The organism is Haloarcula nitratireducens, assembly GCF_019599505.1.
In genome coordinates this window covers 1-54,877 of the sequence record NZ_RKLT01000002.1, presented here as the reverse complement: position 1 = coordinate 54,877, position 54,877 = coordinate 1, and the positions used below count along the sequence as shown (strand labels likewise).

Annotated in this window: 57 protein-coding genes, 1 tRNA gene, 1 rRNA gene, 1 other RNA gene and 1 pseudogene (1 of these 61 cut by a window edge); 32 read left to right on the top strand and 29 right to left on the bottom strand. The window is 66.6% G+C overall.

Annotation, left to right across the window (positions count from 1 at the left end):
- Positions 1-702 carry the end of a PAS domain S-box protein gene (locus tag EGH23_RS06915; protein ID WP_220579290.1) on the top strand. The gene continues 759 nt to the left of window position 1, outside the view, so only the last 702 of its 1,461 coding nucleotides appear in the window; the start codon falls outside the window, past its left edge; its stop codon occupies positions 700-702.
- Between the two features lie 89 nt (positions 703-791).
- On the opposite strand, the gene EGH23_RS06910 is transcribed toward EGH23_RS06915, so the two are convergent.
- Entirely contained in the window at positions 792-1,760 is a 969-nt protein-coding gene (locus tag EGH23_RS06910; RefSeq protein WP_220579289.1) for a transcription initiation factor IIB, read from the bottom strand.
- A 223-nt stretch (positions 1,761-1,983) separates the two neighbouring features.
- Here EGH23_RS06910 and gatC point away from each other — a divergent pair, with 223 nt between their 5' ends.
- From gatC to EGH23_RS06890, 4 genes are all read left to right on the top strand, one after another.
- Entirely contained in the window at positions 1,984-2,262 is a 279-nt protein-coding gene (gene gatC / locus EGH23_RS06905) for an Asp-tRNA(Asn)/Glu-tRNA(Gln) amidotransferase subunit GatC (protein ID WP_220579288.1), read from the top strand.
- A gap of 1 nt (position 2,263) precedes the next feature.
- Positions 2,264-3,541 carry an Asp-tRNA(Asn)/Glu-tRNA(Gln) amidotransferase subunit GatA gene (gatA, locus tag EGH23_RS06900; RefSeq protein WP_220579287.1) on the top strand — a complete coding sequence of 426 codons (1,278 nt, stop codon included), beginning with the start codon at positions 2,264-2,266 and terminating at the stop codon, positions 3,539-3,541.
- Positions 3,542-3,623: 82 nt separating this feature from the next.
- Positions 3,624-3,806: a hypothetical protein gene (locus tag EGH23_RS06895; RefSeq protein WP_220579286.1), complete on the top strand. Its 183-nt coding sequence runs from the start codon at positions 3,624-3,626 to the stop codon at positions 3,804-3,806.
- A gap of 122 nt (positions 3,807-3,928) precedes the next feature.
- The gene (locus EGH23_RS06890; protein WP_220579285.1) at positions 3,929-4,252 is read left to right on the top strand and encodes a DUF7344 domain-containing protein; all 324 of its coding nucleotides are present in this window, start codon (positions 3,929-3,931) and stop codon (positions 4,250-4,252) included.
- Positions 4,253-4,299: 47 nt separating this feature from the next.
- On the opposite strand, the gene EGH23_RS06885 is transcribed toward EGH23_RS06890, so the two are convergent.
- On the bottom strand, positions 4,300-5,403 hold the full coding sequence (locus EGH23_RS06885; RefSeq protein WP_220579284.1) for a glycosyltransferase family 4 protein: 1,104 nt from the start codon (positions 5,401-5,403) through the stop codon (positions 4,300-4,302).
- Between the two features lie 100 nt (positions 5,404-5,503).
- Here EGH23_RS06885 and EGH23_RS06880 point away from each other — a divergent pair.
- Positions 5,504-6,835, top strand: a pseudogene (locus tag EGH23_RS06880) (MFS transporter); the annotation flags it as partial.
- Here EGH23_RS06880 and EGH23_RS06875 read toward each other — a convergent pair.
- Complete coding sequence (locus EGH23_RS06875; RefSeq protein ID WP_220579282.1) at positions 6,836-7,801, bottom strand: hypothetical protein; 966 nt, start codon at positions 7,799-7,801, stop codon at positions 6,836-6,838.
- 42 nt (positions 7,802-7,843) lie between these two features.
- Positions 7,844-8,914, bottom strand: coding sequence for a glycosyltransferase family 4 protein (locus tag EGH23_RS06870; RefSeq protein WP_220579835.1), 1,071 nt, complete (start codon positions 8,912-8,914; stop codon positions 7,844-7,846).
- Between the two features lie 100 nt (positions 8,915-9,014).
- On the opposite strand from EGH23_RS06870, the gene EGH23_RS06865 reads away from it, so the two are divergent.
- The 4 genes from EGH23_RS06865 to EGH23_RS06850 all read left to right on the top strand — a co-directional run bounded on the left by EGH23_RS06865 (position 9,015) and on the right by EGH23_RS06850 (position 11,280).
- Entirely contained in the window at positions 9,015-9,302 is a 288-nt protein-coding gene (locus tag EGH23_RS06865) for a ribonuclease P protein component 4 (protein WP_220579281.1), read from the top strand.
- A 53-nt stretch (positions 9,303-9,355) separates the two neighbouring features.
- A complete protein-coding gene (locus tag EGH23_RS06860) occupies positions 9,356-9,604 on the top strand; it encodes a YhbY family RNA-binding protein (protein WP_220579280.1) in 249 nt (82 codons plus the stop codon).
- Positions 9,604-10,485 (top strand): mechanosensitive ion channel family protein, encoded by an 882-nt coding sequence (locus tag EGH23_RS06855; protein ID WP_220579834.1) that lies wholly within the window; start codon positions 9,604-9,606, stop codon positions 10,483-10,485. The genes EGH23_RS06860 and EGH23_RS06855 overlap by 1 nt, the downstream gene beginning before the upstream one ends.
- A gap of 120 nt (positions 10,486-10,605) precedes the next feature.
- A complete protein-coding gene (locus tag EGH23_RS06850; protein WP_220579279.1) occupies positions 10,606-11,280 on the top strand; it encodes an O-methyltransferase in 675 nt (224 codons plus the stop codon).
- A gap of 96 nt (positions 11,281-11,376) precedes the next feature.
- Here the strand turns inward: EGH23_RS06850 and EGH23_RS06845 are convergent, their stop codons facing one another.
- The 3 genes from EGH23_RS06845 to EGH23_RS06835 all read right to left on the bottom strand — a co-directional run bounded on the left by EGH23_RS06845 (position 11,377) and on the right by EGH23_RS06835 (position 12,675).
- Positions 11,377-11,544: a hypothetical protein gene (locus tag EGH23_RS06845; RefSeq protein ID WP_220579278.1), complete on the bottom strand. Its 168-nt coding sequence runs from the start codon at positions 11,542-11,544 to the stop codon at positions 11,377-11,379.
- A gap of 321 nt (positions 11,545-11,865) precedes the next feature.
- Positions 11,866-12,177: signal recognition particle sRNA (gene ffs, locus EGH23_RS06840), an RNA gene on the bottom strand.
- Between the two features lie 84 nt (positions 12,178-12,261).
- Complete coding sequence (locus EGH23_RS06835; RefSeq protein ID WP_220579277.1) at positions 12,262-12,675, bottom strand: DUF7548 family protein; 414 nt, start codon at positions 12,673-12,675, stop codon at positions 12,262-12,264.
- A gap of 79 nt (positions 12,676-12,754) precedes the next feature.
- Between EGH23_RS06835 and EGH23_RS06830 the strand changes: the two genes are divergently transcribed.
- A complete protein-coding gene (locus EGH23_RS06830; RefSeq protein ID WP_220579276.1) occupies positions 12,755-13,078 on the top strand; it encodes a DUF5798 family protein in 324 nt (107 codons plus the stop codon).
- Positions 13,079-13,168: 90 nt separating this feature from the next.
- Here EGH23_RS06830 and EGH23_RS06825 read toward each other — a convergent pair whose 3' ends face one another.
- On the bottom strand, positions 13,169-13,804 hold the full coding sequence (locus EGH23_RS06825) for a DUF7504 family protein (RefSeq protein WP_220579275.1): 636 nt from the start codon (positions 13,802-13,804) through the stop codon (positions 13,169-13,171).
- Between the two features lie 196 nt (positions 13,805-14,000).
- Here EGH23_RS06825 and EGH23_RS06820 point away from each other — a divergent pair.
- Positions 14,001-14,075 (top strand) — tRNA-Arg (locus tag EGH23_RS06820).
- Between the two features lie 138 nt (positions 14,076-14,213).
- On the opposite strand, the gene EGH23_RS06815 is transcribed toward EGH23_RS06820, so the two are convergent.
- From EGH23_RS06815 to EGH23_RS06790, 6 genes are all read right to left on the bottom strand, one after another.
- Entirely contained in the window at positions 14,214-16,391 is a 2,178-nt protein-coding gene (locus tag EGH23_RS06815; protein ID WP_220579274.1) for a CDC48 family AAA ATPase, read from the bottom strand.
- Positions 16,392-16,794: 403 nt separating this feature from the next.
- Positions 16,795-17,148: a DUF7268 family protein gene (locus EGH23_RS06810; RefSeq protein WP_220579273.1), complete on the bottom strand. Its 354-nt coding sequence runs from the start codon at positions 17,146-17,148 to the stop codon at positions 16,795-16,797.
- Between the two features lie 2 nt (positions 17,149-17,150).
- On the bottom strand, positions 17,151-18,092 hold the full coding sequence (locus tag EGH23_RS06805) for an ABC transporter permease (RefSeq protein ID WP_220579272.1): 942 nt from the start codon (positions 18,090-18,092) through the stop codon (positions 17,151-17,153).
- A gap of 1 nt (position 18,093) precedes the next feature.
- Entirely contained in the window at positions 18,094-19,137 is a 1,044-nt protein-coding gene (locus EGH23_RS06800; RefSeq protein WP_220579271.1) for an ABC transporter permease, read from the bottom strand.
- 86 nt (positions 19,138-19,223) lie between these two features.
- Positions 19,224-20,897, bottom strand: coding sequence for an ABC transporter substrate-binding protein (locus EGH23_RS06795; protein WP_220579270.1), 1,674 nt, complete (start codon positions 20,895-20,897; stop codon positions 19,224-19,226).
- Between the two features lie 78 nt (positions 20,898-20,975).
- Positions 20,976-24,044, bottom strand: a complete 3,069-nt coding sequence (locus EGH23_RS06790) for a dipeptide ABC transporter ATP-binding protein (protein ID WP_220579269.1) — start codon at positions 24,042-24,044, stop codon at positions 20,976-20,978.
- An 88-nt stretch (positions 24,045-24,132) separates the two neighbouring features.
- On the opposite strand from EGH23_RS06790, the gene EGH23_RS06785 reads away from it, so the two are divergent.
- Positions 24,133-24,633, top strand: a complete 501-nt coding sequence (locus EGH23_RS06785) for a DUF7529 family protein (RefSeq protein ID WP_220579268.1) — start codon at positions 24,133-24,135, stop codon at positions 24,631-24,633.
- 51 nt (positions 24,634-24,684) lie between these two features.
- On the opposite strand, the gene EGH23_RS06780 is transcribed toward EGH23_RS06785, so the two are convergent.
- Together EGH23_RS06780 and EGH23_RS06775 are read right to left on the bottom strand one after the other, a co-directional pair.
- A complete protein-coding gene (locus tag EGH23_RS06780; protein ID WP_220579267.1) occupies positions 24,685-26,025 on the bottom strand; it encodes a sulfatase family protein in 1,341 nt (446 codons plus the stop codon).
- Positions 26,026-26,083: 58 nt separating this feature from the next.
- The gene (locus tag EGH23_RS06775; RefSeq protein WP_220579266.1) at positions 26,084-26,866 is read right to left on the bottom strand and encodes an IclR family transcriptional regulator; all 783 of its coding nucleotides are present in this window, start codon (positions 26,864-26,866) and stop codon (positions 26,084-26,086) included.
- A 348-nt stretch (positions 26,867-27,214) separates the two neighbouring features.
- On the opposite strand from EGH23_RS06775, the gene EGH23_RS06770 reads away from it, so the two are divergent.
- The 5 genes from EGH23_RS06770 (at position 27,215) to EGH23_RS06750 (ending at position 32,023) form a co-directional block, all read left to right on the top strand.
- On the top strand, positions 27,215-27,919 hold the full coding sequence (locus tag EGH23_RS06770) for a profilin-fold protein (RefSeq protein ID WP_220579833.1): 705 nt from the start codon (positions 27,215-27,217) through the stop codon (positions 27,917-27,919).
- An 81-nt stretch (positions 27,920-28,000) separates the two neighbouring features.
- The gene (locus EGH23_RS06765; protein ID WP_220579265.1) at positions 28,001-28,600 is read left to right on the top strand and encodes a class I SAM-dependent methyltransferase; all 600 of its coding nucleotides are present in this window, start codon (positions 28,001-28,003) and stop codon (positions 28,598-28,600) included.
- A 507-nt stretch (positions 28,601-29,107) separates the two neighbouring features.
- A complete protein-coding gene (locus EGH23_RS06760) occupies positions 29,108-30,316 on the top strand; it encodes an orc1/cdc6 family replication initiation protein (protein ID WP_220579264.1) in 1,209 nt (402 codons plus the stop codon).
- Positions 30,317-30,632: 316 nt separating this feature from the next.
- On the top strand, positions 30,633-31,532 hold the full coding sequence (locus EGH23_RS06755) for a universal stress protein (protein WP_220579263.1): 900 nt from the start codon (positions 30,633-30,635) through the stop codon (positions 31,530-31,532).
- Positions 31,533-31,573: 41 nt separating this feature from the next.
- Positions 31,574-32,023: a pyridoxamine 5'-phosphate oxidase family protein gene (locus EGH23_RS06750; protein WP_220579262.1), complete on the top strand. Its 450-nt coding sequence runs from the start codon at positions 31,574-31,576 to the stop codon at positions 32,021-32,023.
- 37 nt (positions 32,024-32,060) lie between these two features.
- On the opposite strand, the gene EGH23_RS06745 is transcribed toward EGH23_RS06750, so the two are convergent.
- Together EGH23_RS06745 and EGH23_RS06740 are read right to left on the bottom strand one after the other, a co-directional pair.
- The gene (locus tag EGH23_RS06745; protein ID WP_220579261.1) at positions 32,061-32,642 is read right to left on the bottom strand and encodes a VIT1/CCC1 transporter family protein; all 582 of its coding nucleotides are present in this window, start codon (positions 32,640-32,642) and stop codon (positions 32,061-32,063) included.
- A gap of 4 nt (positions 32,643-32,646) precedes the next feature.
- Positions 32,647-32,937: a DUF211 domain-containing protein gene (locus EGH23_RS06740; protein WP_220579260.1), complete on the bottom strand. Its 291-nt coding sequence runs from the start codon at positions 32,935-32,937 to the stop codon at positions 32,647-32,649.
- Positions 32,938-33,104: 167 nt separating this feature from the next.
- Between EGH23_RS06740 and EGH23_RS06735 the strand changes: the two genes are divergently transcribed.
- From EGH23_RS06735 to EGH23_RS06725, 3 genes are all read left to right on the top strand, one after another.
- On the top strand, positions 33,105-35,666 hold the full coding sequence (locus tag EGH23_RS06735; protein ID WP_236044724.1) for a calcium-translocating P-type ATPase, PMCA-type: 2,562 nt from the start codon (positions 33,105-33,107) through the stop codon (positions 35,664-35,666).
- 78 nt (positions 35,667-35,744) lie between these two features.
- A complete protein-coding gene (locus tag EGH23_RS06730) occupies positions 35,745-36,614 on the top strand; it encodes a universal stress protein (protein WP_220579258.1) in 870 nt (289 codons plus the stop codon).
- A gap of 51 nt (positions 36,615-36,665) precedes the next feature.
- Positions 36,666-37,718, top strand: coding sequence for a DHH family phosphoesterase (locus EGH23_RS06725; RefSeq protein WP_220579257.1), 1,053 nt, complete (start codon positions 36,666-36,668; stop codon positions 37,716-37,718).
- Between the two features lie 46 nt (positions 37,719-37,764).
- Here EGH23_RS06725 and EGH23_RS06720 read toward each other — a convergent pair whose 3' ends face one another.
- Entirely contained in the window at positions 37,765-39,687 is a 1,923-nt protein-coding gene (locus tag EGH23_RS06720) for a beta-CASP ribonuclease aCPSF1 (RefSeq protein WP_220579256.1), read from the bottom strand.
- 208 nt (positions 39,688-39,895) lie between these two features.
- On the opposite strand from EGH23_RS06720, the gene EGH23_RS06715 reads away from it, so the two are divergent.
- Positions 39,896-40,069, top strand: a complete 174-nt coding sequence (locus tag EGH23_RS06715) for a DUF5786 family protein (protein ID WP_135304644.1) — start codon at positions 39,896-39,898, stop codon at positions 40,067-40,069.
- 166 nt (positions 40,070-40,235) lie between these two features.
- Here EGH23_RS06715 and EGH23_RS06710 read toward each other — a convergent pair whose 3' ends face one another.
- From EGH23_RS06710 to EGH23_RS06700, 3 genes are all read right to left on the bottom strand, one after another.
- On the bottom strand, positions 40,236-40,574 hold the full coding sequence (locus tag EGH23_RS06710) for a glutaredoxin family protein (protein WP_220579255.1): 339 nt from the start codon (positions 40,572-40,574) through the stop codon (positions 40,236-40,238).
- Between the two features lie 73 nt (positions 40,575-40,647).
- The gene (locus EGH23_RS06705) at positions 40,648-40,881 is read right to left on the bottom strand and encodes a BolA family protein (RefSeq protein ID WP_220579254.1); all 234 of its coding nucleotides are present in this window, start codon (positions 40,879-40,881) and stop codon (positions 40,648-40,650) included.
- Between the two features lie 93 nt (positions 40,882-40,974).
- Positions 40,975-41,151 carry a hypothetical protein gene (locus EGH23_RS06700; protein ID WP_220579253.1) on the bottom strand — a complete coding sequence of 59 codons (177 nt, stop codon included), beginning with the start codon at positions 41,149-41,151 and terminating at the stop codon, positions 40,975-40,977.
- Positions 41,152-41,228: 77 nt separating this feature from the next.
- On the opposite strand from EGH23_RS06700, the gene EGH23_RS06695 reads away from it, so the two are divergent.
- Complete coding sequence (locus EGH23_RS06695; RefSeq protein ID WP_220579252.1) at positions 41,229-41,624, top strand: thiol-disulfide oxidoreductase DCC family protein; 396 nt, start codon at positions 41,229-41,231, stop codon at positions 41,622-41,624.
- A 47-nt stretch (positions 41,625-41,671) separates the two neighbouring features.
- Here EGH23_RS06695 and EGH23_RS06690 read toward each other — a convergent pair whose 3' ends face one another.
- Together EGH23_RS06690 and EGH23_RS06685 are read right to left on the bottom strand one after the other, a co-directional pair.
- A complete protein-coding gene (locus tag EGH23_RS06690; RefSeq protein WP_220579251.1) occupies positions 41,672-43,132 on the bottom strand; it encodes a lipase maturation factor family protein in 1,461 nt (486 codons plus the stop codon).
- A gap of 121 nt (positions 43,133-43,253) precedes the next feature.
- Positions 43,254-43,664, bottom strand: coding sequence for a CoA-binding protein (locus EGH23_RS06685; RefSeq protein ID WP_220579250.1), 411 nt, complete (start codon positions 43,662-43,664; stop codon positions 43,254-43,256).
- Positions 43,665-43,875: 211 nt separating this feature from the next.
- Between EGH23_RS06685 and EGH23_RS06680 the strand changes: the two genes are divergently transcribed.
- On the top strand, positions 43,876-44,166 hold the full coding sequence (locus tag EGH23_RS06680; protein WP_220579249.1) for a HalOD1 output domain-containing protein: 291 nt from the start codon (positions 43,876-43,878) through the stop codon (positions 44,164-44,166).
- 32 nt (positions 44,167-44,198) lie between these two features.
- On the opposite strand, the gene EGH23_RS06675 is transcribed toward EGH23_RS06680, so the two are convergent.
- Positions 44,199-45,062: an SDR family oxidoreductase gene (locus EGH23_RS06675; protein ID WP_220579248.1), complete on the bottom strand. Its 864-nt coding sequence runs from the start codon at positions 45,060-45,062 to the stop codon at positions 44,199-44,201.
- 58 nt (positions 45,063-45,120) lie between these two features.
- A complete protein-coding gene (locus EGH23_RS06670) occupies positions 45,121-46,308 on the bottom strand; it encodes a sugar-transfer associated ATP-grasp domain-containing protein (protein WP_220579247.1) in 1,188 nt (395 codons plus the stop codon).
- 467 nt (positions 46,309-46,775) lie between these two features.
- Between EGH23_RS06670 and EGH23_RS06665 the strand changes: the two genes are divergently transcribed.
- Positions 46,776-46,952 carry a DUF7331 family protein gene (locus tag EGH23_RS06665; RefSeq protein ID WP_220579246.1) on the top strand — a complete coding sequence of 59 codons (177 nt, stop codon included), beginning with the start codon at positions 46,776-46,778 and terminating at the stop codon, positions 46,950-46,952.
- Positions 46,953-47,439: 487 nt separating this feature from the next.
- Here the strand turns inward: EGH23_RS06665 and EGH23_RS06660 are convergent, their stop codons facing one another.
- Entirely contained in the window at positions 47,440-47,796 is a 357-nt protein-coding gene (locus EGH23_RS06660) for a winged helix-turn-helix transcriptional regulator (RefSeq protein ID WP_220579245.1), read from the bottom strand.
- Between the two features lie 139 nt (positions 47,797-47,935).
- Between EGH23_RS06660 and EGH23_RS06655 the strand changes: the two genes are divergently transcribed.
- Positions 47,936-49,357 carry an FAD-dependent oxidoreductase gene (locus tag EGH23_RS06655; protein ID WP_220579244.1) on the top strand — a complete coding sequence of 474 codons (1,422 nt, stop codon included), beginning with the start codon at positions 47,936-47,938 and terminating at the stop codon, positions 49,355-49,357.
- Positions 49,358-49,372: 15 nt separating this feature from the next.
- Here EGH23_RS06655 and EGH23_RS06650 read toward each other — a convergent pair whose 3' ends face one another.
- Complete coding sequence (locus EGH23_RS06650; RefSeq protein ID WP_220579243.1) at positions 49,373-50,593, bottom strand: iron-containing alcohol dehydrogenase family protein; 1,221 nt, start codon at positions 50,591-50,593, stop codon at positions 49,373-49,375.
- On the bottom strand, positions 50,590-51,558 hold the full coding sequence (locus tag EGH23_RS06645) for a ring-cleaving dioxygenase (RefSeq protein ID WP_220579242.1): 969 nt from the start codon (positions 51,556-51,558) through the stop codon (positions 50,590-50,592). The genes EGH23_RS06650 and EGH23_RS06645 overlap by 4 nt, the downstream gene beginning before the upstream one ends.
- 124 nt (positions 51,559-51,682) lie before the next feature.
- Between EGH23_RS06645 and EGH23_RS06640 the strand changes: the two genes are divergently transcribed.
- The 6 genes from EGH23_RS06640 to EGH23_RS06615 form a co-directional block, all read left to right on the top strand.
- Positions 51,683-51,880: a hypothetical protein gene (locus EGH23_RS06640; protein ID WP_220579241.1), complete on the top strand. Its 198-nt coding sequence runs from the start codon at positions 51,683-51,685 to the stop codon at positions 51,878-51,880.
- A complete protein-coding gene (locus EGH23_RS06635; RefSeq protein WP_220579240.1) occupies positions 51,877-52,725 on the top strand; it encodes a beta-keto acid cleavage family enzyme in 849 nt (282 codons plus the stop codon). Before EGH23_RS06640 ends, EGH23_RS06635 begins: the two co-directional genes overlap by 4 nt.
- A 72-nt stretch (positions 52,726-52,797) precedes the next feature.
- A complete protein-coding gene (locus EGH23_RS06630; protein ID WP_220579239.1) occupies positions 52,798-52,950 on the top strand; it encodes a hypothetical protein in 153 nt (50 codons plus the stop codon).
- A gap of 516 nt (positions 52,951-53,466) precedes the next feature.
- Entirely contained in the window at positions 53,467-53,703 is a 237-nt protein-coding gene (locus EGH23_RS06625) for a UPF0058 family protein (protein WP_220579238.1), read from the top strand.
- Positions 53,704-53,826: 123 nt separating this feature from the next.
- On the top strand, positions 53,827-54,123 hold the full coding sequence (locus EGH23_RS06620; RefSeq protein WP_162319023.1) for a translation initiation factor eIF-1A: 297 nt from the start codon (positions 53,827-53,829) through the stop codon (positions 54,121-54,123).
- 553 nt (positions 54,124-54,676) lie between these two features.
- Positions 54,677-54,877, top strand: a 16S ribosomal RNA gene (locus tag EGH23_RS06615); the annotation flags it as partial.

Here is a 54,877-nt window from a genome sequence, read left to right as displayed (position 1 = left end):
TACGACAGGGTCGGCGTGGTCCGGGACGTCACCGAACGCAACGAGCGCGAACGGCGGCTCGAGGAACAGAACGAGCGACTGGACAGCTTCGCCGGGATGCTCGCCCACGAGCTGCGAAACCCGGTCAATATCGGGCAGATATACTCGAAACGGCTCCCGCGGGAGACGAACCCCGAGGCCGTCGGGTACGTCGCGGAAGCGTTCGACCGCATCGACAACATGATCGACGTCATGCTGGTCGTGACGCGGGGGCGAGAGGCGATCTCGTCTCCCTCGTCGGTATCGCTCGCCGCCGTCGCCGAGGCCGCGTGGGACGAGGTGGCCACACCCGACGCGACGCTCACGGTGGCGGTCGAGAGGACGATACGGGCCGACGAGACGTACGTTCGCCACCTGTTTCGGAACCTCTTCGAGAATAGTGTCGAACACGGAGGGAGTGACGCCACCGTCACCGTGGGCGGTTTGCCGACCGGTTTCTACGTCGAGGACGACGGGTCCGGTATCTCCGCCGACTTCCGGGAGCGGGTGTTCGAGACGGGGTACACGACGGCGAGCGAGCGCGGCGGGATGGGGTTAGGGCTGACGTTCGTCCGCGAGATGGCCGACGTCTACGACTGGACGTGTACGGTGACCGAGAGCGAGCGCGGCGGCGCGCGCTTCGAGTTCGAGAACGTGGCCGTCGCCGAGAGCGTCGCCGAGTAGCGCCGCTGTCTCGGACGACCGTGTCTAGAGGGGACGCTCATCTCGATATTCACGGCGGCGGAACGGAGAAGATGCCGCTTCGACCGCGTTTAGGGGTGGACGCTGTCCTCGGCTTCGAGCAGTTCGTGGTAGCGGTTGCGGATGGTGACTTCGGAGATGTTGGCAACTTCGCTCACCTCGTTCTGCGTGACCTTCTCGTTGGTCAACAGCGAGGCGGCGTACACCGCGGCGGCGGCGAGGCCGACCGGCGATTTCCCGGAGTGGACGCCCTCCTCTTTCGCGTTCTTGAGGAGCTGGCGGGCCCGGCGCTCGACTTCCTCGGAGAGCTCGAGGTCCGAGGAGAACCGCGGAACGTAGCTCTCGGGGTCCGCGGGCTGGATCTCGAGGCTCAGTTCCCGGACGACGTAGCGGTAGGTCCGGGCGATCTCGTCCTTCCCGACCCGGGAGACGTTGGCGATCTCGTCGAGCGACCGGGGCGTCCCGGCCTGCCGAGCGGCGGCGTACAGCGACGCCGTCGAGACCCCCTCGATAGAGCGGCCCGGCAGCAGGTCCTCGTCCAGCGCTCGGCGGTAGATGACCGAGGCGGTCTCGCGGACGTTCTCGGGGAGCCCGAGCGCGCTCGCCATGCGGTCGATCTCGCCCAGCGCCTGCTTGAGGTTGCGCTCCTTGGAGTCGCGCGTGCGGAACCGCTCGTTCCAGGTCCGCAGGCGCTGCATCTTCTCGCGCTGGCGCGAGGACAGGGAGTTGCCGTAGGCGTCCTTGTCTTGCCAGCCGATGTTGGTCGAGAGACCCTTGTCGTGCATCATGTTCGTCGTCGGCGCGCCGACGCGGGACTTCTCGTCTTTCTCCTTGGAGTCGAACGCTCGCCACTCCGGACCGGGGTCAATCTCGTCTTCCTCGACGACTAGCCCGCAGTCCTCACAGACCGTCTCGCCGCGCTCGCTGTCGGAGACCAGAGAACCGCCACACTCGGGACAGACGGCGGTCTCCTCGTCCGCTGTCTGTTCCTCCTCGGTTTCGCGCTCACTCGTGTATCGACGGATGGTGGTGTCAGTCATTGGTGGGGACAGCCGGGTCTGTCGAACCCGAAAAACGCTCTCTGTGCTCTTTTGTTGTAGGGTGAGCGACTTAAATCCTTTGCTTGCATTGCAAGCCAATCTTGGCGTTTCGGAAAGCTACTTTTCCTATACTAAATGCAATACTGTGAATAGATGAACTGTCCCCAACAGTTTGGCCGCAAGTTTCGAAACGCTTACCGCTGGGCCACTACTCCGGCCGGACATGAGCGACAACGCCGTCGAACCCAGCGAGGTCCGACACGTCGCCGATCTCGCCCGCGTCGACCTCGACGACGCGGAGGTCGAGCGGTTCACCGAGCAGTTCGGTGAGATCCTGGCCGCCTTCGAGGCCCTGGACGAGGTGCCGGAGACCGATCGCGAGACCGAGCTGACGAACGTGATGCGCCCCGACGAGATCCGAGAGGGGCTGACACAGGAGGAGGCGCTCCGGAACGCGCCCGAATCGGAGGCGGGGCAGTTCAAGGGGCCGAAGGTGTCGTGAGATGACCGACTACAACGGCTACATCGCCACCGAGACGATCGAGGGCGACGACGACGGCCCGCTCGCCGGCCGCACGGTCGCGGTCAAGGACAACATCTCGACCGAGGGCGTCCGCACCACCTGCGGGTCGGAGATGCTCGAGGACTACGTCCCGCCGTACGACGCGACGGTCGTCAGCCGGCTGAAAGCGGCCGGCGCGACCATCCCCGGGAAGACGAACATGGACGAGTTCGGCATGGGGACCACCACGGAGACCTCGGCGTTCGGAGCCGTCGAGAACCCCGTCGCTGAAGGTCGGGTTCCCGGCGGGTCCTCGGGCGGGTCGGCGGCCGTCGTCGCGGCCGGCGACGCCGACATGGCGCTGGGCAGCGACACCGGCGGGTCGATCCGCTGTCCCGCCGCCTTCTGCGGCGTCGTCGGCATCAAGCCCACGTACGGACTGGTCTCGCGCTACGGTCTCGTCGCCTACGCCAACAGCCTCGAACAGATCGGCCCGATCGCGCCCTCGGTCGAGGAGGCGGCCGAACTGCTCGACGTCATCGCCGGCCCGGACGAGCGCGACGGCACCACGCGGGAAGCGCCCGCTGCCGGCGAGGAGTACGCCGAAGCGGCCGACGGCGACGTCGACGGCCTCTCCATCGGCGTCCCGACCGAACTCGTCGAGGGGGCCGACGAGGCCGTCGTCGAGACGTTCTGGGACGCGATAGCCGACCTCGAATCGCGGGGCGCGACCTACCACGAGGTCGACCTCCCGAGCGTCGAACACGCCGTCGAGGCGTACTACGTCATCGCTATGTCCGAAGCGTCCTCGAACCTCGCGCGGTTCGACGGTGTCCGGTACGGCAAATCGGGCGGCTACGACGGCAACTGGAACGAGTCGTTCGCCGACGCCCGCGAGGAGGGCTTCGGCGAGGAGGTCAAACGACGGGTCCTGCTGGGGACGTACGCGCTCTCGGCGGGCTATCACGATAAGTACTACAAGAAGGCACAGGACGCCCGCGCGTGGGTCAAACGGGACTTCGACGAGGCGCTCTCCGACGCCGACGTGCTGGCCTCCCCGACGATGCCCGTGCCGCCGATGAAACGCGGCGAGAGCTTAGAGGACCCGCTGACGATGTACCTCGCCGACGCCAACACGACGCCGGTCAACCTCGCCAACCTCCCCGCGATCTCCGTGCCCGCGGGCGAGACGAGCGACGGACTGCCGGTCGGTCTCCAACTGGTCGGTCCGGCCTTCGACGAGGAGACGATTATCCGGGCCGGAAGCGCGCTCGCGTAGGACTGTTCCGCCGTCAGTCCGTCACTTTGGTCGGCGCGCTGACCGACGACACGGTTTACGTACTGGCGGCCGTCGAGCCTCTATGGCAGACGACGACGGACCCTTGGGATGGATTCACTGGCCGACGATGCTGAAAGCCACCGTCGCGGGCGTCGGCATCGGGATGATCCTCGCGCTGGTGGTACAGGACTTCGTCTTCGGCGTCCTGTTCGGCCTGGTAAACGGCGTCGCGTTCGGTATCGGTCACTCGTACACCCGGTCGTGACGACCCGACGCCGTTTCACCGAGAGGTACGACCTAGTCATCTAGGCTATACTCTTACCGGTGACGCTGACAATACATCGTACAGGTGCCGGTGGACTCTGGCACACGTTCAGTCAATAATCCATGTCGAACACAACAGTGCAGTCAGACGGGTGGAGTGAGCTAGCTCACCTCTCTGCGAACGAGCGGTATCTCCTCTTGGCGTCCGACCGACGGCGCGTCCTCTTAGACGCCCTCAAAGAGACGACGGTACCGACCGCCCTCTCCTCGCTGGCGACGGAAGTCGCGGCCCGTGAAGAGGGGGTCGACGCGGGCGACGACGAGGCGGTGGAGCGAGTCGCCGTCACGCTGCATCACAACCACCTGCCGCGGATGGAGGACGCCGACCTCCTCCGTTACGACGCGACGACGAACTGCGTCGTCGCCGAGAACGTCTCGCCAGAATGAGCCCGAGAGGGCGCGCGCGGTAGCGTGCGCTCGCTCGGCGGCGGCCGCTACAGGACGCGTTCGTAGACGCTTCCCAGTCGGTCGACGGCGTGCTCGACGCTCACCGATTCCCGGCGAGCGAGGCAGTTCTCGCGGAGCCGGTCGCGCTCGTCGAGAGCCCGCTCGATCGCTTCGCGGAACCGGCCCACGTCGCCTTCGGGGTAGGTGTAGCCGGTCTCGCCCTCGTCGACGGTGTCACTGAGCGCGCCGGCGTCGACGGCGGCGACGGGGGTACCACAGCAGTTGGCCTCGAGCGCGACCAACCCCTGGGTCTCCACGGGACTCGGGAAGGCGAACACGTCGAGGGCCGCGTACAACTGGGGCAGTTCCTCGCGGTCGAGGAACCCCAGAAACCGGGCGTCGAGGTCCATCTCGGCGGCTCTCGCTTCGAGCGATTCCCTGGCCGGGCCGTCGCCGCCGAAGACGACGGTCACGTCCAGTCCGTCACAGGCCGTGAGGATGTCGTCGAGACACTTCTCGTGACCATGACGGCCGGTGTACCCCACCAGCGGGCCGTCGGGGAGGTCGTGGCGCTCTCGGAACGCCGCCGTCTCGACCGGCTCGAAGAAGTCGATGTCGACGCCGTTGGAGATGATCTCGACGGCGGCGTCGGTCCCGACCGTCTCGCGGACGTGGGACGCGGCGCGGTCGCTGGGGGCGACGATGACGTCGGCGCGGTCGAGGAACCAGCGCTCGTAGTGTTCGGCGCTCGACTGGACCGCGGATTCGACGGTGCCGTTCGAGGAGAGGTACTCGGCGTACTCGCCGGTCGGCGTGTGATAGGATACCACGAGCGGCGCGTCGAGCCTGCGAGCGAGTCGCTGCCCCGCCATCCCGAGGCTAAAGGGCGTGTGAGCGTGGACGAGGTCGGCCCCCTCGACGGCGTCGGGGATCTGGGGCATCCCCAGTCGGTACCCCTCGTAGAACGGGAACGGGAGGCTCCGGACCGGGTACTCGCCCGGTTCGGGGTCGTGGTCGCTCCGGGGATAGACCACGTCCATGCGGCCGCCGCGGGCGTTCCAGCGGTCCCGCCACGTCTTGACCGTGTAGGTCACGCCGTTGACGGTCGGCAGATACGTGTCGGTGAACGCGGCCACCTGCGGCAGTGCCATCGCCGCGGCGTAATCAGACCAGCGGGTAAACCCTTGCTATTGGCCGCCGTCGCCCGCCCGAGCGCGCGCCGTCGGAGTATTTTTCAAGTCTCCCGGTGAGCAACGTCTCATGACGTCGGATCGGTGGCTCTACGCGTGGGCGCTGGGCTCTGTCGCGCTCGGAGCCGCGTCGCTGCTCGTGCCGCTGTACTTCGTCGCCATCGGCGGCAGTACGCTGTTGCTCGGCGTCCTCGCGGGCGTCGCCGCCGCGGCGGGCGCGCCCGGTGCCATCCTCTTCGGCCGGGTCGCCGACCGAACCGGCAAGCGACGGTCGCTCGTCCTCGTCGCGTTGGCGCTGGCGGCGGGGGCGACGGCGCTCGTCTCGCTGTCCGAACAGCAGTGGCTGGTGATCGCCGGGAACGGCCTCCTGTGGTTCGCCGCGGGCGCGGTCGCGCCGGTGCTGACGCTCCTGGTCACCGTCGGGTCGCCCGAACGGGACTGGCCGAAGCGGTTCGCCACGCTCAACCGGTATCAGGGGTGGGGGTGGGCCGGCGGGCTCGTCCTCGGGCTGGCGTGGACCGCGCTCCTCTCGGGACCGCTCGGGACCGAGTTCGCCCAGCGGACGCTCCTGTGGGTCTGTGCGGGCGTCCTCGTCGCGGCGGCGCTGTCGGCGACGGCGTGGCTCCCCGTCGAGACGGCCGCCCTCGACCGGCCGCGCCGGAACCGCCTCGCCGACGCGATCGCCCGCTCGCGTCGCCTTCCGGTTCGAAGCGCGACCTTCCCCGTCGGCCCGGGACGGATCTACTGGCTCACTCGGTCGCTCCGTCCCCGCGCGTTCGCCGATAGGCTCACCCCGGCACTGTCGCTGTACTTCGGGGCCGTCGCCTGCTTCTTCGCCGGGTTCGGCGTGTTCTGGGGGCCGCTGCCGTCGTATCTCTCGACGACGCTGGGCTACGACTCGGGCGCCGTCTTCGCGCTGTACCTGGTCTCCAGCCTCGGATCGGCCGTGTGTTACGGCGCGTCGGGCCGTCTCGCCGAGCGGTACGACGTGACCGGCCTCCAGACGGGCGGCCTGCTGGTTCGTGCCGTCCTCCATCCGGCCGTGGCGCTCGTCGTCGGGCTCTTCCCGGTGGCGGCGCTCGGACTCGCGGTCAACGGCGTCGTCTTCGTCGGTATCGGCGTCGCGTGGGCAGTCATCGCCGTCACGGCTGCCAGCATCGTGACCCGACTGGCACCGCCGCCTATCCGCGGGCAGGCCCTCGGTCTCTACACGGCGCTGTCCGGGCTGGCGAGCGGCGTCGGCTCGGTGGCGGGCGGCTGGCTGGCCGGCTATGGGTTCGCGCTGACGTTCGGCGTCGCCGGCGGAATAGTCTTCGTCGGTGCCGCGCTGGTCGCCGTCGTCTGGTGGCGATCCCCGCGAGCGACGGCGGAGGGCGTCGCCGCCGCCGATTGATCACTCGGCGGCCGTCGCCGTCGGCAGCCGCGCTTCCCGGATGGACAGTCGCGTCCAGTAGACCGCCCCATCGTAGCCGACGAGATATCGCCCGTTGAGGTCGTCCTCGCCGGTTCCATCGAGCGCGTGGGCCTGCTTCTGGTCGCGGAACCGCTCGATGAGCGAGCGAACGGCGTCGGGAACGGTCTCGTCGGGTCCGACCGAATACCCCCTCTCGGTCGAGATCGCGGCCTCGACGACCTCCCGCTGTGCCGACGTCAGGTCGGTTAGTTCGAACGCGACCGCCTCACGCATTCGCCGACCGTACTCGGCGACCGTCGCCACCTCTTCGACCGCGTACTCGTAGGCGTACAGCGGCGCGTCGTAGCTGTCGTCTACGGCCCACTCGGCTTTCGAACCGCTCTCCCAGACGATGGCCTCGTACTCCGATTCGGGGACCAGTACCGACGCCTCGGTCTCTGCGTCGGTGTAGTGAAACGCCGTCCCGACGCCGACGGGGTCGCCGTCGGCCAATCCCTTCGCGGCGAACCGCTCGCGGTCGACGGCCGGGAGGGCGGAAAACCCGACCGACCGCGAGTCGGTAACGGTCTCTTGGGGGATATCGACCCGCACGGAGTACGTCGTCCCCGGCGTCGTCTCGACGACTTCGTGGTCGAGGACGTACACCGCGTCCCGGTAGTTAATGTGACGGCCTTCGGGAAGCGGCGGCCGAGTCCGCTCGACGGTCGCTCCGCCGTCCAGGATGCGGTCGAGAAGTTCGGCGCGGTCCTCGCTCTCGTCCACCGAGTAGGTGACGCGCTCGGCGAGGGCGACGTCTTCGACCGGCGTCATCGCTATTCGAGCGGCGGGCAGTTCCGCGACGCCGTACGCGGCGTCGTTACCAGAGGCCGCGCCACCGGAGAGACAGCCGGCGGCGGCTGTCGGCAGGAGGGACCCGGCGGTGGCCAAGAAACGGCGGCGGTCCATAGTCGCCCTGTGAGCAGCGACACGGTAATAGCGCTCGGACGCTCAAACCGGGCTTTGATCGACTCCGCACACGTCCTCGTACGCCGCGACCAACTGTTCGCCGACGCGGTCGAGTCCGTGTTCGCGGGCCGTCTCCTTCGCGTTCTCGCCCAAGCGCTCCCGGAGCTCGGGGTCGTCTTCAAGGCGTTTCAGCGCCGCCTCGAACTCGGCTTCGTCCTCGCAGATGAGGCAGTCGTGGCCGTCTTCGTAGTACTCGCGGAAGACGGGAATGTCGGAGAGGACGACGGCCTTCCCGCAGGCCATCGCCTCTAAGACGACGATCCCCTGATTCTCGACCTTCGAGGGAAAGAGGAAGACGTCGCCCGCGCCGTACGCTCCGCGGATGTCCTCGACCCACCCGGTGAACGTCACGTTCTCGGGCGGATCCGAGGTCCAGCGCCTGACGGCTTTCGACCCGTGCGGTCCGTCGTCGTAGGTCCCGAACCAGGCGAAGTCGTAGTCGGTCCGCTGTGCGAGTTCACAGAACGTCGTCAGCCCCTTGCGCTCGAAGACGCTGCCGACGGCGAAGACGGTCATCCCGTCCAAATCGTAGCGCTCGCGGTACTCCTCGCGGAACGACTCGAATCCGGTGAGGGGGTCCGCATCGACGCCGTTCGTGACCGGGCGAACTGGCGCGTCGACGGGATACGATTCGAGGACGCCTTTCGTGTACTCGGAGGGACAGAGGACGAGGTCGGCCTGCGAGTAGAACCACTCGAGGTACTCGCCGAGCGCCGGAGCCACGAGATTCGAGCCTCGGAAACTCCCCGCGAAATCCTCGCGGGTGACGTGGGCGTGGAGGACGAGGGGAATGCCGTTGCGGTTCGCGTGCCGGGCGACGGCGACCGACCCCGGCCCGATCATGTTGCAGTGAGCGACGTCGTACTCCCGGAAGATCGGGTCGTCGAAGGCGAGGTTGCCCCCGAGCGCCCACGCGGGGTGACCGTCGGCCCACGGCGTCGTGAGCACGGAGACGTCGGTATCGGCGAGCGCCCGTCGCTGGTGGGCGACCGACGTAGCGATGCCCGACCGCTCTAACTGGTCGGCGAGTTCGAGGTAGTTCAGGACGCGCACGCCCGGCCCGACCGCCGCCGCGAGCAAAACTGTACCGACTCCGGCGCCGCGGGTTTCGCGGTTCGGAAGGGGTTTCCGCATTCGGGTCGCAGTACCGGCGATGCCCGACGAGACGACCATCGCCCGGGAGCGCATCGACCGCCTCCGCGCGATGGCCCGCGAAGCGGTCGGCGAGGGCCGCGAGGACCGCGCCCGCGAGTACGTCCGCACGGCGCGGCGCATCGCCGAACGCCACCGACTCCGCCTCCCGCGAGAGTTCGAACGGTCTATCTGCCGCTCCTGCGATACGTTTCTCGTCCCCGGCCGAAACGCCCGCGTCCGGACCCAGTCCGGTCACGTCGTCGTCACCTGTTCCTGCGGCGAACACTCCCGATACCCGTACCGCTGAGTGGTTTCCGTGACTGTTGGTTTTATGGGTCCCACGGACTTTATCTCGGGCATATGACTGATACATCGCGCGAACAGCGGATACACGACCTCGACGCGACGCTCCGCGTCGGGAAGAACGGCATCGAGTCCGTCGTCGACGAACTGGACTCCCAACTCGAAGAGAGCCAGTTCGTGAAAGTTCGGTTCCTCCGGTCGGCCCGCGGCGGTACGAGCAGCGAGGAACTGGCCGAGGAACTCACCGAACACGTCAACGCCGAGGTCGTCCAGGTCCGGGGCCACACGGCGGTGTTCGAGAAATGATGCAGGTCGCGCCGGTCGCCAACCTCTTAGAGCGGTTCATGCCGGAGGGGCTCGCGGGGACGCTGGCCCAGGGCATCGTCTTCTTCGCCGTCTTCTTCGCGGTCTATCTGCTCGGGCGGGCCATCGTCGTCCCCATCGTCGACCGCTCGCTCCAGTCCCGAGACCTCGATAAACACGCGCGAAACCCGATAAAGAAACTCACGCTCATCGCCATCGTCTTCGTCGCCGTCGCGGTGGCGTTCGGCTTCGCGCAGTACGGTGACTTCCTGCAGTCGCTCGCGACCATCGCCGCCGCGGCGACGCTCGCGCTCGGTCTCGCCATGCAGGACACCATCTCGAACTTCGTCGCCGGCGTCTTCATCTTCACCGACAAGCCCTTTCGCATCGGCGACTGGATCGAGTGGGACGACCACGCCGGCGTCGTCGAGGACATCAGCCTGCGGGTGTCCCGCGTCCGGACCTTCGACAACGAACTCCTGACGGTCCCGAACTCGCAACTCACCGACGGCGTCATCAAGAACCCCGTCGCCAAGGACCAGCTCCGCCTGAAGTTCGTCTTCGGCATCGGCTACGACGACGACATCGACAAGGCGACCGACATCATCATCGACGAGGCCCACAAACACGTCGACATCTTAGACGACCCCGCGCCCTCGGTTCGGCTCATCGAACTCGGCGACTCCTCCGTGGGCCTGCAGTCCCGAATCTGGATCGACAACCCCAGTCGCGCGGACTTCATAAAGACCCGCGGCGAGTACGTCCAGGCCGTGAAGGAACGGTTCGACGAGGAGGGCATCGACATCCCCTACCCGAACCGCACCGTCGGCGGCGGCCTCGAACTGGCCGGGATGGACGGCGTCGTCGAACCCGCGGACGACTGAGCGACCTGCGTTATCTCGAAGCCGCTTTCGTTTCGGTTACAGAGCGAGTGGACGGCCCGTTCTCGCGGCGAGGGATACTGCAGCACTGAAATATAGGTGTCGGGAGTACGGGGACGTACTATGTCGATGCTTCACACGGAATCGGTGGATCGGCTCCTCTCGCTCACGAGTCCTGCGGCGGACCCGGTCGTCGAAGCGATGGAGAAACGCGCCGAGACAGAGGGGTTTCCGACGGTCGGCAACGAGGTGGGATCGACTCTCCGTCTGTTCGCCCGCCTCGAGAGCGCGACATCGGTGTTCGAGTTCGGGTCTGGCTTCGGTTACTCAGCGTATTGGCTCGCGCCCGTCGTCGGGAGCGACGGGACGATCGTCCTCACGGAAGTAGATGAAGACGAACTCGAACTGGCGCGGGAGTACTTCGAACGCGGCGGGTACGACGACCGGGCCGTCTTCGAACTCGGCGACGCCCTCGACGTCGTCGAGCGGTACGACGGACCGTTCGATATGGTACTTCTGGACCACGAGAACGACCGGTACGTCGACGCGTTCGAGGCTGTCCGTGAGAAGGTCCGACCCGGAGGTCTGATCGTCGCGGACAACGTCTTGCACACCGCTGAAATGGACCCCGCGGAGTTAGAGAGACGACTAACGGACGATGCCGTCGCAGAACCCGGTTCGTCCGCCGACGAACTCGGAACCTACTTCGAACACGTCCGAGACGACCCCGATTTCGAGACGACCGTGCTCCCCGTCGGAGAGGGATTGTTCGCTTCCGTTCGGGTAACGAACCGCTAACGGAACTGGAAGTCACTGTCCCGTCGTCCGTCGCTTGGTAGCGTCGCAAGATTTCGGTGCCGTTGGCGAGTCGATCGCCCGAACTCAAGGAGGAGGTTATCGTCCGCGTTCGTGTTCGTGGTATGCGGCGACACTGAACCCGAGAACCGAGAAGAACACTCCCGCGAGAATAATCGGCGCGAACTGCGTGGTAAGCGTGATTATCAGCGGGAGCGTTCCGACGGTGAACAGCGAGGTGAACACGGTCCAGTGGACTATCTCCATGGCTGACCTGCATAGTGTAAGTTAGAATATACTAATGGCCAGTCTCACCCGATCGTAGCTCAGTTAGTTACGTGTTATTCGCGGAACCCGACCTCGCTCAGTGGTGTCGGTCTCCGAGAAACGACAGTAAAGACCGTTATAATGCCGTGAGTCGGCCGGTCGGAACCGCCGGTGTTGACCGGTACCGTGACGCCCGGTCCGGTAGAACCTAGCGTCCGCAGTCAGTGAACACCCTCGCGATTCCGACAAGACGAGAGTAGGTCCGATGACACTTACCGCGGTAACGGCGGCGTCGCTACCGGGAGGAATATCGAATGAATGGAATGGACCCCGGGTTTGCCCGGCGTTCGGACGTGGGTAATCCCGTTTGCCTCCTCCACCCCGCGACCCCACGAGCGACGGGTGTTCGATGGTCCGCTGCTCACTTCCGTGCCTGGCGGGCTGCCATCGACTAACCGCGTGGGCGCATCCCTGCAGATGCGACCACGCGGACCGCCGTCCCCGTGGGACGAGGCTTCTACGTTGGCTCACGGGGTCCACGTCCGTCTGACCGGACGCCCCCGGGTTTCGGCCCCCGCTGATGACCATAGTGCGGGTGTCGAGGGGGGCCAAGCCCCTCGGCCTAGTCCACGCCGAAAATCCGCCGCCGCCACATAAGGGCCTTTCGGAACATCGGGGGACTGCGCCCGGATCGCCGCCGACGGTCTCAGAAGAGTCTCAGAAGAGCCGCAGCGCGCGGGCGAACCACGCCGCGCCGAGCGGAACGAAGAGGGCGACGACGACCACTGCCCAACGGTGGTGCTCGATGAGCGTCGATTCGGTCAGTCCGAGTACCAGACTCACCGGAACTGTCGTCGCCCACAGGAGAGTGAGACCGACGATGAACAGCCCGAGCACGATAGCGGCTCCGGCGGCGACGCTCGGGTCCGTCCGCCCCTCGCGACCGGCGGCGAAGACGATGATCGCGACGAGCGCGAAGACGCCCGGGATCACCGGAGAGAGGGCACCGGAATCGTAGTACGCTCCGACGGCGCTCGTCGTCTCGACGAGGAGGTACGGCACCGCGAGCGCGACGAGGTAGAGCACACAGCCGACGATGCCGACGGTCGGCGCGGTCCGCAAGTCGTCCATAGCGACAGTCCGAACGGCGGCGTCTTAACGGCGACGTTCGAGCGAAACGACGAAATGGCTACTGTTCGTACCCATGCTCATGGGATTTGGTTCGACGGCGAAGAAGCTACAGAAAGTCGCCGACATCGCCGACGACCTCTATACGAAGGTCAACGAACTCAAAGCACAGCTACAGGACCTCCGCGGCACGGTCGAAGCGACCAACAGCTGTGTCGACGAGATCGACGGTCGGCTGGACGAGCAGCGAGCGCTGCTCGAAGCGATCGCGGACGAACAGGGCGTCGACACCGAAGCCGTCCTCACCGACGCGCTCATCGAGGACGCCGAAGGCTCGACGGCGGAGTCGGACGCGGCCGCGGAGACGGGAGAGACAGAGGCGGACGCGAAGTCGAGCGACGACTGAGACGGACGGCCGTCGCCATTTCCCGGTATCCACCGACCCTGTGACGGCGGATCACCGAGACGAGCCACGAGAATCCGCGCGACCCGTCGCCTACAGGTCGACCGTTCGGTCGTCGAACGCCGCCCCGGATAGCGTCGCCGTCCCCGCGTTGTCTACCGTTATCGTCCCGTCGAACAGTTTCGTAAGCGCATCGAGGGTCTCCCCGTCGTGGACCGTCGATTCGATGGTGTACAGCCCCAGCGCGTCGGCGTTCTCGACGCGCGACGCGAAGACGTGCGTGAACCGGAACACGGTCTGGAGAGTAGTGTACAGCAGCAGCGTCGTGAGCGAATCGAGGAACGCGCACATCCGTTCGACCCGCCCCTCGACGTAGTACGACCGGACGAACTCGGCGAATTTGACCCCCAGTTCGGTCAGATCTCTCGGCGAGGAGACGTATTTCGTGTAGCCGTCCGGTTCAACCGCGTGGCCTCTGTGTCGTGTGACGGCGTCGACGATTCCGACGGTATCTATCGCCGGCTCGTCGAAGAGCGTGCGGTAGTCGGTTCGGATTCGCTCGGCGCTATGGCGGGTCGAGACGACGACCGTCCCTTCGGTAGTCGCCGCTCCAGCGGCGAGAATCTCCGTGGCTAACTGGCGTTTACCCGTCAGTGGCGGGCCGCGGAGGAGGAGATTCGCCCCGGGCTCGACCGACGTCTCCGTGAAACGGGGTCCAAGGTCGTACATTACAGTGATCGGCGCTCGCTCGGCTCTCCATCGGCGCGCCAGCGACGTTCGTCTCTCTCCGCACCAATATATATTCCTTTCCTAACCGATAGAAATTTAGACAAGCGCGCTCGAGATGGCGACCTGTTGCCTCACGGCGACCGACGGAAGCGAATCGGTTGGTTTAAACCGGACTGGTGGATTATGTCTGAACACAGGGCGCTTAGCTCAGCCTGGACAGAGTGCTTGGCTTCGGACCAAACCGTCGGGGGTTCAAATCCCTCAGCGCCCGTTCTGCCGCATAACGATCAGGAGCCAACAGACGGTGCAGGGGTATATCTAAACGCCCCTGATATCGCACGCGAGTTTATTACGACATGCAGAGTTAAATCGCCCGCCACCGCGGAATGGGAAAGGACTGGTCCGAGGGTCACTCGTTGTCCGCGGTGATCTCCTCGAGTGCCGATTCGAAATGCGCCTGGGTGAGGACGATCTCCTCGACCGCAGTCGGTTCGCCGCTGGCGTGTGAGCGGACGTGTTCACGGACGGCGGCGGTCGCCGCTCCCCGACACAAGGCTGCTACGTCGGCACCCACGAAGCCGTCCATCTCGGCGGCTATCTTGTCGAGGTCGACATCGTCGGCCAGTGGGCGGTTGCGGGTGTGAATCGTCAGGATTTCCCGTCGGGTCTCCTCGTCAGGAGCGCCGACCTCGATCTTACGCTCGATCCGGCCGGCGCGCGTGAGAGCGTCGTCGATGAGGTCCGGTCGGTTCGTGGCCGCGATGACGACCACGTCCTCTAGCTCTTCCAGCCCGTCCAGTTCAGTCAGCAATTGCGAGACGACGCGTTCACCGACCTGATTGTCCCCACCACCGCTGCCACGCTTGCTGGCGATGGCGTCGATCTCGTCGAAAAAGATCACTGTCGGTGCGTTCGAACGCGCCTTCTCGAAGATCTCCCGGACGCCCTTCTCGCTTTCACCGACGTACTTATCGAACAGCTCCGGCCCCTTCACCGAGATGAAGTTGGATTGGGCTTCGTTTGCGACGGCCTTCGCTAAGAGCGTCTTCCCCGTGCCGGGCGGCCCGTGGAGCAGGATCCCCTTCGTCGACTGGAGGTCGACGCGTTTGTACGCATCCGGATAGGCAAGGGGCCACTCGATGGCCTCCTGTAGCCGTTCTTTGGTCTCTGCGAGCCCACCCACGTCGTCCCAGGAGACGTCGGGCTTCTCGACGAAAACCTCTCTGAGCGCGCTGGGATCAATCTCTCGAAGTGCCGACCGGAGGTCTTTTTCAGTGACCTCGAGCGTTTCGAGCGTCTCGGCGCTGATCTCGTCGCCTTCGAGATCCAGATCCGGGCGGACTCGCCGGAGCGCGTTCATCGCCGCCTCGCGAACGAGGCTTTCGAGGTCTGCGCCGACGAAGCCGTGCGTGTTGTCGGCGTATTGCTCGAGATCCACGTCGTCGGCGATAGGCATCTCTCGGGTATGGATCTGGAGCACCTCGTGTCGGCCTTCGGTGTCCGGGACTCCGATCTCGATCTCGCGGTCGAACCGCCCGCCTCGCCTGAGCGCGTTGTCGATCGAATCGACACGGTTGGTCGTCCCGATAACCGTCACTTGACCCCGGTCTTCCAGCCCATCCATTAGGGAGAGCAACTGCGCCACCACTCGTCGCTCGACCTCACCTTGGGTGTCGTCTCGCTTCGGGGCGATAGAGTCGATCTCGTCGATAAAGATGATCGACGGCTCGTTTTCGCCGGCCTCCTCGAAGACTTCGCGGAGTCGCTCCTCGCTTTCGCCGTGGTATTTCGACATGATCTCCGGGCCGGAAATCGTCGAGAAGTTGGCATCGATCTCGTTGGCGACTGCCTTCGCGATCAGCGTTTTGCCCGTCCCGGGCGGGCCGTGAAGTAAGACGCCCTGTGGCGGTTCGATACCGAGCGCCTGAAACAGTTCGGGATGGGTCATCGGGAGTTCGATCATCTCCCGCACCTGGTCGAGTTCGTCGTCGAGTCCGCCGACGTCCTCGTAGGTAACGCTCGGCGATTCTGGGCTGTCAGCCGCCTCGACATCGCGGGCGTCGTCGACGGATTCGGCGGACTGCTCGGCCACCTCGACGTCGGTCGACTGCGTGATGACCACGGTCCCCTCGGGATCCGTTTCGACGATACGAATTGGAATCCGGCGGTTCGAACGCCCCATCACCGAGCCGAGGCCGAGCGAGAGCGGGACTGTCTGTCCCGCCCGCACGGCCCGGTTGGCGAGCTTCTCGCGGAGATACGGGGCGAGGTCGCCGCGGATCTGTAGTCCGTCGGGGAGTGCGATCGATAACCGATTCGCCGGATCTACGTCGGCTTCCTCAACCGAAGCGAGTCGGTCGAGCCGCGCTCCGATTGTCTTGCGCGTCTGGCCGTCGATGCCGACGATACCGCGCTGTCGTTCGCCTGCCTGTCCTTGTCGGACACGGACGACTGTAGCGCCCTTCTCGCCTTCGATAGCGACGAAATCGCCGTTTTCGATACCGAGCTCTGCCATCGCCTCCCGGTCGATCGCCGCGATACCCTTCCCCGCACTTTGTCTGTCGAGCGGCTTGACAATTAGTCTCATAGATGTGACCGTCCAGACTGCACTCGAAGGGAGATAACCGTCCAAGTCGTCGAGACGGATACAGAACTGGAGCCAATACGTATAGCGGGTGACAGCAGAAATAAGTTCGTAACCGACCACTTAGCAGACCCAGCGAGATGTTCGGCAATTCTAAGCTAAGTAGCTACTTCGTAATTGTAAGATCTGTGATCAAAACATAGTATGAATACCGATGTTTCGGATCAGTCGGTTCGAGAATTGCGATCGCGGTCTCGTGCATGAACCGTGCAGCGTCAGGAAAACGACCCGCACTGACTAGCCGACACAGCAGTCAGACCGATTAGAAGGAGGTGTGGTCACGTTCGATAGCCGAATCCTCCTGGCGACCGTCTCCGGCGTGACGAACGCGATGAACGCCGGCGCTTCAGACGCCGTAGGGAGTGCCGGCCACGGCGGCGCCGACCATCCCGCCGAGGCCGAAGACGACCAGTAGGGCCGTCCCCTGCCGACCGCTCTCGACGGTCCAGCTCTCGCTGACGCCGAGTTCGGCGGAGAACGTCTCTATCGCCTCGCCGGACAGCAGCACGGCGGACCACCCGAGCAGGCCCAGCGAGAACGGAAGCGCCGCCAGGGGGAACACGAGTTCGCTGGCGTCTCGCGGCGACGCCCCGAACGCGACCAGGGCGTAGAACGACAGGACCGCCCCGGCGAAGCCGACGCCGGCGGCCCGGGCGAGCAGTCGCCAGTCGCGTCCGTCGGCTTCGACGCCGGCCGACATCGTCAGTCGACGGCTTCCCGCATCCGGGGGTCGAGGGCGTCGCGCATCCCGTCGCCGAGGAGGTTGAACCCGAGGACGGTCACCGCGAGGAACAGCCCGGGGAAGACGGACATCCACCACTTCCCGGTCAGTAGGCCGTTCTCGACGCCCTTGGCGAGCATCAGTCCCCAGGACGGCGTCCCGGCCTGCGCGCCGAACCCGAGGAAGGACAGGGCCGCGATGTCGATGATGGCGAGGCCGAAGTTCAGCGTCGACTGGACGGTGATGGGTGCCAGCGAGTTCGGGACGACGTGCCGAGCGAGCACCCGCGGGTCGCCCGCGCCCAGCGCCTCGGTGGCCTCGATGTACTCGTCCTCGAGGACTTTCAGCGCTGCGCCCCTGACGACGCGGGCGAACCGCGGCGTGTACACCAGGATGAGCGCGGCGGTCGCCTTCCAGATTCCGGCCCCGAAGATGGAGACCAGCGCGAGCGCGAGCAACAGCGAGGGGAACGCGAGCAGGACGTCCATCGCCCGCATGATGACGTTGTCTGTGACGTCGCTGTAGTAGGCGGCTATCGTCCCGAGCGCGATGCCGGCGACGGTCGAGGCGGCGACGGCGATCGTCCCGAACTTCAGCGCGATCCACGCCCCGTACAGCGTCCGCTTGAAGATGTCCCGGGCGGCGGCGTCGGTCCCGAAGAGGAACTGGTCGGCCGCCGCCGGCCCGATCCAACCGGGCGGCGCGCGGTCCGGAATCCCCTGGCCGAGTCGGGAGTCGGTCAGCGGCGCGAGGTCCAGGAAGAGCCGGGCGTACAGCGCGATAGCGACCATCGCGGCGATGAGGACGATTCCGGTGAGCGCGATGCGGTTCGACAGCAGCTCCGAGAGGAACTGCGAGGATCGGAGCCTATCGAGGAAGCCGCGGTCGTCGGACGGCGTCTGGGTGGTCGTTTCGGTGCTCATGTCATTGTTGGATTCGGGGGTCGAGGTAGCTGTAGGTGATGTCGACGCCGAGGTTCACGAGCGTGAACAGCAGCGCGAACGTCAGGACCGTGCCCTGGACGAGCGGGTAGTCCGTCGCGTTGATGGCGGCGACGATGGTGGTGCCGATGCCGTTGATGCCGAAGACGGTCTCTGTGAGAACGGCCCCGCCCAGTAGCGTCCCGAACTGGATGCCGATGACGGTGACGACGGGGATGAGCGCGTTCCGGAACCCGTGTTTCATGATGGTTATCTTCTGGCCCTGGCCCTTCGCGCGGGCGGTCCGCATGTAGTCCTGGCGGACAACCTCGAGCATCGACGACCGCATCATCCGGGAGATGAGCGCGAGCGAGTAGATGCCGATGGTGGCCGCGGGCAGGAACAGGTGTCGGACGGCGGAGAACCACGCGCCGGGTCGGCCGAGCAAGAGCGTGTCGATGGTCACCATCCCGGTCAGCGGCAGTTCCATCCCCAGCAGCATCCAGTGGTCGGGGAGGAACACCGTCGAACTGATGCGCCCGCTCGCCGGGAAGATGCCGAGGAACGTCGAGAACAGCAGTATCAGCATCGGCCCGGACCAGTAGATGGGGATGGAGATACCCGAGAGCGCGCCGATCCGACCGAAGTGGTCGACGAGGGTGTCCTGTTTCACGGCGGAGATGACGCCGAGCGGTAATCCGAGCAGGAGTCCGATGGCCTGGCCGTACAGGGAGAGTTCGATGGTGACGGGAAGCCGGGACGCGAGCACGCTGCGGACGGTCTGGCCCTGTGCGACCTTGTAGGACTGCCCGAAGTCGAACGTCGCGGCCTCCAGCAGGAAGCGGCCGTACTGGACGTACAGCGGGTCGTTCAGTCCGAGTTCGCGCTGGAGTTCCATCACGCGAGCCTGCGACGCGCGCTGTCCGAGTATCACTCGGGCCGGGTCCCCCGGCGAGAGGTGGAGGATGACGAAGACGAACGTCGCGACGCCGAGGAGCACCGGGACGAGCAACAGCAGTCGTTTGAGGATGAATCGTTTCGAGGTCATGGCTTAGAGTGCGAGGTGGGGAATCGACTGTCGGAACGGGTCTTCGGCCGGGTTCGAGCGACCGGCGCGGTGGCCGGGGAGCCGGCTCAGTTCATCTCGACGAGTTCCAGGTACGGACCGCCGACGGAGCTGACGGTGTAGCTGTCGGCCTGAACCGCCTGATTGATACCTCTCGTGAGCTGCGCGTAGTCGAGGAACACCCACGGCGCCTGCTCGTGGGTCATCTTCGCGGCTTGGAGATAGACCTCTTCGCGCTTTTGCTGGTCGTAAGTCGTCTGTCCCTCGTTGACGAGTTTCATGTACTCCCTGTTGGCCCACGACGAGATGTTCGAGGCGTTCCCCTTCTTGTCCCAGCTCACGTAGCTCTGGCCGTCGGGCACCTCCTCGACGGGCACGCCGGGATGGAGGAGAACGTACAGGAAGTTGTCCGGGTCGGCGTTGTCGGTGTACCACCCGAGCAGCGCGGCGTCGTGCTTGCCGGCGTACGTGTAGTCGATGTAGGGGCCGAACGACGAGAACTGGTTGACCGAGACGGAGAGGCCGATGTCCTCGAGGTTGGACCGTATCTGGTTCGCGGTGGCGACCGGGCTCGGGTTGTATCCCCGCGGGTTCGAGAAGGTCGCCAGCTCGAATTCGAGGTCGGTTTCGCCGGCCTCTTCGAGGAGCGTCTGGGCCTTCTCCGGGTCGTGGGGGTACGGGTCGAGGTCCTCGTTGTGACCGAGAACGTCCGGCGGGAGCGCCTGGTCGGCCTGTTTCGCGAAGCCCTGGTAGATCGAGTTGACGATGGCCTCGGTGTCGACGGCGTAGCTGATGGCGCGTCGGACCTTCGGCTTCCGGAAGGCGGCCTTCCGTGACTGGTTGAACGCCATGTACCCGACGTTGATGCCGTTCTTCTTCTTGACCGACGCCCCGTCCGAGTCCTTGATCTGCTTTATCGCCTGCGCGCCGAGGTTGTCCGTGATGTGGCTGTCGCCGTTGATGAGGTCCTGCGCCCGCGTCTGGTTGGACTTGATCGTCTTCATGATCAGCTGGGAGACGTGCGGCCCCTCGCCCCAGTAGTCGTCGTAGGCGCTGAACCGGATCTTCTCGTTGGAGTTGTCCAGTTCCTCGAACTGGAACGGACCGGTCCCCCGCGGGTCGGTGCCCAGTTCCGCCTGCGCCTCGGCACCCTGTCCCATCTCCTCGATCTGGCTCTTCGAGAGGATGGCGGCGGCGAACATCGCGAGGTTCCGGACGAACGGCGCGTAGCGCTGTTTGAGCGTGAACGTCACCTCGTACTTCGAGGTCGCCTCGACGCTCTCGACCCAGTCGCCGAACGTGACCGACGAGTACCCGGAGCGCTTCTCGCCGAGGAAGAACTCGTACTCGGTGTCGATGAACCGGCGTACCGTCGCCCGGACGTCCTCGGCGGTGAGCTCGTCGCCGCCGTGGAAGGTAATTCCCTCCTTGAGCGTCAGCGTCGTGGTCTTGCCGTCGAGCTCCCACTCTTTGGCGAGGCCGTCGACGAGTTTCCCGCCGCTCCCCGGCTTGAAGTCGATGGTCGTATCGAACACCTGGTTGGTGACCTTCGCCACCTCGCCGCTAGTGGTCTGTTGCGGGTCGTAGTTGGTGGGGTGGTCGCCGCGGGAGTAGATGAGCGTCCCGCCGCCGTCACCGCCGCCGCCACCGAAGCTCGCGCAACCGGCGGTCGACGTAGCGGCGGCTGTCGCGGCACCTGTGGCCTTTAGAAAGTCGCGACGACTAGTGCTATCGCGTGACATGAGAGCAAATGGACGACTCTATTACTTAAAATCATGGGGGATAAGGGCCGTCGTCCCGTACGGCGATCCGGTCGGCAGTCAATCGCCGTCGTCGTGGTGGAGGTGACAGGCGACCGGGCGTTCGTCGCCCCGCAGCGGCGGCTCCTCCCGCTCGCACGGGCTCTCGAAGGTCTCTCGGAGCGTCGTCTCGGCCTCGTCCCAGTCCTCGGCCGCCAGCGCGTCGATGGCCTCGCGGACGACGTCGCGCACGCTCCCGGACGGTTCGGTCGCGAACTCGCGGTCCCAGATCTCCCGAGCGAACGCCTCTCGGTCGGCGTCGCGGCCGCCGTCGGCGGACACCTCGGCGGCCGCCGCGGGTTCCCGCGTCGCCGTTTCGGCGTCTTCCCAGACCGCCTCCAGCGGGATGTCCCGGTTCTCGACGCTCTCTCTGAAGTCCATGACCTCGCGGAACACCGCCTGCTCGACGTCCGCGTCCTCGGGCGGGATGACCTTCGGACACCGGGTCCGGAACCGACAGCCGGAGGGCGGGTCGACGGGACTGGGAACGTCGCCCTCCAGGAGGATCCGCCCCTCGTCGCTCGCGCGCGGGTCGGGTTCCGGAATCGAGGAGAGCAAGGCTTCCGTGTAGGGGTGTTTCGGGTCCTCGAACAGGCGCTCGCTGGGGGCCGTCTCGACGATCTTCCCCAGGTACATCACGGCGACGCGGTCGCAGATGTGACGGACGACCGAGAGGTCGTGGGCGATGAAGAGGTACGTCAGGTCGAACTGCTCCTGGAGGTCCTTCAGGAGGTTGAGGATCTGCGCCTGGACGCTGACGTCGAGCGCGCTCACGGGTTCGTCGGCGACGATGAAGTCGGGGTCGACCGCCAGCGCCCGGGCGATGCCGACGCGCTGGCGCTGGCCGCCCGAGAGTTCGTGGGGATACCGGTCGTACTGCGCCGGTTCGAGGCCGACCGCTTCGAGCAGTTGCGTGACCCGGTTCCGCCGCCTCGCGCGGGTGCTGTTCCCCGCGCTCACCTCGACGTCGACGGCCGTGATTCGGCCGTCCGTGCGGGTGACCGCGGTGTCGGTGTCGAGCGGCTCCGCGACCTCGACGTCTACGTCGTCGCCTTCGACGGTGACGGTCACGTTCACGACCGCCTCCCCGTCGGTGCTCCCGACGATGGCGTCCACGTCGTCGGCGACGTCGACGGTGACGGCGCTGCGGTCGATGCCGTCGACGGTGACCTCGGCGCGCCCGGTGACCGCCGCGTCGCTCTCCGGGAGGTCGTGTATCTCCAGCGGTTCCCTGACCGTCTGTCCGACGGTCTGGCGGGGGTCCAGCGAGGACATCGGGTCCTGGAAGATCATCTGCATCTCGCGGCGCTTCGCGCCGAGGTCGTCGTCCCCGAGGTCGGTGAGCGTCTCGCCCGTGAAGACCACGCGGCCGTCGGTCGGTTCCAGCAGCCGGAGGACGGAGCGCCCCGTCGTGGACTTCCCGCAGCCGGACTCGCCGACGAGACCGAGCGTCTCGCCACGATAGATGTCGAAGTCGACGCCGTCGACCGCCCTGACGGTCTGTGGCTCGTCCGAGAGCCACTCGTCGAGCCACCCCTCGGCCCTGGAGAAGTACTTCTTGAGGCCCTCGACCTCCATCATCGGCTCGCCCGTGAACGTCTCCGATTCGGTGGTCATCTGTCCCGTCGCCGCCTCGCCGTACTCGGACGTATCGAACGATTCGAGGACGCACTTCGCGCGGTGGTCGACGCCCTCCGGACCGTGGTCGAGATACGGGATCTCGCCGGAGGTACACTCCTCTCGCGCCCACGGACAGCGCGGCGCGAAGTGACAGCCCTCGGGGAGGTCGATGAGGTCGGGGACGTTCCCCTCGATGGGTTGGAGGCGGTCCCTGTCCTCTCTCGGGATGGATTCGAGGAGCGCGTAGGTGTAGGGGTGACTCGGGTTGTGGAATATCTCGTCGACCGGCCCCTCCTCGACGATCTCGCCCGCGTACATCACGGCGACCCGGTCGCAGGTCTCGGCGACGACCCCGAGGTCGTGGGTGATGAACAGGACGCTCATGCCGAACTCCGTCTGGAGGTCGTTTATCAGGTCGAGTATCTGGGCCTGGATGGTCACGTCCAGCGCCGTCGTCGGTTCGTCGGCGACGAGCAGTTGCGGGCGGCAGGCCAGCGCGATGGCGATGAGCACGCGCTGGCGCATCCCGCCGGAGAACTCGTGCGGGTACTCGTCCAGTCGCGTCTCCGGTTCGGGGATGCCGACGGCGTCGAGGATGTCGACGGTGTCCTGAACCACTTCCTCGTCGGTGTCGCCGCGGGCGAGGAGTTCCCGGACGCCGTTCAGCCACGTGTCCGATTTCTTGCCGCCGTACCGGTGGAGCCGCAGGCTCTCCGCGATCTGCTCGCCGACCGGGAGCGCCGGGTTCAGCGACGTCATCGGGTCCTGGAAGATCATGCTCATCTCGCCGCCGCGCACGTCCCGCATCGCCCCCTCCGGCGCCGTCGTGAGGTCGATGCGGCCCCCCTCGAACCGGACGTGTTCGTGGCCGTCGTCCCGGTCGCGGAGGACCGCCCACGGGTCGGCGTCGGGTCCGACGTCGCTCTCGGGGTCCGAATCGAGGCGAGCGCTCTCGACGAACACGAACCCGTCGAGCGCCGCGTTGACGGCGTCGTCGAGGGCCTCTCCGACCGATACGGGGTCGTCGCCGTCGTCCAGGCGGTCGGCGAACTCCCGACAGTCGGGACCGAGCGAGCCGGGGTCTTCGCGCCCTTCGAGGTCGGTGGCGACGCCGCGGAGTTCGTCGGCCGCCGCCGTCCCCGGCGCGCCGCTTCTGAGGTCTCCCGCCACCCGGCGGCAGGCCGTCACGAGGTCGAACGGATACGACGAGACGCCGCCGTGATTCGACGCGAGTTCCGCGGCGAGCTCGTCGTCGGCGAACGTGACGCCGCCGCCGACGACCGTTCCGGGGTCGTCGACGAGCCGCATCGCCGACAGCGCCGTGACGCTCTTCCCGGACCCGCTTTCGCCGACGAGACCGACGGTCTCTCCGGGTTCGATCGTCAGGTCGAGCCCGTCGACCGCCTTCACGGCCCCTCGGTCCGTATCGAACTGCGTCCTGAGGTCGGAGAGCGAGAGCAGGTCAGTCATTGTCACACACTGGCGCCACGTCACGGATATAGCTTCCGCCGCAGTCGCGGGAGGAAGGCTTTTGCGGGAGGCTACCGGCTCACGATGTATGCCCACCGACCCAGAGACGCCCGGCGAGTCGGACAACCCCGCCGCCGACGCGATGCCGCGCTGGGAGCAGGTCGTCGAGGACATGGCCGCGACCGCGACGGCGTACCGAGAGCGGGGCTGGGACGCTCACGAGATCCATCCGGGCGACGTCGCCGTCGCGGCGGGCGACGTCGAACGGACCGGCGTCGAGTTGCTGGCACCGGACAACGAGTTCGACCCGCTGGTGGACGCCTTCGACGGTACGGCGGCGTTCGAGCGAGCCGAGGTGTTCCGCGCGGACACCGGCGGGACGGTCTACGCCGTCGTCGCCTTCGAAAACGAGGCGGCGGCGACGGCGGTACTGACGCCCGTCTACTACTCCCCGGGTGAACACGAGGACTTCGTGGCGATGGTCGAGCGAGAGGGCGAGGTCCGAGTCCACGTCCGGCCGCTCGACGAGCGCCGCGTCCTCACGTTCACTGTCGAAGACCCGAGCGGGTTTCTCCCGGACGGGGAGTGACAGTGCGCCGCGTCGTCGCCGGGACGACCGTCGGCGGTCGTCCCGGCAACCTCAGTACTCAGGGAAGCCGCGTTCGCGCGGCTTTATCGTCGGGTCCGCGCCCTCGACGTCGGCGATGTACTGGAGGAGTCGCTTTTTCAACCGGTCCGAGACGTCGCGGTAGTTCGGTCGGCCCGCGAGGTTGACCTGTTCAGCGGGGTCCTTGTGCAGGTCGAAGAGGTAGCGCTCGACGTAGGTGTCGCTGGCGGGTTGCCCGTTACCGCCGCGCCACCCGGTCTGTTTGGGCGCGGCGACCGCGTACTTCCAGCGGTCGGTCCTGAGCGCTCGACCCACCTGCGACTCGCTGACCTGGACGAACGCGTCGCCGTCTTCGTCGGGTTCCTCGCCGCGGGCGACCGGCAGGAGGCTGTCCCCGTGCATCTCCGCGGGAACCGGGAGCCCGGCGGCGTCGAGCAGCGTCGGCGGGAAGTCGATGAGGCTCGTCACGCGGCCCACGTCCCCCGCTTCCTCGAAGCCGGGGCCGGCGAGGATGCCGGGGACGCGGACCGCCGACTCGTGGGGCGTCCGCTTGTACTCGCCGGGCCGAGTCCGGAAGTGGCAGCCGTGGTCTGAGGTGTAGGAGACGACGGTATCCCCGCGCAGCCCGCGCGTTTCGAGCGCGCCGAGCAAGTCGCCGATCGACTCGTCGAGACGCTCGACCATGCCGTAGTAGTCCGGCAGTTCGCGGAACCAGTCGCCGGGACGATTTTCGAGGTCGGCCGGGACGTACGGATCGGTCTCGTATCGCTCGGCGTAGCCGTCGGGCGCGACGAACGTCCACATGTCGTTTTGGTGGTGCGGCTCCAGATAGGCGACGACGAGGAAGAAGGGCTCCGAGAGGGAATCGAGCGCCGTCGCGGCGAAGTCGGTGAACGCGTCCGTCCGGTATTTCTCGAAGGAGACGCGCTCGCCCGCCTCGTCGTAGAGGTGGCCCTCGTAGGGTTTCGAGGTGAACTCGGGCACGTCGGCAGCGCGCCAGAAGTCGTCGTAGCCGCCGCGGTTCTCCGTCGGTACCGGTTCGTCGAAGGTGCCGCCGAGGTGCCACGACCCGACGAAGCCCACGTCGTAGCCCGCCTCGGCGAAGCGATGGGCCAGCGTCGTCCTGTCCTCGCCGAGTTCCAGCCCCTCGCGCCAGACGCCGGTCTCCGTGGCGAACTGTCCGGTGTGGAAGGCGGCCCGGAACGGCCGACAGACCGGCTGGGGCGAGATCGCCCGCTCGACGAGCGTCCCGCGCTGTGCGAGTCGGTCGAGGGTCGGCGTCAGGTCCATCGGCGAGTCGTACGCGCCGAGGGTGTCCCACCGCTGTTGGTCGGTGAGCACCGCGAGGACGTTGGGTGGCGTCTCGGAAGTCATGTGTGGCGGTTCGTCGGTCTGTGAATGAGAATGCGGCGGAGTGCCGTATCGCGGTCGGTTATTCGATCACCCGATTCCGTATCGAGGTCGCGGTGCTTCCGATGATGCTGGAGAAGTCGTACGTGGGCGACTTCTCGCGCATCCGGTCGGCCGGGCCGGAGACCGTCACCGCGGCGACGGCGACGTTGTCCGAGTCCGTGATGGGCGCGGCGATGCAGTGACGGTCGGCGTCGAACTCGCCGCGGTCCCGGGCGACCCGGTCGTCGTGGACCGTCTGGAGTTCCTCCAGCAGCGCGTCGCGGTCGGTGATGGTGTTCTCGGTGAACTCGGGGAGCCGCTCGTCGACGAGACGGTCCCGTTCGTCCTCCGGGAGATACGCGAGGATGGCCTTACCGCCGGCGGTCGCGGTCAGCGGCACCCGCTCGCCCTCGTAGAGGTCGGTCGGCGGCTCGGCCTCGTTCGTCGCCCGCCGGAGGTAGACGCCGCGGTCGTGTTCGGGGACCATGACGCTCGCCACTTCCTCGGTGGCCTCCGCGAGCGTCTCGATGGGCTCGTAGGAGGCCTGATACAGGTCCATGCGCGCCCGGACGCTGGTCCCGAGTCCCAGGAAACCGAGGCTCAGTCGGTACTTCCGGTTCTCGCGGGTGACGTAACCCAGCTGGCGAAGCGTGCTCAGGTGCTTGTGGACGGTGCTCTTGGCCATGTCGAGGTCGGCGGCCAGTTCGCTCACGCCGGTCGGGTCGCGCCCCTCCAGGGCCTCGACGACGCGGAAACTGGTGACCGTCGTCCGGGCGATCTGCCCCTCCATCTCCTCGGCCGGGGGAACCGTCGGGCGGGCCATGTCCGTAGTGACTCCCTCCCGCTGTATAAACGTATTCACGCATCGTGAATAGCTGGTGGTCGAGAGCGACAGCGTCACGGGCGCGAAACAGAGCGCGAAGACGAGGAAGCGCCGTCCCGTCCGACCGTCGTCCGTACCCGTCGAGCGAGGGCCGCGCCTCTATTTCGGAGTCGATGCCGGTCTCGGTAGGCGCTCGCTTCCGTTCGTAGGAATCGCCTGCCGGTCCGGAACGCGCGTCGGAACCGAGACGGAACGCGGCGCTCCGGACACGTACGGGAGTTCCAGTTCGCGTATCGCACCCGTTATGCCGTTCGCGCGCGTGGGATCGGTGTGACTGATTGGCCCCCGGTGGACCCCGACGACGCGGCGGCGGTCGCCGACCGACGCGACGAACTGGTCGCCGCCGTGCGCGACCACGCCGGCCGCATCGCCTACGAGCTGGCCCGGCTGAAAGGCGGTGACTACGGGCAGGCGACCGTCGAGACCGACCGCGGCGAATGGACCGTCAAGTACGAGGGCGGCGACCTCTCGTACCTCCGGTTCGACCCGGGTCGCGGCGGCGAGGTCTACGTCGTCTCGACGAAGCAACCGCCCGAACCCGAACCGCTCGCGGACGCGCTGACCGACTACGACGCCTTCGTCGCCGGGTTCAACGACTACGTCGCCTCTCACGAGGGCGTCTTAGACGACGTCTCGACGGAGTTCCCGGAAGTGACGACCACCGACGGCGTCGTCGGCGAACGGGACCGGGTGCTGGGCCGTATCCGGGAGGTCTGTGACCGCATCGCCCGCCAACTCCAGCGCTACGAGGGCGGCGACTACGGGACGTTCACGGAACGCGTCGGGGGCACGCGCTGGGAACTGAAGTGGGACCGCGACGGGGCGTCGTACCTCCGGGTCGGCGGGTCGGGCGGGCTGTACCTCCTCTCGCAGTACGAACCGCCCTCGGCCGACGACATCCGGGAGTACGCCCCGCAGTTCCGCGAGTTCGTCCGCGCGTACAACGACCACGTCGAGGAACTGGAGTCCGACCTCGGCACCGTCGAGCTGTGAGTCGATAGCGATCCGGTTTCAGGCAACCGAAGACCGCCGTCGTGTCGGCAGACCTTTAGGCCGCCGCCACCCCCATTAACCGTGGATTCTCACGATGTCCGAGACGAGTGGGCCGAGCGCTCCGGCGAGTACTCGCCGACGTACTACGCCCACTACGGCCCGGACGAGACGAGCGAACTGCTGCGGTCTCGCCTCGAAGAGCGCGTCGGGCGCGAGGCGAGCGTCCTGGAGGTCGGGTGCAGCGTCGGGCGGCACCTCGCCGAGCTGGCCGACGGGGGGTTCTCGGATCTGACGGGCGTCGACGTCAACGCGGACGCCCTTGACGCCCTCGCCGAGACGTATCCCGAACTGGCCGAGACCGGCACCTTTCACGCGGCCGCAATAGAGGAGTACGTCGAGACGGTCGACGACGGGGCGTTCGACGCCGTCTTCTCCGTCGAGACGCTCCAGCACATCCACCCCGACGTCGAGTGGGTGTTCGACGACCTCGCTCGGATCACCGACGAGGTGCTGATAACGGTCGAGAACGAGAGCGGCGAGGACGGCGAGGTCAACTACGTCGACGAGGACGTTCCCCTGTACTATCGGGACTGGAACCGCGTGTTCACCGAGCGCGGCTTCGAAGAGGTCGAGTCGTCCGTCCAGAAGCGCGATACGGTCAGAGTGTTTCGCCGAGAGTAGCGGTCGAGCGTCGGGGTCGTCGTCGCCGAGTCTCCGGGCCGCTGATTACCGAATAGTCGTCGCCGGAATTCCGCCGGTCCCCCGTCTCCCACCCCACCGTGTCGAATGTTCTCGCAGGCGGCGGGTGGCACGCTCGTAAGGGCGCCGAGACGGGCAGGGTGAGTCAATCGGTGGCCCCCTCACCCCACCGTGTCGAGTGTTCCTGTCCCGACACGACCGTCGCGACGCTCGCTCCTTGTGGAGCGCTAGCGCGGCGAACGGAGATAGCCGCTCGCTTCGAATCTGCACTCAGACCGCTCTCACGACCTGCTCTCGGGGCTAACCGGCCTGTTCCGAACCCACCCACCCCACCGCGTCGAGTGTTCTCGGCTTCTGGGGCCGCGGACGAAAACACTCGACACGAAGGGGTGGGGACCGACGCGAGTGTGGGACCGTTCTCTAGTCGGAAGAACACTTGACGCATCCGACACGGTGGTTTTATCAACCGCATGTTCATAGAGTGGTCCGATGACGCGGTTCACCAGGGACACGGAGATCTTCCGGGACGAGGACATGCTCCGTGAGGACTACCAGCCGGACTCCATCGCCGCCCGAGACGAGGAACTGGAGGCCTACGAGAACGCGCTCCAGCCCGTCATCAACGGCGCGCAGCCCCGGAACATCTTCCTCTACGGGAAGGCCGGCGTCGGCAAGACGGCGGTCACCCGCTTCCTCCTCTCGCACCTGAAAGACGACGTCGAAGCGTACGACGACGTCGACCTCTCCGTCTACTGGCTGAACTGCACGAACTTCTCCTCCTCGTATCAGGTCGCCGCGAACCTCGTCAACCTCCTTCGCCCGGCGAGCCAGCAGATCAGCACGACCGGCTATCCACAGCAGACCGTCTTCGACATGCTGTACTCCGAGCTGGAGTCCATCGGCGGGACGGTGTTGCTCGTTCTCGACGAGATCGACCACATCGGGCAGGACGACGACATCCTCTACGAGCTCCCGCGCGCGCGCTCGAACGGGTACCTCGATAACGTCAAACCGGGCGTCGTCGGCATCAGCAACGACTTCGGCTTCCGGGAGACGCTCTCGCCGAAGGTCAAGGACACTCTCTGTGAAGAGGAGATACACTTCCCGCCGTATCAAGCTCCCGAACTGGAGTCGATCCTGAAACAGCGCGTCGACGGCGCGTTACAGGAGGACGCGCTCTCGACCGGCGTCCTACAGCTGTGTGCCGCCATCGCGGCCCAGGACACCGGCAGCGCGCGGCAGGCGCTCGACCTGCTCTACAAGGCTGGCGACATCGCCCGAACCGAGGGCGACCCGCCGATCGTCGAGGACCACGTCCGAGCGGCGTCACAGGCGCTCGAACGCGGCCAGATTCGCCACGGAATGCGCGAGCTGACCCATCACGGTCACCTGACGCTCATCGCCACGCTCTCGCTGGCGCTCGAAGACGAGATGCCGGCCCGCGTCCGTGAGATCTACCCCGAGTACCGGACGGTCGCCGACCACTCGGGGACGGACCCGCTCGTCCGCCGGCGGATGCACGACCACCTCGCCGACCTGTCGATGGTCGGTATCTTACAGCGCACCGTCAGAAACGAGGGGCGGGCCGGCGGTCAGTATCACGAGTACGAGTTCGACGTCCCGCTCGACCTCGTCCGCGACGTGGTCCGCGAACTCGAGGACATCGTCCCGCCGGACCGAGTGGCGCGCCGCATCTGATTCCGCTCGGTTCCTCGGCGGCGCGTCAGTTTCTCCCTCTACTCCCTCGGCGGCGCGTTAGATTCTCCGCCACCCCCTCGGCGGCGCGTTAGATCGGTCCCCCACCCTCCTCCTCGCGAGAACACTCGACGCGGTGGGGTGGGGGTGTCCTCGCCCCCCGACTCGGCCACTTCCACCCCTCTCGCGCCGCCGCGTGAAAACACTCGACACGGTGGGGTGGGTGTGTCCGTTCGCCGCTCCTGCGACCGCCGGACGTGTATGTTCGCACCGTCACGACCCAAAACTATCAGGGGTGAACGTGTATCGACGGATACGGATGTACGACGACATCTTGATTCCGAGCGACGGGAGCGAACACGCGGTCCGGGCGGCCGAACACGGGGCGTACATCGCGGACGCGTTCGACGCGACGCTCCACCTCCTCACCGTCGTGGACGTCGACGCGGCGGCCGGGCCGTTTTCGGCCGGCGGCGTCGACGAGGAATACGTGGGGCGGCTCAAATCGAAGGCACAGACGGCCATCGACGCGCTCGACGACGCGGTTTCGGGCGTCGAGACGGTGCAGTCGTCGGTCGTGACCGGCCAGCCGTCGACGGCCGTCCTCGACTACGTCGCCGATCGCGACGTCGACCTCGTCGCGATGGGAACCCGCGGGCGACGAGGGCTGTCGCGGTATCTCGTGGGGAGCGTCGCCGAGCGAGTCGTCCGGCGGTCCCCGGTGCCCGTCCTCACGGTGCGAGCGACCGAGCGAAGCGCGGTGGGCGAGGGGTACGACGACATCCTCGTCCCGACGGACGGTAGCGACTACGCGGCGGCCGCCGTCGCCCACGCTCTCGCCATCGCCGAACGGGCCGACGCGCGCGTCCACGCCGTCAGCGTCGTGAACCTCGGCGACGTCGCTACGGGCACGGAAGTGGGCGTCCCGCCGAAGCTCGTCGAACAGTTCGAGACGCTGGCCGAGGAGGCCGTGGAGTCGGTGGCGACCGCTGCGCGGGAGGCGGGACTCGACGTGGAGACGTCGGTCAGAACCGGCGTTCCGGCCCGCGAGCTGTTGGACTACGCCGAGGAGAACCCCATCGACCTCGTCGCGATGGGGACTCACGGGCGAACTGGGTGGGATCGACTGCTTCTGGGAAGCACGGCGGAGCGACTCGTTCGCCGGTCGCCGATCCCCGTGCTCACGGTTCGCAGAAGCGACGAGGAAGACGAGACGTAACGGGCGATAGAAATTATAGCTTCGACAACCACTGTGGTGGTATGGCAACGGACGATTCCGTGGAGATGGAGCGCGACGAGATCGACGAGTTTCTCGGGTCCGGCGGCACCGGCGTCCTCTCGCTCTCGACGACGGCCGACGAACCGCCCCACACAGTACCGGTCTCGTACGGCTACGACGCGGCGGCGCGGACGTTCTACTTCCGCCTCTCCGTCGGCGCGGACAGTTCGAAGTCGGACCTCGCCGACCGGCCGGTCTCCTTCGTGGTCCACCGAGAAGCGGACGACCGCTGGCGGAGCGTCGTCGCCGCCGGCCGGTTAGAGGGCGTCGAGGAGGCGGGCATCGAGACGGAGACGCTCGACGGCCTCGACCGGGTCGAGATCCCGCTCGTCGACATCTTCGAGGACCCGACGCGCGTGGTCTCCTTCGAGTTCTATCGCCTCGTCCCCGAGGACCTGACCGGTCGAGTGGAGTCGCCGAGGGAGGTCTGAGTCGCCCGACCGACTGTTATCGCTCGAACCGGCCGACTCACCCCGGGAGGAAGACGTTGATCGCGGCGACGACGAGTCCGGCCAGCGCCATCCGCGCGGCGGCGACGTACCACCGCTGGCCGGAGATCGACCCCATGTACGCGCCGAAGACGCCGAGGATGCCGATACCGAGGCTCACGGAGGCGACGGCGGCCTCGGTGAGCGAGAGGGCGGTCCCCGCGAGGAGAAACGGCGAGAGCGGTATCAGGACGCCGACGACGGGACCCAGACCGCTCGAGACGGCGTGTAGCAGGCGCGCACCGCGCTGTTCGTGTTCGATGCGGGTGTCGTTCAAATCGGTGAGCATCGCCCGTTCGAGGCGACGGATCTCCGCCCGCGTCTCCGCGCGCTCTATCTCCCAGACGCTCCAGACCGCGGAGGTACCGAGTCCGACCGCCGCGCCCAGTCCGATCTTCACGACCGTCAGGCCGTCGGGGACGCCCGAGAGGACGGCCCCGATGACGACGCCGATGCAGGTCAGCGTCCCGTCGAAGCCGTTGGAGATGAAGTACCGCCGGGAGATCGCCAGCACGTCCTCTTTCCCGAGGAGGCGGCGGAGCAACTCGCGAGCGCCGACCACGGGGTTACCCGTCCTGTAGGGTCCGTCGGTCGGTGACGAGGCGGTCGCCGCAGGCCACCTGGTCGACGGAGTGGACCGTCCCGCCGAGGCCCTCGATGGTATCTTCGACGGCCGAGACGTCGATGTCCTCGCCCTCCAGCGTGACCTTGACGTTCTGGACCTCCTGATCGAGTTCGATGAGCGACGTGGTCGCGCCCGCGACGGTCTCGGTCTCGCTGACCCGCTCGGTGAACGACAGCAGCGTCGGGTCGTGGGGCTTTAGCACGTCCATGACGAGGCGGCGAACGGCGGCCATGCTACCCACTCCACTCGGTGGCCACGTAAACCTCCGGTTCCCGTCAACGGACAACAAATTTGGTGGCGGGGCGAGTCAGTGCCGACGTGGACCCGTCCGCACACGCGCAGTCCCCCGAGGAGAATCCGCCCGCACACGCACACTCCGCCGAGGAGACGCTCGACGCCTTGGAGACGAGTCTCGACGGCCTCGGCGCCGAAGAGGCGGCCCGTCGCCGGGAGGAGTACGGGCCGAACGAGGTGGCGAGCGAGGGACAGCGCTCGCTGTTGGACATCTTCCTCACGCAGTTCCGGAGCGTCCTCATCTACGTCCTCGTCGTCGCCGCGGCGCTGTCGGTCTGGGCCGGCCACGCCGTCGACGCCGTCCTCATCGCGGTCATCGTCGTCGCCAACGGGCTGTTCGGGTTCGTCCAGGACTACCGCGCCGAGGAGAGCCTCGCGGCGCTGCGCGAACTGACCGCGCCGACGGCGGCGGTCCGACGCGGCGGAACGCCGACGCCGGTCGAAGCCACGGAACTCGTCCCGGGTGACGTCGTCGAACTGGAGGGCGGCGACGTGGTCCCGGCGGACTGTCGCCTCGTCGAGACCACCGGACTCGAGATCGACGAGGCGGCGCTGACCGGCGAGAGCGTCCCCGTCTCGAAGAGTCCGGCCCCGGTCGACGCGGACACGCCGCTGGCCGAGCGCGCGCCGATGGCGTACAAGGGGACGAACGTCACGCGCGGGCGGGCCGTCGCCGTCGTCACCGGGACGGGCGACGAGACGGAGGTCGGCGCGATCGCGCTGGAACTGGCCGGCACCGAGGAGACGGAGACGCCGCTGCAGACCGAACTCGACTCGCTCGGACGGACGCTGGGCCTCGGCGTGGTGATACTGGCCGCGCTCGTCGTTCCGCTGTTGCTCTTACAGGGAACCGAGCCGTTTCAGGCGGCGCTGACGGCGGTCTCGCTGGCCGTCGCCGCCGTGCCCGAGGGACTCCCGGCGGTCGTGACGCTGACGCTGGCGCTCGGCGTCCGCCAGATGGCCGAGGAGAACGCGCTCGTCCGCCGGCTCCCCGCGGTCGAGGCGCTCGGCGGCGTCGACGTCGTCTGTACGGACAAGACCGGGACCCTCACCCGGGGCCAGATGACCGTCAGCAGGCTGTGGGTGAACGACGGCGTCGTCGCGGCCGAGGACATTGAGACCGACCGGTCAGCGGTCGACGAGACCGAAACGACCGGCGCCCGCGCGCGCGAGCGCGTCGACCTGTTGCTCCGAGCCGGGGCGCTCTGTAACGACGCGGCGGGCGACGAGGGCGATCCCACCGAACGAGCGCTCGTCGACGCCGCCGCAGACAGTGGCATCGACGTGGCGGCCCTCCGCGACTCCCACCCGCGAACCGACGAGATCCCCTTCTCCTCGGAGCGCAAGTGGATGGGGACGGTCCACGGCGACCGGGCCTACGTCAAGGGCGCGCCGACGGTCGTCCTCTCGAAGGCCGACCGGATTCTGACCGAAGACGGGCCGGTCCCGCTCACCGACGAGCGGGCCGCGCGGGTCAGCGAGCGGGTCGACGCGTTCGCCGACGACGCCCTCCGAGTGCTGGCCGCCGCGTACGCGGACGACGTTTCGGACGACGGCGAGTTCGAGGACGGGCTCGTCTTCGTCGGTCTCTTCGGTCTCATCGACCCCGCGCGCGAGGAGGTGGCCGACGCCATCGCGGCGACGAGGAGGGCCGGCATCGACGTGAAGATGATAACGGGGGACAACGTCCGTACCGCGGCGGCCATCGCGGCCGACCTCGGGATGGACACCGAGGTCATGGAGGGCCGCGAGATCGACGAGCTGGACGAGGCGACGCTCCGGGACCGCGTCGAGTCGGTCGACGTCTTCGCCCGCACCGAGCCCGAACACAAGGTCCGCATCCTGCGCGCGCTACAGGACAACGGCCACCGCGTCGCCATGACCGGCGACGGCGTCAACGACGCGCCGGCGCTGAAACACGCCGACGTCGGCGTGGCGATGGGGATTCGCGGCACCGACGTGGCCAAACAGGCGAGCGACATCGTCCTGCTCGACGACAACTACGCGACCATCGAGCGGGCCATCGAGCGGGGCCGGGCCATCTTCGACAACGTCTGGAAGTTCGTCGGCTACCTGCTGAGCGCCAACGTCGCGGAGGTCGCTATCGTCTTCATCGCGTCGCTGTTCGGCTATCTCGTCCTCCCGGCGGTGCAGTTGCTGTGGATAAACCTCCTCACCGACGGTCTGCCGGCCGTCGCGCTGGGGGCCGACCCCGCGAGCGAGGACGTGATGGACCGACCGCCGCGGGACCCCGACCGGGGTATCGTGGGCCGAGGGATGCTGGGGCTGATGGGCGGGACGGGAGCGGTATCGACGATGGCGATGCTCGGGCTGCTCGCGGTCACGCTCGGCGGGGCGACGGCCGTCACGCCGTACGCGATGACGATGGTCTTCACCGGGTTCGTCGCCGTCGAGTTCGAGAAGCTGTACGTCATCCGCTGGCTCAGGGCGACGCCGACGTTCTCGAACCCGTGGCTCGCGGCCGCCGTGACCGTCTCAGCGATCCTGCAGTTGGCGGTGCTCTACACCCCGCTGAACCGCTACTTCGGGACGGTCCCGCTGGAACTGGGCGACTGGCTGCTGATCGGGGCCGTCGTCGCCGTCTGTCTCCTCGGTCACCTGGCCGTCGCGGTCGCGGTCAGGCGGTGGCAACGGGCCGAGCGCTGACGCCGCGTCACTACCTCGCCCGGGTCTTTATCCTCCCTTCGAGACAATATCTACCCAGGAGCGGTTCCACAGGTGTCCATGTACGACGATATCCTCTTTCCCACCGACGGCAGCGATATGGCGGCATCGGTCCTGGAATACGTCGCGGACGTCGCGGCGGCCCACGACGCGACGCTCTACGTCCTCCACGTCGCCGATACGAACCGCGACAGCGTCAGCGCCATTCAGGGCGAGGTGGTGGACGCACTCGAAGAGGCCGGCGAACGAATCGTTTCGGAAACGACCGAGCGCGTCCGCGACCGCGGTATCGACGTCAGGAGCGACGTGGTACAGGGCGACCCGGCGCGGACCATCGTCGAGTACGCCGACCGGATCGGCGCGGACCTCGTGACCCTGCCGACTCACGGTCGGTCGGGGCTCGAACGCGTCCTGCTCGGCAGCGTCACCGAACGCGTCGTCAACACCGCGCCGGTGCCCGTCCTCGTCGTCAACCCCGACGGGGACCGGACCTATCGGTATCCGCCCCGAGACGTGCTCGTCCCCACCGACGGGAGCGCGGGGGCGAAGCGGGCGCTCGAAGAGGGCGTCGAGATCGCGGCCGCGACGGGCGCGACGCTACACGTCCTCCACGTCGTCGAGACGGGCAGTCTCGGTCCCGACGCTCGCTCGGTCGTCCGGGAGAACCAGCTCGACGACCACGCGCGGGAGCTCGTCGACTCGGCGGTCGAGACGGCCGAGGCGACGCTCTCGGACGTCGTCGGGACGGTCGGGTACGGGACGCCCCATCGGGAGATCCGCACCTACGTAGACTCGGAGGACATCGACCTGCTCGCCCTCGGCACGCAGGGACAGACGGACTTCAGTTGGTACGCGCTGGGAGGCGTGAGTTCGAAGCTCGTCCGCGCCTCGCCCGTCCCGCTGGTGATGACTCGCACGGGAGACGAGTGAGTCGCCTCGCTCGCCAGCAGAGGCATGTAGCACCGTCACGAAAGAGGAGATATGAGTCGCGCACAGACGCTCTGGGACCTCCTCGAAGCCGGCGACGACCTCACGATCGTCTGTCACAATAACCCCGACCCCGACTGTCTGGCGAGCGCCGTCGCGCTGGGACAGATCGCCGCCAGCGCCGGTATCGACGAGCGGCGCATCCTCTACAGCGGCGACATCTCCCACCAGCAGAACCGGGCGTTCGTCAACTTACTCGAAGTCGATCTGGTGCCGTTCGACGCCGACATCGTCCGGAACCGAGAGGCCGGCTCGCTGCTGGCGTTCGTGGACCACTCCGTACCGGGCGCGAACAATCGGGTCTCGCCGGAGACGCCCGTCGACATAGTCGTCGACCACCACCCGGCCGAGAACGTCGAAGCGACGTTCGTCGACCACCGCGAGGACATCGGCGCGACGGCGACCATCTTCGCTGAGTACATCCGCGAGCTGCCGATGGACCCGAACGCCCGCGTCGCCACCGCGCTCCTCTTCGCCATCCGCCGCGAGACGCTCGGATTCCTGCGGGGTGTGACGCGAGCGGAGTACGAGGCGGCGGGCTACCTCCACGACTACACCGACCCGGACCTCCTCCGGCAGTTGTCGAGTCCGGCCGTCAGCGGCGCGACGGTCGACGCCATCGCCGACGCCATCGACAACCGAACCGTCCACGGGTCGGTCCTCATCTCGCACGTCGGGCGCACGAGCGAACGCGACGCGCTCCCGCAGGCGGCGGACTACCTCGCCACCCTCGAAGGCATCGAGACGGCTATCGTCTTCGGCATCGTCGACGACGCCATCCAGCTCAGCGCTCGCTCGACGGATTCGCGGAGCAACATCGGCGAGATACTGCACGATGCCTTCGAGGGCGTCGGGAGCGCGGGCGGCCACCGAGAGATGGCCGGCGGCGAGATCCCACTGGGCGTCTTCGCCGGATACGCCGAGGACGACGCGAAGTTCGTGACCATCGTCGAAGAGGTCGTCACCGCGCGACTGCTCGCGGCGCTCAACATCACGGACCGAGAGCGAGAGGACGAGGGGACGGACGAGGAAGACGAGGCGGAGTGACGAAAGATAGCGGCAGATAGCGCGGGCGGACTCCAAGACGACCCCCTCAGACGAAGCGGAACGTCTCGAGGTTCTTCGGGTTGAACGTCCGCATGTTGAAGTTCTGGTACAGCGCCGAGGAGAGCTGATTGGTCGAGCTCTCGTCGCCGTGGACACAGAGGACCTTCTCCGGACGGGGATGCATCGTCTCGACGAACGTCTCCAGCCCCTGCCGGTCGGCGTGGCCGGAGAACCCGTCGACCGTCTCGACGGCCATGTTCAGGCTCATGCGCTCGGCGCGCGGGCCGCTGGTGTCGCCGAGCGAAATCTCGTCCTGGCCGCGCTGGATCTGCCGTCCGAGGGTTCCCTCGGCCTGATAGCCGACGAAGACCATCGTGTTGTCCGGCTCCGAACCGAGCAGGCGGAGCCACGACATGACGGGACCGCCGGTGACCATCCCCGAGGTGGTGAGGATGATGGCGGGCTCGCCGTCGGCGATGTCCTGCCGCATCTCCTCGCCGCCGTCGACCTGCTGGAAGTGCTCCGCGAGGAACGGGTTCTCGTCGTCGTAGAGGATGCGGTTCCGCAGGCTCTCGCGGAGGTACTCGGGATAGGCCGTGTGGATGGCCGTCGCCTCTCGGATCATCCCGTCTAAGTAGACCGGCATCGTCGGGATCTCGTCCTTTCGCATCGCCTCTTCGAGGACGAGCATCAATTCCTGCGAGCGACCGACGGCGAAGGCGGGGATGAGGATGTGGCCCTCCTCTTCTTGGGCCTCGTTGATGACGCGCTTGAGGACGCGCTCGGAGTCGGCCTGGTCGGTCTGGTAGTCGTTCTTCCCGCCGTAGGTCGATTCGAGGATGAGCGTCTCCACGCGCGGGAAGTCGTTGACAGCGCCGTCCAACAGGCGGGTGTCCTTGTAGTGGATGTCGCCGGAGAACGCGACGTTGTAGCGGCCCTCGCCGATGTGGAAGTGACACACCGCCGAGCCGAGGATGTGGCCCGCGTTGTGCATCGTGAGTTTGATGTCCGGCGCGATGTCGGTGACGTTGCCGAACTCCAGCGGGATGGTGTGTTTCAGCGCGTCCCGGACCTGTTGGCTCTCGTAGGGCGGCGCGCGCCCCTCTTTGGCGGCCACGTCTAAGTAGTCCAGTTGGAGCAGGCCCATCAGGTCTCGCGTGGGCGCGGTGGTGTAGATGGGGCCGTCGTAGCCGTACTTGAACAGGATGGGGATGAGCGCCGAGTGGTCGAGGTGGGCGTGGGTCAACACCACGGCGTCGATGGAGTTCGGCCCGGCGGCGAGCGCCTCCGGAACTTGAAGGTACGGGACCTCGCCCGCCGCGCCGGGCTTGTCGCCGCAGTCGACGAGGATGCGCGACTCGGGCGTCGAGAGGATGAACGAGGCCCGTCCGACCTCGCGGCAACAGCCCAGGGTCGTGAGCCGGACCCAGTCGTCGTCGGCGGTCATCGGCCGGTTTATCTGCCGGCCGACGCGCTCTAAGATGTCCCGCCGGTCGTCGCGTTCCTGTTTCAGGAAGTTCCGGACGTTCGAGACCGTCGAGGACTCCATCGGGGGCGTGCGGACGACTTCGGGCGTCCAGCCGACGCTGGCGGCGATCTGGTCCAGCGTCTCGCCGTGGCGACCGATGACGCGCCCGGGTTTCTCGGCCTCGATGAACACCTCGCCGGTCGTCGAATCGAAGTCGAGGTTCTGGACGCCGGCGTCCTCCGGGATCGTCTCCTGGATGCGCGCCTCGGCCTCGGCCTCGGGGACCAGCGCGTCCGGCGTCGGGCGGACGTTGATGCGTTTCCGAAGCGTCTGTGCGAGGTTGCGGACGATGCCGTCTCGGTTGGCGATCTCTCTGGCGTCCGGCGTGTAGATGACCAGCTCCGGCCCCTCGAAGGTGACCGACGAGATAGTGATGTCCTCGGGTGTCTCTGCTTCGACCTGTGCTTTGATCTTCTCGAGCGCCTCGTCTGCCGTACTCATGGATGCGGAAATTACGATTGAAGACAGCAGCCGTCGGAGAACAACGGCTAGCGGATGTCGTTATCTAATCGATACGCGAGCACGGATAAGAACCTTTGCTTCCAGACGCCGGCCGCGAAACCGCCCGCCGCTATCTGTGGTTCGCTACCACACGCCCACGAGCGTCCTCACCGTCCGTTTTTAGTGGCTCGGGTCAGGACTATCACACATGGGTTTTGGTAGCTACGACGAGTCCGAGCAAAAGGACCAGGACGTGGACACCGACGAGGACGACGGCGTCGCCGTCCACGAGAACGACCACGACGGGAGCGTGTCGTTCGATACCGAGGCGTCGACGAGCGACCTCGTCGACCGTCTCGGCGAGATGAAAGACGAGGAGTAGCGAGAGTCCGACCGAGGGGAGGACTCTCGACGAAACGGGGAGGAACGACCCGTAGAGAGTGAGGTTCCCGGGCAGTAACGACCGACGTTCGCGACCGCCCGTTTCGTCCCCGCTGTTTCCGAACCGGACAGCGGCGGCTCCGCGCTGCGCGAGTCGGCAGCGACGCCTACGCGTTCAGCGTCGCCCGCAGGTCGCCGTTCTCGTCGAGCTGTTCTAAGATGTCGCTGCCGCCGACGAACTCCCCGTCGACGAACGTCTGGGGGATCGTCTCGCGGCCGCTGTACTCCGAGAGGGCCTCGCGGTAGGCCTCCGTCGCGGTGAGGACGTTCACCGTTTCCACGTCGTCGCGGTACTGCTGGATGAGGCCGACGGCCTTCCGGGAGTAGCCGCACTGGGGCATCAGCTCGGTCCCCTTCATGAACAGGGCGACGTCGTTGTTCTCGATCGTCTCGTCGACCTTCGCCTGGACTTCCTCGCGGGACAGCTCCTCGGGTTCGAAGCTCATGACTGGCCGTAACAGGTCGGGAGTGAAATGGCTACCGCCGCGACCCGCCGTCCCCTCGCCCGGCGGACGCCGCTCACTCGGGCGTCGACGTGGTCAGCTCGATGGCGTGGATGTCGCGCGTGAGGTGCTCGCCCAGCGCGTCGTGGACGAGCTGGTGCTGGTCGACGAGGGACTTCCCCTCGAAGGCCGGCGATACCACCTCGACGGCGTAGTGCTTGTCGTCGTCGGGATCGCGGGGCGTCGTCACGGTGACTTCGGCGTCGGGGATCTCGGACTCGATGAGGGCCTCGACTTCGTCGGCGTTCATGTCGGGGCGAAGAACGCCCGCGAGGAAAACGATTGGCTTCCCGTCCCCGCCGCTGCCGGGCGGCGATTCGACGCGCCGCCGCTCGCGGGCCGCTCACGCGCCGACCTCTATCTCCCGGCCGATACCCGCCGCCAGTCCCGCGACGCCCGCGACGGCGAGGGCGACGCCGGCGACCCAACCCGGCGTCTGCGGGGCCGTGAGCGTCGCTATCCAGAGCCCGGCGACCAGCGCGAGGCCGCCGGCGACCACCAGCCGGACGAACCGCTCCATGCCGATGGCTGTCGCCAGCGACCGGAAAATTCTATCGGTGGCGAAGTGGTTTGGGGCTGGCGTCCCTCCGTCCGAGTATGAGCGACGCGACGCTCGTCTACGACGACGACTGCGGCTTCTGTACGTGGTGGGCCGAGTTCATCGAAGCGCGGTCTGACCTGCGACTGGTCGGCTTCTCGGAACTGGGCGAGGACGAGAGCCTCCGCGCGCGCCTGCCCGAGGAGTACGAATCGTGTTCGCATCTGGTGACCGACGACCGGGTCTACTCCTGTGGGGCCTCCATCGAGGCGGCGCTCGTCAGGACAGAGACGGGGAAGCCGGCCCGTCCCGTCGCGGAGTTCCTCGGCCAGTTCGGCGAGTACGAGAACCTCCGCGAACGGGGGTACCGCTGGGTGGCGGACAACCGCGGCACGTTGGGGAAACTGCTCTCGAAGACGCCGCCGGCTCGGCGTGAGAGGTCCAGGGAGCGCTGAATCGCCGACCCGTCGTCACGAATCGCGCGCGGCGCGTCCGCGATCGCTCAGCGGCCCCGCCGCAGCCGCAGGTCGTCGGAACTCACGGGACTCACGTACGCGCCCACGCGCTCGCGCGACCACCACTCCCCGGTCTCGCGTCGCTCCTCGGGCGTCGTGAACCGATACCGGTAGCGCACCGCGCGGACGTGTTCGGGTGCGGCCCCCGAGAAGGGGTCCTCGGCGAGCAGCGACAGCGTCGCCTCGTCGGCCGAGAGGAGCCGCTCCAAGAAGGCGGGGAACCACGGGCTGCGACGCGGCGACCGGCGCATCGCGGCGAACCACAGCTGCCAGTCGAGCCGGTGGTGGTAAGGCGCGACCTGCCGGGGTCGCTGTGTCGGGTCCGTGGGCTTGCCCTCGAACTCGTAGGTCCGCCACTCGGTGTCTTCGGTGATCGTCTCGTCGGTCGTCCCCTGCACGACGAGCTCGTAGCGGTCCCGGGTTATCGACCCGAACGCGCCGTAGGTGTTGACCAGCGACAGCGGATCGAAGGAGGTGTTCATCACCTGTGTCTCCGAGAGCATGTTCTTGACCGGACGGACGCTACGCGCGAGGACGACGACGGCCAGCGCGATAGCGAGTACCTGCAGGTACAGCGGCGGGTCGGCGGCCGTCGGCGCGGAGACGGGGACGAGCGAGGTGAGGACGCCGTCGCTGAACGCGGCGACGGCCTGCACGATGGTCAGCGCGTTCAGCCACGAGAAGTTCCCGGTGAGCATGAGCCACCCCTGAAAGCCGATCGTCGCCGCGCCCCCGACCGAGGCCCACGGCTGGGGGGCGAAGTAGAGGAACGGCACCGCGAGTTCGACGACGTGGTTACCGAATACCTCGACGCGGTGAAAGCGGTCGGGGAGGTGGTGGACGTACCAACTGAGCGGATTGGGGATCGGCTGGGTCTCGTAGTGGTAGTCCATCGCCGTGAGATTCCGCCAGACGTCGTCGCCGCGCATCTTGATGAGGCCCGCGCCGAACATGTTGCGAAACAGCACCCACTTGATAAGCCAGACGACTACGACCGGCGGGCCGCTCGGCCCGGCCCCGAGGAACACCGCCAGGAAGCCGGTCTCGAGCAGCATCGATTCCCAGCCGTAGCCGTAGAACGTCTGGCCGGCGTTGACGAAGGAGAGATACAGCCCCCAGAGGACGAGCCACAGCGCCATCGACGCCGGGACGGCGTAGGGGGTCGGAAGCCAGTAGGGGCCGGCCACGAGCGCCAGCGCGGAGAGGGCGACGCCGGTCCACGCCGCGAGACCGATGACGCGGTCGCTCGGATAGTAGTAGAACAGGCTCGGCCGCTCGCGGAACGAGCTCCGCTCGACGTACTGGGAGATCGGGAGGAGCCCGTTCTCGCCGGCCAGCGGCCGGAACTGCGTGGCGGCGACGAGGAAGGCGAGGAGGTAGATGACCGCGAGCGACCGCTGGAAGAGGAACCGAACGAGCCAGTAGCTCTCGGGAAGCCACTCGACCATGTCCGGTGGTGACTCCGCGACGCTGTTAGGGATACCGGTCAGTCCGCGTCCGGGACTGTCCTCGCCAGCCCCGCCGCGGAACTGGTCCGCCGAACGTGGGGTAACCGGTAGGAACGCTCCCTTACGACTTCAGTTGCTGGTGGGTCGGTTTCATACAGCGGTCCTGCACGACGCGGCGGCCCGCCTGTTCGGCGCGCGCGACGGCGTCGTCGTCGTGGATACCTAACTGAAGCCAGATCACCTTCACGTCGTCGCGTTCCAGCGCGGCGTCGACGATCTCGCTGACTTCCTCGCTCGGCCGGAACACGTCCACGATGTCGATCTCGCCGGGGACGTCCGCGAGCGAGTCGTACGCTTCCCGACCGAATATCTCGTCGGCGAAGGGGTTGACCGGGACTACGTCGTACCCCTGGTCGAGGAGGTACTTGGGTATCTCGTGGGCGTCCTTACCGGACGTGGCCGAACACCCCACGACAGCGACGCGGTTCAGCTCTAATATCTCGCGGAGTTCGTCGTCGTCTGTGACGGGCATACGACAGCGTAGGCCGCGGGCGGACAAAACAGATGCGGCGGGACGGCCGGGCTAGCGGAACCTAATTGGAAACCTCTCGCAAAGTAATTATGACGATCTGATGCCTACTCGGCCCCATTTCTGCACAACCCTCTAAGCAGTAGGCGGTTCAACTCGGACTGCGGGACGTTTCGGAGTTCGCGGTGCGACAAACGTGTGGCGAGACTACAGTATGGCAAACGACGAGATCGAGATAGACATCGGCGATTTCGACGGATCGAGCAGCGGTGGCTGGGGGGCGACCGACGAACCGACGACGGCGATCACGGACGCGGTCGCGGCGGAGACGAATCGCGCGGCGAACGAACTCCCGCCGCTGAACGAGTACGTCGAAGCGGACGCGCTGAACGCGCTACTCAGCAGGACCGATCTCGACACCGACGTGCAGGTATCGTTCACCTACGAACAGGTGAGGGTGACTGTCGATAGCTCCGGCTATCTGTTCGTCCAAGCGCGGGAGTAACGGGCGCGTCGACCGATCGGTCGCTACTCGCGTCACTCGTAGGTATGCGTATACCCCCCATCGAACAGCAGGTCCGCGCCGTTGAGATGTTTTGCGTGATTCGAGAACCCGAAGACGAACAGGTTGGCGACCTCCGCCGGCGTCATCATCTCCTTCGTCCGGGCCTGTCCGAGCATCACGTCCTCGACGACTTCTCGCTCGGAGATGCCGCGCTCTTCGGCGGTGTCCTCGATCTGGTCGACCATCAGCGGCGTCAGCACGTAACCGACGCTGACCGAGAACCCGCGCAGCGTCCCCTCGCCTTCTGCGGCGATGGAATGACTCAACCCTCTCACGCCGTGTTTAGCGGTGATGTACGCCGGCTTGTCCTTGGTGGCGTAGTGGCCGTGGACCGAAGACATGTTCGCGATGGCACCGACGCCGTCGTCCGTCTCGCGGATGTGAGGCATCGCCGCCTGTGCCACCTTGAACGGCGCGCGCAACATCACGTCCAGTAAGAGGTCGTACTTCTCCATCGGGAACTCGGGGATGCTCGCGATGTGTTGCATCCCCGCGATGTTGGCGACGAAACGGACGTCGCCCTCTTCGGCGGCGGCGTCGACGACGGCCTCGACGTCCTCGTCGTCCGCGAGGTCGGTTTCGACGCCGTGGAACGTGCCGGGAACGCCGCAATCCGCGGCGACGTCGGCCGTCCCGTCGAGTCCGTCGGCGTCGACGTCGGCCCCGACGACGGTGAGTCCGTTCGCCGCGAGCGCGACGGCCGTCGCGCGGCCGATCCCGGAGGCCGCGCCGGTGACGAGCGCCACGGTGTCTGCGGTGAAGTGAGGGTCGTCGAGGACGAGAAAATCCGTCGCGGTCAGTTCGGGTGCGCTGAGGTCGAACTCGGAGTCAGTCACGGGACATCACTCGATCGGAGGGTCGTCCCGACGGACATTAACTCTCAGCCTCGAAGAGTCATAGGACGTCGTGGCGCTCGTAGAACCGTCTGACGCGCGGCTCGTCGAGGACTTTCGATTCGATCTGGGTGTTTATCATCCCGGGCGAGGAGTTCAGTTCCAGTATCTCGAACCCGTCGTCGGTCAGCAGGACGTCCCAACCGACGTACGGGAACTGCGGATACGCCTCGGCCATCTCGGTGATCCCGTCCGCGACCGCTTCCCAGTGCGGAATCGTGCGGCCGGCGAGACGGGCCCCGGTCGTCGGATGTTCGTCGTACCAGTCGACGCCGATCGGCGGCGATTTATCGCCTATCTTAGCGGCGTAGAGCATCTCTCCGGTGTCGATATCGATTCCCGCCTGAATTCCGCCCTGGCTGAGGTTATCGAGCGGCGCGGACTCCTCCGTGCCGACGCGGAGGTGCGCCCACGCGATGAACGGTTCGTCGGCCTCGTAATCCCACATGGTCACGACGCGGATCGTGTTCGCCGAGTCGGGAAAGAGCTCGTCGAGAAACGCCGACTGCTCGGAGAACTCCGTGACCATGTACATCTCCAGCTCGTCGAGGAGCTCGTCGAAGCGCTCCTCGGTGTACGTCGACCCGTTTATCAGGTAACCGCCCGAGGTATCGTCGGTCCGGACCACGTACACGCCCAGACCACCGGACCCGAGAAGCGGTTTCAGCACGACGGCGTCCTCTTCTTCGAGAAGCGTATCGACGTACGTCCGCGCGTCGTACCGTTCGAAATGCTCGATAGCCGCAGCGTCGTCGAGGGCCGGCGTCTCGGACTGCCCTTCGTACGCGGGATGGCGTCGAACCTCGCCCGCCTCTAAAACCCCGAACAGCGTCGGTAGGTGCTCCTCGAACGGGAGCATGAGGAGATGTGCGGTGAGTTTGTTGTCCATCTCGTCTTTCCACGGTTCGTTGATGTCGTAGGAGCGGAACTCCTGATAGTCGGAGAGATACTGGTCGTAGTTCCCCTCGGTGACGTCGAACAGGCCGTCGAACCGGCTGGTGAACCCGCGACGCCACAGCCACAACCGGCGACTCATCGGGATCGATACCCCCCGCCCGGTCTTCAACTCGATCTTCGCCATCGCGAGTGTCGCGTTGATGCGGGTAGAGAGGGACTGATAAGTGGACTTCACACCGTGGAACGACCGCTTTATCGCGCGGGTTGCGAGCGACGTGGACTCGGGGGACATTCTCTCGGAAACTGATAGCGGACTGCATTAAGTGTTATTATTATGGTATATAGTCACGTATCGGAAATACCGTAGCGCCCTCTCCTGATTATCTAATATCAATATTATTTTACTTTCCGAAATGACGACGCGGTAAAGTGAACCTCGGGAGAACGCGAGTCACGGAGGCTAACCGATGACTGCGATAGCTTCGTCTTTAACCCCGGTCGGGCTTAGAACGCGCCGTTACTGCCGCGGTATCCAGAGCACGCGCGCTCGGAAGTCCGATCTCCGAGCGGAACGATGGTCTCCCATCGACCGGGGCCCAACGTGACGACGGACGGTACCCCCAGAGCCACTACCGCGACACCTCTGTCCCGCTCAACTGCGCCCGCAAATATATGGTAAGTACCTGATTACCCGGGGTCTAAGACGGTATAGCCGGTAGATAGTAATGGTGCGTCCCGCTGTAGACGTAGTCACGACAGATGTCCACCAACACGAGCGAGACCGAAGACAGGTACGCGACGACCGGCCCGAACACCGAGAGCTTCGACCGGTACCAACACGTCACCACCGGCGAGGACTCCCTCATCTACGACATCGAGATCGAGGACGCCTGGATACAGTCCCCGGTCTCCGTGAGTCTCGACGAGTGGCAGTAATCGCGGCTCCGCGGGAGATACACCGCCCGCTACCGACACGGCAACCCCGCCGATCCAGTAATCGCGACCGACGCATCGGCGCGTCTTCTCTCCTCGCCCGCGCCCCGCGGGCGAGACAAACGGTCTCCGGCCAGCGGCGGCCGCGTCGGACGGGGCCGGCGACCGCCGCCCGGGTTCGAGCGATCGTTTTCCGCGGAGGCCGATTGACGCTTCGTAGCCTTCGTCGGGACGACGACGGTCCACGCGACTGACCCCGGACTCGGCTCTCGCTCGGTGGCAGTCTGTCTCTCGTCTTTTCGTTCGCGCGCCGCGTCGCTCGGCCCCCCGGTTACGTTCGCATCGTTTCGACCGTCTCACCGCGTTTCATCCGATGATACTCTCCCGAGAGCGAGTTATGAGGGGTATAATCGAACGGTCGAAACGGTCTCCGTTGCACGCCGGTCCGTCGGCGGGACCCGTGGGAGGTCGGCACCTGTGAGCGCCGCCGTCACTGTTCGGGCGCACGGAGGTGTTCGGCACCCCACTCGGCCATCGCGGCGATGACCGGTTCCAGCGACGCGCCGCGGTCGGTCAGCGAGTAGTGGACGCGGAAGGGCTGTTCGCTGATGACTTCCCGCGCGACGAGCCCCTTCTCCTGGAGGTCCTCTAAACTGTCCGAGAGCACCTTCGACGAGATGCCGTCCACGTCGTCTTTCAACTCGTTGAATCCCGACGGACCGCTGTCGAGCAGCCGATGGACGATGACCGGGTGCCACTTCTTTCCCACCAGCGTCGCCGTCGTCGTGATCGGACACCACTCTTCGCCGGCGCACCAGACTTCCAATCGCTCGGACGAGTCGCTCATACGCCCAGTACTCGCCGCGGCGACTAATCGTTACCCGTGGTAACTGGCTAACGAGTAGTAACCACTCCTCGCTGCGGTCGGCGACGATCGCGCCCCGATTCGCTCAAGAGTTACGTAGCTAGCGGCCGACAGCCCTCCCATGTCAGCGCCATTCGTGGTCGTCGGCGGCGACGCCGCCGGTCTCAGCGCCGCCAGCAAGTTCGCCCGCGAGAACCCGGACGGCGACGTCGTCGTCTTCGAACGCGGGCGGTGGGTCTCCTACGCGCACTGCGGGACGCCGTACTACGTGAAAGGCGAGGTCGCCCGACTCACCGACCTCCTCTCGCTGTCGCCGGGCGAGATCGAAGACCGCGGGATCGACCTCCGCCGGGGACACGAGGTCGTCGGCGTCGATACCGATGCGAAGACAGTCGTCGTAGCGGACGAAGACGGCGAGTCGTTCGAACAGCCGTATGGCGACCTGCTCGTCGGAACCGGTGCGCGCGCGGTCACCGACCCGATACCGGGCAGTCGGCTGGACATGGCTTTCACGATGCACGGACTGGACTCTGCGGCGGCGGTACGCGCGGCGCTATCGTCTCCCGGTGAGCGGGCCGTCGACACCGACGTCGAGTACGTCGACGCCGACCTCGTCGAGGAGTACGCCGACCGGGAACCGCCGGAACGGGTCGCCGTCGTCGGCGGCGGCTACGTCGGCATCGAGATGGCCGAGGCGTTCCACGCGCACGGGCTGGAGACGCACCTCTTCCAGCGCTCCTCGCACCTCCTGCCGCCGTTCGGCGAGGCCGTCGGCGAGCGGGTGGCCGACCACCTCCGCGAGCGGGGCGTCGAGCTCCACCTCGATACCGCCGTCTCCGAGCTCGCCGGCGAGGACAGCGTCGAGGCCGTCGTCCACGAGAACGGGCGCGTCCCCGCGGACCTCGCGCTCGTCGGCGTCGGCATCGAACCGAACACGGAACTGCTCTCAGAGACGCCGGTCGAACTGGGCGAGTCGGGGGCCGTCGCCGTGGATAGATACGGCCGGACGAGCGTCGAGCACGTCTACGCCGCCGGCGACTGCGCCGAGGACCGCCACGCAGTCACCGGCGAACCGACGTGGGTGCCCCTGGGGCTGACGGCCAACCGCGCCGGGCGCGCCGTCGGGCAGACAGTCGCCGGCGATCCGGAACCGGTCGGGGACGTGGCGGGAACGGCGGTCGTCAAGGCGCTCGAACTGGAGTGTGGTCGCGTCGGGTTCGTCGGGGACGAGACTGCCCGAGATGCCGGGTTCGAGCCGGTCTCGACGACGATTACGGCGGGGTCGCGCTCCGGGTACTACCCCGGCGGCGACGAGACGACGGTGACGCTGACGGCCGACCGGGGGACCGGGCGACTTCTGGGCGGCGCTCTCGTCGGCCGCGACCGGGCGGCGATCCGCGTCGACACGCTGTCGACGGCGCTCGAAGCCGACCTCACCGTCGCGGAACTCGAACGACTGGACCTCGCCTACGCGCCGCCCTTCAGCCCCGTCTGGGACCCGGTCCTCGTCGCGGCGAAGGTCCTGCGGGGCGAATTAGACTGAGAGCGAGAGCGCAGGCTACCACGCGGCGTCCAGTATCGCTTCGATATCTTCGCGCGTCGGGTCCAATCCCGGTGGCGCGTTCGCCATGAACGAGTCCGACAAGACTGCCTCGGCGACCGCCGGGAACTCCTCGCGGGACGGGCCGTCGACGTCGCGGAGGCGCGTCGGGAGGTCCAGCGCCGCGGCGACGTCGGCGACCGCTTCGACGACGGCCGTTGCCGGGTCTTCCGCGTCGGCCACGCCGAACGCGTCCGCGAGGAGGTCTCGCCTGCCGTCGACGCGGTCGAAGAGGTAGTCGAGCGCGTGCGGGGCGACGACGGCGTGGGCGGCCCCCTGCTGGACGTCGTACGTGCGCGTGAGGCCGTGTCCGAAGGAGTGAATCAGCGAGAGCGTCGTTCCCCCGGCTCGGGAGATGCCGTACTGGACGAGCACGAGGCCGCGAGTCAGGGTCTGGTACACCCAGTCCGTCTCCTCGCCGTCCCCGAACGCGAGCAGTCCCTCCCGTAACAGGGAGAGCGCGCGCATCGCCGTCGCGTCGGTGACCGGCGTGGCGTTGCGGGCGTACAGCGTTTCGACGCCCTTATCGAAGCCGTTCATGGCCGATCCGGCGAGGACGCTTCGAGGCGTCGTCGCGACCAGTTCCGGGTCGTAACACACCGCGGCGGGCATCAACTTCGGGTCGGAGATACCGCCGCTCACTGACGATTCGACGGGACAGGTCTCGGGGTCGGTAGTGACGCCCGCTACCATCGTGAGGTCCGCCCCGGCGAGCGTCGTCGGGACGGCGACGATGGGTGGAAGACCGGTCTCGGGTACCGAGATGGTTCCGGTCTCGACGAGTTCCGCTCCGACCGCTCCCGGCTCGCGCTCGGCCGCTACCAGCACCGCGAGCACCTTCGCCACGTCGAGGCTACTGCCGCCGCCGACGCTGACGATCGCGTCCGCGCCGCTCTCGCGGAACGCCGCCAACGCGTCGATAGCGGTCCCGAGGCGCTTCGCCGGCGTCGTCTCGGCGAACACGCGGGCGAGCCGGTCGCCGAGCCCCGCCTCGATGGGGTCCATCACCGCCGCCGTCTCGCCGACGGTCGATCCGGTGACGACGAGCGCTCGGCTCCCGTCGTGGGCGGACAGTTCCGAATCCAGGTCGGCGACGCAGTTCGGCCCGTAGCGGAGCGCGGCCGGGTCGTACTCGAAGCGAAAGGGCGCGGCCCGGTCGTCCGCGACTGTGTCAGTCATTCCGCCGACTCGCTCCCGTCTGGAATCGTCGGTCCGTCGAAGTCGGGGAGCTGTCGCTCGATGGTCTTCCGCTCGTCTTCTACCCATCCCGGGAGCGCGAGCGAGGAGCCGAGCTCGTCGAGGGACTCGTCGGCGGTGAATCCCGGTTCCATCGTCGAGATCTCGAAGAGGATGCCGTTCGGTTCGCGGGCGTACAGCGCGTGGAAATACACCCGGTCGATGACCTCGCTCGGACGTAACCCCCGTTCGAGGTACTCGTCGCGGAACGCTTCCAGCGCCTCGACGTCGTCGGCTCTGAACGCGACGTGGTGGACCGTGCCGACGCCCATCTGCCCGTAGTCGTCGTCCGTCTCGACGAGGTCGACCACCGATCCGAACCCGCCGGCCGCGCTCCGGTAGCGGTGACGGTCGCCCTCGGTCGCCTCGTGCGCGTAGCCGAACATCTCGGTGAGTAGTCCCGCGGTCGGTTCGACCGAGGGAACGGCGAGCGTGACGCTGTGAAAACCCCGTAGCTGGTGTTCCTCGGGTACCGGGCTGTCGACCCACGACACCGCGTCCGTTTCGGCGTCCGCCGCGACCAGTTCGAGGCCGATGCCGTCGGGGTCCTCGAACTGCAGGACCGTCTCGCCGAACCGCTCGGTCCGCTCGACCGCGACGCCGTGTGAGTCGAGGCGCTCGGTCCAGTATTCGACCGAGTCCTCGGGAACGAGATACGCGGTGTCCTGCGTCTGGCCCGCGCCGAAACGCCCCTCTCGCCCCTGGTTCGTCCACGGGAAGAACGTGATGTTGGTGCCGGGCGTCCCCTCGCCGTCGCCGAAGTAGAAGTGATACGTGCCGGTGTCGTCGTGGTTGACCGTCCTCTTGACGAACCGGAGCCCCAGCGTGCCGACGTAGAAGTCGGCGTTTCGCTGTGGGTCGCCGGCGATGGCCGTGACGTGGTGAAGCCCGGGTATGTCGGGTGCCATACGTTCGGTTACGACGTCGCGGCTTGTGTCCCTTTCCTCACTCCGAGGTCACCCGGGGACGCGGGCGTAACTACGTCATCAGCGACGAGTGAACGGTTAACACGAACGCCCTGGTATCCACGTTATGACCTGTCCGTACCTGGAGTACAGCGAACGAGACGGCGAGCGGTCGTTCGATACAGCTCGCGCGTTCTGTACCGTCACCGGCGAGTTCGTTCAGCCGATGCGAGCCGACATCTGCAACGACCGGTACGCGCTCGACCACGAACGCGACTGCGAGATATACCGCGCGCACGTCGAATCGGGCGGTGAGGACGAGTGAGCTACGAAAACTATCTCGCCGGCGACCCGGTCATCGTCACCGCGGCGCTGACCGGCGGCGTCCACGGCAAGGAGGCAAACCCGAATATCCCGGAGACGCCCGAGGAGATCGGGCGGGCGGCGGGAGCGGTCGAGGCCGCCGGCGCGTCGGTCGTCCACCTCCACGCGCGCCGGCCGAACGGGGAACGGAGCTTCGAGACCGAGCGCTTTCAGGCGATCGACGACGCCGTTCGCCGGCACACCGACGACGTCGTAATCCAGCACTCGACCGGCGGGACCGGCGCGCCCGACGCCGACCGGCACCTCCCGCTTCGGACCGACCCGCCGCCGGAGATGGCCTCGCTCGACATGGGGCCCCTGAACCGTTACGACCATCTCACGAGCGAGAACACCCGCGGACTGGTGAACTCGCTCCACGCCGAGATGATCGACCGCGGTATCAAACCGGAACTGGAGGTGTTCAACGACGGCCACCGAAACGAACTCTACGGGTTACTCGACCGCCGGGACCTCGCCGATCCGGTCTACGCGACGCTCATCTTCGGGCCGGGAACGCTCACGCGCCCGCGCCCGGAGAACTTCCTCACTGCCATCGGTGACCTGCCCGACGATGCGTTGTTCAACACGCTCGGGTTCGGACGGCACCAACTGCCGTTCGCGGCGATGGGGCTCCTGTTCGGCGGACACGTCCGCGTCGGCCTCGAAGACAACGTCTACTACCGTCGCGGTGAACCAGCCGAGAGCAACGCGCAACTGGTCGAACGGGTCGCCCGCCTCGCCGAGGAGCTCGGTCGCCCGATCGCGGCCACCGACGAGACCCGCTCGCTACTCGGTCTGAACGGCTGAGATCGAGATTCAGCGTCGCTATCGCCGAATGGTTGGGACAGGACTTACGATCTGACGGGCCCAACTGACGGTATGGGTGAACTGCGTTGCAAGCGCTGTGACGAACCGCTGGCGACCGGTCTCGTAGCGACCGGACGGCGACACTGCTGTCTCAACGCCACGCCGATCGCCGGTGCCTGTCCCACGCACGGGCCGGTCGCGCCACACGACGCCGTCGAAAAATAACGGACCGCGATTCGATCTATCGCCAAAAGCCGAGTAGCTTACGCGACGAGGCTCGCAGCGGCGATGAACGACCATCGCGTTCCGCTCTCCGTCTCGCGCTCTTTCGATGCCGCTTTCGTCTCGTTTCGAGGGTGTTTCCAGTTCATGGTAGCTCTCTGTTTGCGCCCGACGTTGAAAAGTGTTTGTATATTGATATTTTGTCGTGGTCGTTTATGCACAACGGATGTACCGAGAACGGCGGAGACACGAACGCAACCGGACGATAAATCCTGCAAGTCGGTCCCGCGGTCACGAGAACGAACGTATTCGATATCGAACCGTGAAGGTTCGTCGGAGATGCCACCGAGATGAGTACGATATGCCTCGAATCTTCGGCCCCGACGCCCGGTGTCGTCGCTGACCAGTGACGATACACGCAAAGTAGCGGAACAGCGCTCCAGAGCGCCCTTCGGGCTTATCTTGGTAACAAGTGGCAAGATAATACTATAACCCCTCGTCTATTAGCCCGTACTATCCATGAAGAAGCAGGAGCTCATCCACCTTCACAGCCTGCTCGCACAGGTACAGCACAGCTACGAAGCCGACACGGGCTCGGAAGTGAAACACGACGAGTACGCCGAACTCGGCGTGAAGCCGACCTCGATCCACAAGTCGAAGACAGACCACAAAGACGCCGTCTTCGCGCTCGCAGACGGACTCACGTCGGATATGGCCGCCGAAAGCGACGAACCGCTCACGCTCACTGCCGACTGAGCATTCTCGAGTAGCTCCCACAGACGCCCTTCAAACCCAATAGCTCCTGCTATTTCCGCCTCGCGTGGTACACGGTATCGGAACTCTCAGTTCACTTATACGGTTCGGAACCGTAGTTCACCTGTGAGTGAAGATTCAGGGCGACGGAACCTCCGCATGCCCACAGACGACGAACTGTTCGCGGTCGTAACTGAACACCTCGGTGGCAACCACGTTCGCATCCGCTGTGAGGACGGCGAAACTCGCCTCGGCCGCATCCCCGGTCGGATGAAGTTCCGGACGTGGATCGAACAAGACGACATCGTCCTCGCCGAGCCGTGGGACTGGCAGGACGAGAAAGCCAACATCGAGTGGCGATACAAGGGCCAGGACGCGGACCAGCTCCGCGCCGAGGGCCACATCGACTCCCTGACCGCCTGATAGACCTATTTTGCAGTCACGCGTCGTAGTCTCGTAGCGACTGGTTCTACCAGCAGTGGCGCACGGTTCGCTGTCCTCGACCGCCCCTCCCGCAACGTGCGGGCGTGCCGTGTACGTAGCTCTCTGGAGAGCTACTAGCCCTCTGTAGGTCCGCTCGCTACCGAACCGAGTCGTATCAGAAAACAGTATAGTTCATATATATTACCTCTTTTAGTCAGGTACCGGTGCTGCATTGCGATTCTTCGTGTGATGGCTTCACGTTACGTGTGCGGCGTGTGGGGCCTGCACAGGGCGGCTCTGAGACGAGTCATTTATATGTCCCCCTCCCATCGGATGAAATGCGAAGGTCGCCCCGGGTCGCCCGGGGTGACACGGCCCGCCGCGAACGTGCGGCGGACCATAACCCATGAGGATTCCACCCCTGCGGTCCGCCGTCAAGATGGAATCTGATGTGAGCCCACGGACCCATACAGTAGTCACCATCGACGTAGGAGTCGATGGGTTACGCTTCCGACGGAGTGCAACCACTTCCGCCGCTGATGTATATCAGCACATTCCGGTTGATCCTGCCGGAGGCCATTGCTATCGGAGTCCGATTTAGCCATGCTAGTCGCACGGGTTTAGACCCGTGGCATATAGCTCAGTAACACGTGGCCAAACTACCCTACAGACCGCGATAACCTCGGGAAACTGAGGCCAATAGCGGATACAGCTCTCACGCTGGAGTGCCGAGAGCTGGAAACGTTCCGGCGCT

Bases quoted from the DNA above. Each gene is read 5' to 3' on its own strand.
- EGH23_RS06910 (WP_220579289.1), bottom strand. From the start codon at position 1,760: ATGACTGACACCACCATCCGTCGATACACGAGTGAGCGCGAAACCGAG.
- gatC (WP_220579288.1), top strand. From the start codon at position 1,984: ATGAGCGACAACGCCGTCGAACCCAGCGAGGTCCGACACGTCGCCGAT.
- gatA (WP_220579287.1), top strand. From the start codon at position 2,264: ATGACCGACTACAACGGCTACATCGCCACCGAGACGATCGAGGGCGAC.
- EGH23_RS06895 (WP_220579286.1), top strand. From the start codon at position 3,624: ATGGCAGACGACGACGGACCCTTGGGATGGATTCACTGGCCGACGATG.
- EGH23_RS06890 (WP_220579285.1), top strand. From the start codon at position 3,929: ATGTCGAACACAACAGTGCAGTCAGACGGGTGGAGTGAGCTAGCTCAC.
- EGH23_RS06885 (WP_220579284.1), bottom strand. From the start codon at position 5,403: ATGGCACTGCCGCAGGTGGCCGCGTTCACCGACACGTATCTGCCGACC.
- EGH23_RS06875 (WP_220579282.1), bottom strand. From the start codon at position 7,801: ATGGACCGCCGCCGTTTCTTGGCCACCGCCGGGTCCCTCCTGCCGACA.
- EGH23_RS06865 (WP_220579281.1), top strand. From the start codon at position 9,015: ATGCCCGACGAGACGACCATCGCCCGGGAGCGCATCGACCGCCTCCGC.
- EGH23_RS06860 (WP_220579280.1), top strand. From the start codon at position 9,356: ATGACTGATACATCGCGCGAACAGCGGATACACGACCTCGACGCGACG.
- EGH23_RS06855 (WP_220579834.1), top strand. From the start codon at position 9,604: ATGCAGGTCGCGCCGGTCGCCAACCTCTTAGAGCGGTTCATGCCGGAG.
- EGH23_RS06850 (WP_220579279.1), top strand. From the start codon at position 10,606: ATGTCGATGCTTCACACGGAATCGGTGGATCGGCTCCTCTCGCTCACG.
- EGH23_RS06845 (WP_220579278.1), bottom strand. From the start codon at position 11,544: ATGGAGATAGTCCACTGGACCGTGTTCACCTCGCTGTTCACCGTCGGA.
- EGH23_RS06835 (WP_220579277.1), bottom strand. From the start codon at position 12,675: ATGGACGACTTGCGGACCGCGCCGACCGTCGGCATCGTCGGCTGTGTG.
- EGH23_RS06830 (WP_220579276.1), top strand. From the start codon at position 12,755: ATGGGATTTGGTTCGACGGCGAAGAAGCTACAGAAAGTCGCCGACATC.
- EGH23_RS06825 (WP_220579275.1), bottom strand. From the start codon at position 13,804: ATGTACGACCTTGGACCCCGTTTCACGGAGACGTCGGTCGAGCCCGGG.
- EGH23_RS06815 (WP_220579274.1), bottom strand. From the start codon at position 16,391: ATGAGACTAATTGTCAAGCCGCTCGACAGACAAAGTGCGGGGAAGGGT.
- EGH23_RS06810 (WP_220579273.1), bottom strand. From the start codon at position 17,148: ATGTCGGCCGGCGTCGAAGCCGACGGACGCGACTGGCGACTGCTCGCC.
- EGH23_RS06805 (WP_220579272.1), bottom strand. From the start codon at position 18,092: ATGAGCACCGAAACGACCACCCAGACGCCGTCCGACGACCGCGGCTTC.
- EGH23_RS06800 (WP_220579271.1), bottom strand. From the start codon at position 19,137: ATGACCTCGAAACGATTCATCCTCAAACGACTGCTGTTGCTCGTCCCG.
- EGH23_RS06795 (WP_220579270.1), bottom strand. From the start codon at position 20,897: ATGTCACGCGATAGCACTAGTCGTCGCGACTTTCTAAAGGCCACAGGT.
- EGH23_RS06790 (WP_220579269.1), bottom strand. From the start codon at position 24,044: ATGACTGACCTGCTCTCGCTCTCCGACCTCAGGACGCAGTTCGATACG.
- EGH23_RS06785 (WP_220579268.1), top strand. From the start codon at position 24,133: ATGCCCACCGACCCAGAGACGCCCGGCGAGTCGGACAACCCCGCCGCC.
- EGH23_RS06780 (WP_220579267.1), bottom strand. From the start codon at position 26,025: ATGACTTCCGAGACGCCACCCAACGTCCTCGCGGTGCTCACCGACCAA.
- EGH23_RS06775 (WP_220579266.1), bottom strand. From the start codon at position 26,866: ATGGCCCGCCCGACGGTTCCCCCGGCCGAGGAGATGGAGGGGCAGATC.
- EGH23_RS06760 (WP_220579264.1), top strand. From the start codon at position 29,108: ATGACGCGGTTCACCAGGGACACGGAGATCTTCCGGGACGAGGACATG.
- EGH23_RS06755 (WP_220579263.1), top strand. From the start codon at position 30,633: ATGTACGACGACATCTTGATTCCGAGCGACGGGAGCGAACACGCGGTC.
- EGH23_RS06750 (WP_220579262.1), top strand. From the start codon at position 31,574: ATGGCAACGGACGATTCCGTGGAGATGGAGCGCGACGAGATCGACGAG.
- EGH23_RS06740 (WP_220579260.1), bottom strand. From the start codon at position 32,937: ATGGCCGCCGTTCGCCGCCTCGTCATGGACGTGCTAAAGCCCCACGAC.
- EGH23_RS06730 (WP_220579258.1), top strand. From the start codon at position 35,745: ATGTACGACGATATCCTCTTTCCCACCGACGGCAGCGATATGGCGGCA.
- EGH23_RS06725 (WP_220579257.1), top strand. From the start codon at position 36,666: ATGAGTCGCGCACAGACGCTCTGGGACCTCCTCGAAGCCGGCGACGAC.
- EGH23_RS06720 (WP_220579256.1), bottom strand. From the start codon at position 39,687: ATGAGTACGGCAGACGAGGCGCTCGAGAAGATCAAAGCACAGGTCGAA.
- EGH23_RS06715 (WP_135304644.1), top strand. From the start codon at position 39,896: ATGGGTTTTGGTAGCTACGACGAGTCCGAGCAAAAGGACCAGGACGTG.
- EGH23_RS06710 (WP_220579255.1), bottom strand. From the start codon at position 40,574: ATGAGCTTCGAACCCGAGGAGCTGTCCCGCGAGGAAGTCCAGGCGAAG.
- EGH23_RS06705 (WP_220579254.1), bottom strand. From the start codon at position 40,881: ATGAACGCCGACGAAGTCGAGGCCCTCATCGAGTCCGAGATCCCCGAC.
- EGH23_RS06700 (WP_220579253.1), bottom strand. From the start codon at position 41,151: ATGGAGCGGTTCGTCCGGCTGGTGGTCGCCGGCGGCCTCGCGCTGGTC.
- EGH23_RS06695 (WP_220579252.1), top strand. From the start codon at position 41,229: ATGAGCGACGCGACGCTCGTCTACGACGACGACTGCGGCTTCTGTACG.
- EGH23_RS06690 (WP_220579251.1), bottom strand. From the start codon at position 43,132: ATGGTCGAGTGGCTTCCCGAGAGCTACTGGCTCGTTCGGTTCCTCTTC.
- EGH23_RS06685 (WP_220579250.1), bottom strand. From the start codon at position 43,664: ATGCCCGTCACAGACGACGACGAACTCCGCGAGATATTAGAGCTGAAC.
- EGH23_RS06680 (WP_220579249.1), top strand. From the start codon at position 43,876: ATGGCAAACGACGAGATCGAGATAGACATCGGCGATTTCGACGGATCG.
- EGH23_RS06670 (WP_220579247.1), bottom strand. From the start codon at position 46,308: ATGTCCCCCGAGTCCACGTCGCTCGCAACCCGCGCGATAAAGCGGTCG.
- EGH23_RS06665 (WP_220579246.1), top strand. From the start codon at position 46,776: ATGTCCACCAACACGAGCGAGACCGAAGACAGGTACGCGACGACCGGC.
- EGH23_RS06660 (WP_220579245.1), bottom strand. From the start codon at position 47,796: ATGAGCGACTCGTCCGAGCGATTGGAAGTCTGGTGCGCCGGCGAAGAG.
- EGH23_RS06655 (WP_220579244.1), top strand. From the start codon at position 47,936: ATGTCAGCGCCATTCGTGGTCGTCGGCGGCGACGCCGCCGGTCTCAGC.
- EGH23_RS06650 (WP_220579243.1), bottom strand. From the start codon at position 50,593: ATGACTGACACAGTCGCGGACGACCGGGCCGCGCCCTTTCGCTTCGAG.
- EGH23_RS06645 (WP_220579242.1), bottom strand. From the start codon at position 51,558: ATGGCACCCGACATACCCGGGCTTCACCACGTCACGGCCATCGCCGGC.
- EGH23_RS06640 (WP_220579241.1), top strand. From the start codon at position 51,683: ATGACCTGTCCGTACCTGGAGTACAGCGAACGAGACGGCGAGCGGTCG.
- EGH23_RS06630 (WP_220579239.1), top strand. From the start codon at position 52,798: ATGGGTGAACTGCGTTGCAAGCGCTGTGACGAACCGCTGGCGACCGGT.
- EGH23_RS06625 (WP_220579238.1), top strand. From the start codon at position 53,467: ATGAAGAAGCAGGAGCTCATCCACCTTCACAGCCTGCTCGCACAGGTA.